The following is a 57,671-nucleotide window of genomic DNA, read 5'->3' as shown; positions in this document are numbered from 1 at the left end:
CAGCGCGACGAGGCCGAGGTCGTGCTGTTCGGCGATCCAGGCGGCGGTGAGGCCGACGCTGGCCGGGACGCTGTGCCGGCCCGTGTAGCGGGCTGCGTCGCACAGGATCGGCCCGGGGTAGTGGAGCCGTTGTAGGTGGCGGACGGTCGTGCTGGGCTTGGGACCGGTCAGCACGAGGCCGGAGTGGTACCGGTTGGTGATGGGCGCGACGGTGTCCGCTCGTTCCGGCGGGCACTGGACGAGTAATCGGTGTCTGAGGTTGTCAACTGACATGAGGTATACCGTGCACTGACCGCGCATAAGTTGTCACGGGTTGTCACCCCATGGGTTGGCATTTCCGCCCGGATGGTCGGCGCAAACTACTTCCCGTGGTCGAACGGGTGCGCTAATGCAAAAACGATGCTCGCACCGCAACCTTCACCGTGCGGCGATCTTGACTCTTCTCGCCGGGGGCGACCAGAATCACTGCTGAAACAATTTCACATTTATGCCCGGTCGGGAGGGCCTGTGATGTCCCTGCGTTACCTCGCGGCGGCCGCCGCCTCGTCTGTTGTCGCGGTCGCCGTTGCGTTTGCCGGTGCACCCGCAATTGCTCAACCCGCTGTCCTACCCACCGCCGCCGTCGCGCTCGGAGACAGTTTCATCTCCGGCGAAGGCGGCGGGGACTATTCCGCCGTGACCGACGTGAACGGGGCGGCGCAAGGCTTTCCGGGTTGGTCGGCGGCGAACACCAATGCCTACTTCTGCCACAGGTCCCCGAACGCGTCGGTGTTCCGGGCGACGCTGCCGGGCATCCAGGACCGGTTCAACCTGGCCTGCTCGGGCGGTCAGCCGTTCGACGTCCTGAACGCGTCGTCCGGCCGTGCCAAGGGCCGAACCGTCGCGTCGCAGTTGGACCAACTCCGAGCGGTGGCGACCACACACGACATCGACCTGGTACTGGTCGGACTCGGCTCGAACAACAGCTCGTTCACCTTCGGGGACGCGGCCTCGGTGTGCGCCAACCGTTTCATCGCCGACGCGTGGACCGGTTGGTGGGAGTTCTGGGCCTACCTCGGCGGTGACGTGCCGCAGGAGCCGTGCAACATCTCCGACCTGGCGACCGACGCCGAACTGGCCGCGGCGACGGCGGAGACCACCGACGCACTGCGCGCCCTGCTGACCACACTGGACCAGGTCGACGCCGACGGCCAGCACCGTGTCGTGTTCCAGGACTACACCAACCCGCTGCCGACCGACTTCGCCCAGCGCTACCACGAAGAGGACGGCCGGGCCGACAACCGCGACAAGTTCCGTGCCCTTGGCGCCGAACGGTACGCGGCCGGTTGCCCAGCACACCGCGCGAGCCTCGCGGCAGGTCACCTGTTCTCGCAGGCACTCGGCTCGATCGTCAGCTCGGCACACGCGACGCTCTCCTCCGAGTTCCCCTCGGATGACCTGGTGTACCTGAACGTGCAGTCCGCGTTCAACGGCGCCCGGCTGTGCGAGAACGACGGCAGCCCAGGAAACGCACTGGCCACACCGATCCGCCTGATGGACGGCCCGAGCGGGACCTTTGTGACGAGCCTGTCCGGCTACGACAAGCTGGACATCCAGCGAATCGCCAACACCTGCGTCACGTACTTCCAGACGTGCCAGGAATCCTGGCACCCCAACGCCAACGGTTACGGTGTGCTGGGCCAGTGCCTGTCCGGCGCCGCGGTGACCGCGAGCCGCCAGGTGTCCTGTGTTCGTCAAAGCGGCGGAAATGTGACGGTAGGGTAGTTCGCCAGGCCGGCACACGGCCCCGTTGGGGTGGTGTTGCGCGTGTGGCACAAGGATTTCCCGTGTGCCGGCCGTAGCGTTGCTCGACATGGGACGGAGCAACGCGAGCGCGTGCTATCGAGAACTGGGCGCCGAACTGAGGAAGCGCCGCGAGGCGGCCGGCCTCGCCGGGGACGACATCTGCCGGGTCACCGGCTGGCACCGCAGCAAGGTGTCGCGTGTGGAGATGGGCCAGTCGGAGATCAGCGTCGTGGACGCCATCCACTACCTGGCCGCCTGCAAGGTCTTCGTACACGAGGCCAAGGACATACTGGACCTCTGCCGAGACGCCGAACGCAAACTGGGCTACTGGCTCAGCCCTCACGGCGAATGGCTGGAGGACACCCTCAGCTCACTGATCTACCACGAGGCCACCGCTGATCGATCGGTCAGCTACGAACCCAATGTCGTTCCCGGCTTGCTGCAGACGAGCAGGTATGCGCGGCTGCTGATCGAACAGAGCCCAGGTCTTCCGCAGGAGGACATCGATGCGGCCGTTGGCCTGCGAGAGGAGCGGCAGCAGATACTCCATCGCCCCGGGGCGGGGCGATTCACCTTCCTCGTGCATGAACAGGCTCTTCGCCTGCAGGTCGGTGGCAAGGCAATCATGCATGAACAGCTGCTCAAGGTGCTCCTACTGGCCGGCCTTCCGCATGTGAGCGTTCGCGTGCTTCCTGCCTTTGCGGGGGCACGAGGAATATTCGGGAGCTCTTTTCGGGTGTTCGAGTACCGAGACCACAGCCCGCTGGTCTACTTCTCTGCCGCCTGGAACGGGGTCTTCATTGACGATGCGGAGTTTGTCGGGGACTACCGAAGGCTTCTCCGCACCATCGCATCTGTGGCGCTGGATGAGGCAAAATCGAGGGCGTTCATAGCCGAACTGGCTGACGCTCTCGACCGAAGGAGCACCAGGCGCGATGCGGGCATCTACGAGTTGGAGGAAGAGCAGTTTTAGCGAAGGAGCTGGGACGGACTGCGTTGAGGTGGCGTGGCGGAAGAGCAGTTTCAGCGAAGGGCCTCAGACCGACTGCGTTGAGGTGGCGCTCGCCGAGGGGCGTGCCGCGGTCCGGGATTCCAAGAACGCCACCGGCCCGATCCTGACCGTGCCCTCGGCTCCGTGGCTGCGTTTCGTCAACGCCGTGTCGGACGGCCGGCCCGGTCGTGTGAGCTGATCACAGGTAGTCGAAGAAGCGGGTCCACCAGGTCGGTGGATGGCCGGTCGGGGAAGCGAGGTCGCTGACACCGTCGTACGTGAGCGTCGAGTGGCATGCGTGCATCAGATCATGGAGCGGGCGTCGCGTCTTGACGCGAACCACTCGCTGGACCGTTTGCCGAACAGCAGCACCAGGATGGTCACCGCGATGCCGATGCCGATTACCGCCGTGGGCACGCCCGCGATCAGGCTCATGAACCCGCCGATGATGACGAGTCCTTCCAGCACGGTGACCACGATCCGCATCGTGGCGACGCCGCGCAACAGCAGCACACCGCTGACCGCGAGGAGCACGCCTCCCGCCAGCGAACCGTAGGCGAACACGTACATGTCGGTCGTCACGGTCTGGTTGTGGTCCATCCGCTCCGTGATGTCCACGATGCTGAAGAGCCCGACCATGGCGTTGAGCGCCGCCTGTATGAAGATCAGGACGACCGAGGTGATGAGAGTCGCGGGTTTGCTGTTCATGGCCCGACGTTAGGTCCGGCCACGCGGGACCGGTCCCGACTCAGCCTGCCAGGCAGCGGCAGTGTGCGGGCAGCAGCAGGGACAGGTCGATGGCGGCGGCCATCGCCTCCGTGCCGGCGTCGTTCGGGTGTAGGTGGTCGCCGCTGTCGTAGGTCGGGTTCAGGGCTGTCGGGTCGTCTGGGGCGGCGGTCGCCGCGGCGAAGTCGACCACCGCGTCGAAGGTGCCGCTGTCGCGGATCCAGTCGTTGACGGTCAACCACGTCTGCGTTCGCTGGTCGGTCTCGATGAACGACCCGCCGAACGGGGTGATCGTGCCGCCGATGACGCGTAGGCCCGCGGCGTGTGTGCGGTCGGCGATCTCGCGCAGGCCCGCGATCAGGTCCTCGGCGGTCGCGTCGAAGCCGATGTCGTTGACGCCCTCCATGAGGATCACCGTGCGCACGCCTGTCTGGGCGAACACGTCCCGTTCCAGCCGTTCCAGTGCCGGCACGCCCCAGAACGCCTCCTCGCGCGCCGCCAGTACCCGGTTGCCGCCCAGACCGGCGTTGACCACCGACAGGGTCGGGCCCCGCACCGCGTTCAGGCGGCGGGCCAGGAAGTCCGGCCAGCGGTGGTTGGCGTTGCCGGTCGTCGCCGAGGTGTCGGTGATCGAGTCGCCCAGTGCCACCACGGAGCCGATGATCGGCCGCGTCGGGATGACGTCCACGCCGCCCGCCACCATCCAGCACGGCGTGTTGCCGTAGTCCGTGCCACCCGCGAGCACGCGGTCGCCCGTCGCCAGGAAGTTGCCCTGCGCGGTGAACGGGTGGTTCGTCAGTGGGCCCGTCGGGCCTGGTGCGTAAGCGCTCACCAGCAGCGTGGACAGCGCGGCCACCCGCAACCGGACCGGGTCGCTGAACAGTTCACGTCCCGGCGGCACCGTGACCGCGCGCCGGCCGTGGAACGTCAGCTCCCGCACCGTGCCCGGCACCGCGTCCGCGTTGGCGGCCTGGACCGCCACCGACGCGTGCCCGACCCGCAGCGGCGTGGTGCCGAACGCGTTCGACAGCCGGACCCGAACCTGGGAGCCGCCGACGCTCGCGAACACCACGTTGCGGACCGTCTGGTTCCCGAGCCCCGTTCCGGCGGGGCAGTCCGACCACGGGATCACGCTGCCCGCCACGGGACTCGCCGCCCACGACGCCACCCAGCGCGGATGAGCGCTCGCGGAGGGCGCCGCCAGCGCCAGGGACGCTATGAGCAGCAAGGGAAACAGGAGCCTTAGACCGCGGTGTCCAGACATGGGCCGGAGCATAACCGCGGCCGACGGCGGTGATCTGCGTCCGAATGGGGACAACCGGAGATGACCGTCTGTTGCTGAACGTTCAGGAACGGCGCAGCGTTATCCTGGTCCACGCGCCGATGTAGATCCGGTCGCCGTTCGCGAGTGCGCGGGGCACGTTGGGGCGTAACGGCTTTGGTTCCTCGTTCACCGCGGTGCCGTTCGCCGAGTCGAGGTCCACAATGGACCACGAGCCGTCTTCCTGCGCGAGCAGCAACGCGTGCAGGTGCGACACTCCCGGGTCCTCCGGCGGGCCGATCAGGTCGATGTCCGGGTGGATACCGCGGCTGCGGCTCTGCCGGCCGATGCTGATCTCCTTGCCCGCCAAGGGAAAATGGCGGTCCGGGCAGTACGGCGGGAAGTTGATGCCGGCCGCGTCCGGGCCGTCCACGGCCATCACCGAGTCGAAGTAGGCGCGGTCCGCGGTCACCGTGGCCGTCCACGTCGCGGCCTCCGGCAGGCGGTCGGCGGGCACCGGAGGCACGTCCGGCACCACCGGCTGGGCAGGCTGGGCGACCACGGGCGGTGCGGCCAGCGAGTCGTGGCCGCACTCCTCGCAGAACCGGCCGGCCAGCGCCGCGCCACACGCCTGGCATGTCTCACCGGCCGCGGGCAGCGCGGGCTCGGCGACCGGGGGAGCGTCGGCGACCAACACGGGTGCGCCGCCGATCTCCCGGCCGCAGACGTCGCAGAACTCCTCGTCCGAGGAGGTGTGGCCCTGCGGGCAGGTCGCCATCGCGCGCCTCAGCTTTCCGTCGGCTGCTTCTTACGCACCCGCATCGTCTTCGACGACCGGGTGTCGAGCGTCATCTCGTCGACCGTCTCGACCTTGCGCTTCAGCCGCACCGTGCCGGTTCGCGCGTCCTCCACGTCGACCACCTTCGAAAGCAGCTTCGCGGTGTCGGTGTGCCCGGTCTCGGTGGCGAGCTGCACGGCGCGGCCCAGCTTCGCGGTCGCCGTCTCGACGTCACCGGCCTTGCGTGCCTCCAGGCCCTCCTGGATCGCCGACGCCAGCTCCGCCTGCCCGGTGTAGTGCGCGACCTCCCGGTTGATCCTGGTCGACAGGGCGGTGTCCTCGGTCCACACGGCGAGGATCTTGCCCTGGCCGAGCACCTCGTCACCCGCGACGAGGCTCACCCGGCCCGCCAGCATCTTCTCGCCCGTCGCCGCGGACGGCACCTGCACGCACACGTGGTAGTCCCGCGTCTCCGAACCCCACGAGCCGGTCGGGTAGTCGCCGCTGCGGGGCGGCACCTCCGTGCGTCGCGCCGTCACGTCCACCAGCGTCGGCTCCACCTGCTTCACGAACTTCACCGTGGCGCCCATCGGCGTCCACAGCCGCAGCGCCACGTCCGCGACCGCCTTGTTCATGGCCGACGCCGCCATGGCGCGGAAGTCCGCCTCCAGGTCCTCGGGCTGCGCCACGATGTCGACCGTGCCGAGCAACCGCTCGGCGATGGTCCGCAGCTCCTTGACCTCCCAGTCGGTGCCGACTCCTCGGCAGTCACACACGAACTTCCCCGCGACCTCGTCCAGCGTGCGGGCCAGCTGGCGGGGCGTCTCGTGCATGTTCTGGCCGTCGGTCAGCAGGATCGCGTGGCGCATCGACGCCGAGGACGTGGAGAACAGCGAGTCGGCGAGCGTCAGCCACTTCCCGATCGCGGTGCCGCCGTTCGCGGCGAGCTTCTTGACCGCGTCCTTGGCCTCGGCCCGCGTCTGTGGCGACGCGACCGACATGCCCTGCTGGTACGGGTAGACGAGCCGGGCCTCGTCCGTGCCGGCCACGACCGCGAACTCCACGCCGTCGCGCAGCGTGTCGATGGCCGCCGCGGTCGCCTGCTTCGCCGACGACAGCTTGGAACGGGGCACGTGCATCGAGCCGGAGCAGTCGACGATGATCACCTCGGCGGCGCTGCCCGATGGCTGCGCCGGACCGGTCGGCGCGCCCGACGCGGTGACCGTCACGATCGCGTTGACCTCGGTGGCGCCCGCCGCCAGGTACTCGTTCTGGTAGACCTCGACCGAGAACTCCGTGCTCATGACTGGTCCGCCTCCCCGGAATTCAATGTGTTGGTCGCGTTGGCGGACGGAGGGTCCTGTTTGGTCATGTACTTGTGGCTGGCCTGCGTCACGTTCCCCTGAGGTGCGGCTGCGAAGCACTCGGCCTGATATGACCTTGAGGTTGACAGAGGGTGTCTCACGACCCTTCTCCTTCGGTCGGCGGGAACGGCACGAGCACCGTCGTGATGTTGTCGTGGCCACCCAGCTTCAGCGCGAGCGCGGTCAGGTCGGCCGCGGCGGTCATGCCACCCTCGGCCGGCATCAGCTCGGTCAGCGACCGCGCCTGCGGCACGTAGTTCCACAGCCCGTCACTGCACAGCAGCACGTGCCCCGGCCCGCCCGGCTCCACGGTGACCACCCTCGGCTCGATGGGGCCCGCGTCCGCGCCGATCCACTTCGACAGCGCGTGCGCCTGGTACACCGAGTTGGCCTGCTCCTCGCTCACACCCTCGGCGATCAGCTCGGCGGCCACCGTGTCGTCCCTGGTCAGCAGGCGGGAAGGCATGGCGTCCGAACCCGGCCCGGCGAGCCAGTACACGCGGCTGTCCCCGACCGACCCGACCGTGACGGCGGTGGGGGTGACGACCGCCGACACGAACGTGCAGGACGGCGCCGTGCCGGGCACCGACGGGTCGGCGAGCCCGGACACCACCTCGATCGCCCGTGCCACCGCCTCCTTCGTCGCCGCCTCCGGATCACCGTTCTCCAGCACGGCGTCCAGCAGCACGGTCGTCGCCTCGTCCACGGCTCGCTGCGAGGCGTTGTCGGCGCGGTCGGACGTCGCCACGCCGTCACACACCACGGCGACGACGGTCGGTGGCGCGTCCCCACCACGCACGGTGCCGTACGCCATGGAGTCCTCGTTGCGGGCGCGCCGCTTGCCCTTGTCGCTGATGCCGACGACCAGATCGAGATCGCACTCCATCCGGTCCCGCCCGCTCGGCTGCGCCAGCCCGCAGTCCTCGCAGAACCCGTCCGCACCAACATGGTCGCCACCGCAGCCGGCGCACGTGCCGTCGGCCTGCTTCGACACCGGGCCGCCCACCGGGGTTCTGCGCACGAGCAGGCTTTGCCCGCATCCCTCGCAGAACCGGTCCTCCGGTCCAACCGGCGCGTCACAGCCAGGGCAGTTCGTTACGGTCACACCCACGTCCTCGGTCGGATCTGGTTGGCGCTGTCCACCAATGCGATGCGTTCCCTCGTGCTGTCCGCGTGCCGCGCGAGCGTGCGGTAGCAGCTCTCCAGCGCGGTCCGCAGGTCGATCTCCGTCAACGGGCAGCCAAGCACAGACCCCGTGCCGTTCCTGTTCTGGGGCAGCCAGTGCAGTGCCGCCGAGAAAAGGCTTTCCGAGGCACGTGCGCGCCGTTCGGCGTCCAGTTCGAGATCCGCGAGCAGCTCACCGGCGGCCACGAGGTCCGCCTCGGTGAGGTCCGTCGCCGACACGTCCCGCACCCGCACGGCCGCGGCGGCGAGCCGGGCCGCGGTGTGATGGTTTGACGTCTCCGGCACGGAACACAGGACGTCGAAGGCCTCCAACCGGTTGCCCCGCGCGAGCAGCGCCCGCGCGAGGCCGAACGCCGCGCTGACGTAGGTGCGGTCGGTCCGCCACACCACGCGGTAGAAGCGGTCGGCGGTCGCCCAGTCCTCGATCGCCTCGGCGCACACGGCGAGCGCGAGCTTGGGTGCCGCCTCGCCCGGCACGGCGGAGTAGACGCGGTCGAAGAGCTGGCTCGCCGTCGCCGCGTCCCCGGCCGCCAGCGAGACCATGCCCCGGTACCAGTCGATGAGCCACAACCGCTCCAGGTCGAGCGCACCCCTGGCCAGTTCGTCGAGCCGGGCGCGGGCGGTGGCCGTGTCGCCCGCCTCCAGGTGGGCGCGGGCGATCCGCAGCCGCACCTCGACGGTGGCCTGGGGCGCCATGCGGAGCTCGTCGACCAGCGCCGCCGGGTCGGTCGACGTGACCGTGGCGAGGAACGCCGCGGCCGGGTCGTTGCCGTCCACCCTGGGCAGCGGCAGCGTGTGCACGAGCGCCGGCAGGCTGGGGCCCGCGTGAACGTCGATGCCGAACGAGCGCCGCTCCGGAGTGAACTCCGCGGACGGGCCCTGCCGAGGAGCGCCGTCCCCGGCCGCCAGCACCTCCCGCAGCACGCCGGTCAGCTGGTCCTTCATCTCCTCGGCGGAGACGAAGCGGGCCGCCGGCTCGCTCGCGGTCGCGCGGAGCAGGAACCGGTAGAACGAGTCGTGCTCGCCGAGCAGCGGCTCCTCGGCCTGGTTCGGCAGGCGGTCGACGTGGGTGCGCTGGAAGTCGAACGGGAACGTCATCACGGCGAGCGTGCGGCCCACCGTGTACAGGTCCGAGGCGACCGACGGCCCGGCGGTCGCGATCTCCGGCGCCTGGTAGCCGATGGTGCCGTAGACGGCGCTGTCCTCGTCGTCCATGTGCCGCACCGCGCCGAGGTCGATCAGCTTGAGCAGCTCCTCGGTCTGGATCACGTTGTCCGGCTTGAAGTCGCAGAACAGCAGGTTGAGCGAGTGCAGGTAGCCGATGGGCGGCAGCATCTCCAGCGCGTAGGCGATGGCGCGGTCGACAGGAAGGCACGCCTGCGCGCCCTCGGTCGACCGGATCTGCTTGAGCATCTCTTTGATGGACTGACCGCCGACGTACTCCATCACGATGTAGCCGGTCATCGTGCCGGTGTCCCGGTCGGGGTGCTGCACGAAGTTGTGGATCTTGACGATGTTGGGGTGCTCGACCTCGGCGAGGAAGCGCCGCTCCGCGACCGCCGCCGCCATCGCGTCCGCGTCCCCGGTGTCGAGGAGGCCCTTGAGCACGACCCACCGGTCCGCGACGGCCCGGTCGAGCGCGAGGTAGATCCAGCCGAGCCCGCCGTGGGCGAGACAGCCGAGGACCTCGTACTGGTCGTGCAGCACCTCGCCGGGGGAGAGCTTCGGGGAGAACGAGAAGCGGTGCCGGCAGGACGTGCAGAAACCCTCGGTGCGGCCGGGCTGCCCGTCGCGGCCGCGGCCCACCTTGGCGCCGCAGTTGCTGCAGAACCGCTTCTCCTCCGGCACCTTGGGGTCGGTGAGGACGGCGGACTTCGGGTCGCGGTAGGGGACACGCGGCACCTCGACCAGCCCGGCGCCCAGCAGCCCACGACTCGACGACCGCGTCGAACCACGACGCGAACCGGTGGTGACCGCCCCGGTGGACGCGGTCCACCCGGTGGCGACGGAGCCGGTGCGCGCGCTGCCGGTGCGTGTGCTGACCGGGTCGCTGTGCGTCGCGCCGCCGGTCGGGCCGAACGTGGCCGGTTCGGGTGCTGGCGTCGCGGGTTTGGTGCCAGGAGGCGCTTCGAGGCCGCAGGTGTCGCAGAAGCCGTCCTCGTCGAGCGCCCCACCGCAGCCGGTGCGGGGGCACGGGACGCCCTCGAGAGAGGCCGGGGTCGGGGGAGCGGGCGGGGCCTCCTGCCGCGCGGCCGTCGCGGTGGCGTGCGCGTGACCACCGCCGGTCGAGCTGGTCGCCGACGCGGCTGCCGACGAGGACGCGCTGGCGGTCGCCGCCACGCCAACGGGCGCCGCGAGCCCGCAGCTGTCGCAGAATCCGTCCTCGTCGAGGGCGCCGCCGCAGCCGGGTCGAGGGCACTTCGTCATTCCGATCCCTCCTCGCGGGGCTGCGTCCGGTCCTGGATGGCCTGCCGGTAGCGGTTCAGCGCGCGGGTCGCCGCCGCCAGGTCGCACGGCGCGGTGAACAGGAGCCGGTGCGCCTCGTCGTGCAGCCGGGACAGCTCGGTGTCCTCCGCGTGCCCCAGCCGTGCCGCCTTCACCTGGTAGGCCTCCAGCCGGCCACGCAGCTCCGCCCGGCGGTCCAGTAACCCGGTGATGGCTCGCAGCGACGTCCGCGCCGCCTCCATGGTGCTGATCGCGATCCGCTCCACCTCGTCGGTCTCTTTCGACAACGCGGCCCAGCCCGCGGTGTCCCTTCGTGCGGTCAAACGCTGGAGCCGGCCTCGTAGTGCCGCAGAGCCCCGGTCGGTCGGCGCGGGCAGGCCCGGTGCCGCGATCTTCTCCGTCATGGCCGCGTACGTCTGCCGTGCCGTCGCCTCGGCCGCCTCCACATCGGACAGCACCGACTCCAGCGCCGCCAGCCGGCCGGCGAACTCCTCGCGGATCCTGGCCAGCTCCCGCAGCCGGGTCTCCAACTCGGCCGCCCGGCGCTCGATCTCCGCCACCGCGTCGGTGGCGTGCGCGGTCAGCATGTCCGTGAGCGCCAGCTCCCGCGCGCGCTCCAGGTCGCGGCGCAGGCTGGTGAAGTCGCCCTCACCGACCGACTCCGCAAGCACCGACACCGCGTGCATGCGGCGGTCGAGTGGCTCGAGCCGGCTGATGGCGGTCGACCACGCCGACTCGGCGGTCGCCAGCACCGCGGTCACCGCGTCGAACGACTGCTTCATGCGGGCCAGCAGCTCGGCCATCGTGATGCGCTCGGTGACCTGTGCCGGGCCGGTCAGCCCGCGCCGCTCGATCGGCACGGCCTCCGAGTCCAGCTCCACGACCGGGCCGTGGAGGATGTGGGTCAGCTCCTCGATCTCCTCGTCACCCGGCTTCGACCGCCGCGCCCGGACCTCCCGCGCACGGGCGACCAGGTCGCGGTAGGTCGCGTACTGCTCCCACAGCGTCGCCATCGCGACGCTCGCCTCGGCCCACCGCCGCTCGGTCAGCCCGGTGAGGGCCGTGTCCCGCAGCAGCCGGTGCCCTGGGTGGCCGTCCATCGCCACCAGCGACTCGGCGATCCGCTCGCTGTCACCCTCGACCCGCGCCAGCGCACGGTCGATTTCCTCCCTGCTCAGCACGACACCTTCCATGGGCGCTCAGTCCCGGTACTCGGCGACGGGCGGCGCGCCCACGGGACCGAGCAGGGGCTTCATCCACGTGTCGTAGATGCGCAGCCACGTGCCGTCGGTCTTGATCTTCTCGAGCACCGCGTTCACGAACCGCACGAGGTCGTCGCGCTTCTTGGGCACCGCGATGGCGTACGGCTCGGGGGCGTCCACGCCGTTGACCACCTTGGTGAACGGGTCCTGGTCGGCGAGGCCGGCGAGGATGGTGTCGTCCGTGGACACCGCGTCGACCTGGTTCTGTTGCAGCATCACCAGGCAGTCGGTCCAACCGGCCACCTGCATGCCGACGGGTTTGGGATCGACGTCGAGGTTGACGATCCGCGCGAGCGACGTGGACTTCTCGGTGGCGCACACCTTCTTGCCGGCGAGTGACTGCTCGCCCTGATAGTCGAAGTTGTCCTTCACCAACACCTTCTGCGTGGCCTCGTAGTACACCGCCGAGAAGTCGGTCCACCCCCACCGCTCGCAGTTGGTGGTCATGGTGTGCACGACGAGGTCGACATCGCCGGCCTTGAGCGCGTCCTCACGCTGCTTGGACGTGAGCACCCGAAGCTGGAGCACGTCCGCGTCGGCACGGCCGAAGATGGCCTTCGCGATCTCTTTCGCCACGTCGAGCGCGAACCCCTCGATCTCGCCGGTCTCCGGGTTGCGGTAGCCGAACCGGTAGGTGTTCTGGTCGACGCCGACGACCAACTTGCCGTGGTCGCGGATCGCGGCCACTGTCGGGAAGGCCGACAAGGCGTCGGGGGCGGGCAGCGGCCCGTTCGGCCGGAAGCTCGCCCTCGGATTACCGCAGCTGGTGTCCACGGAGGGCGGGTCCAGGGCCCGGACCTCCTTGGCGCCCTCCGGCATGGGCTGGTCGACCGCCGCGGTCTGGCGGACGACCGGTGCGGCGGTCGACGTGCACCCCGCGGCCGCCAGCACCAGGACGAGCACCAGTGCGATCTTCTTCATCGGTACTCCTTGAGCCGCTGCCAGATCCCGATGACCGCGCCGGCCGCCGTCACCAGCGCCAGCAGGATCACGCCGACGACCGTGCCGGTCAACGCGCTGCTGGCCGAGGACACCTCCCGCTCGAAGATGGCGGTGGTGTTCGCGATGGCGTCCCGCAGCGAGCGGTCGACGTTGTCGAACTGTTCGGCCGCGGCACTGTTCGCGAGTTGCACGGCCGCCGTGTAGTCACCGCCGTCGTCCGCCTGGCGTACCTGAGTGTGCACCTGCTGCCACGCGCTCTCGTCGATGATCGCCGCTCTCAGCTCCCCCCACACGTCGGAGTTGCTCTCGGCGGAGAGGCTCTGTGCCTCGACCAGCTGACCCGCGAGTGCGGCCCGCGCCTTCCCGTAGGCCTCCTCGAACGCGGCGCCGCTGCCTCGGGCGACGAGCGTGAGTGTCTCGGCCCGGCGCGCGGCCAGCCCGTCGACTCGCGCGTCCACCAGCGCGTTCGTCAGTTCCGAGCCCTCGTCGCGGCTCGTTTCGACGCGGCCGAGCACGCCGATCGTGGCGATCAGCACCCACAGCAGCGACACCAGCGTGGCGCCGGTGGCCACGACCAGCCCGACGTTGAGCCGCCGCTGTGTGCGGCGACGCACGAACCGCTGGGCGTAGAAGAGCAGGACGAGCAGCGCCAACCCGAGCATGACCTCGATGACCGGTTGGAAGGCCGCCCGGTCCTGGTCTTCGGCGAGCGCGGCCGTTTCGTTGTCGTACAACCGTTCCGCGGCCGGCAGCAGCTTCTCCCGCATCAGGGTCGAGGCCTCACGCTGGTAGGCGGCGCCGACCGGCAGGCCCTGGCGGTTGTAGGCACGCGCGGTCTCCACCAGCCCGGCGTAGACCGTGAGCTGGCTGGACAGGATCGAGAGCGGGCTGTCCGGGTCGGCGAGGTCCGCCGGGTCACGCGCGGCCACGGCGATGGCGAGGGCGTCCTCGGCCTGCGCGAGGTCGGTCTCGTACCGGGTACGCACGGCCGCCGGCTCCAGACCGCCGGACAGGAACGCGCTGTTCGAGGTCGCGTCGGCGTCCGAGAGCGACCGGTACAGGTCCTGTGCGGCGACCGACAGCGGACCGCTGCGGGTCGCGAGGTTGTCGAGCGCCTGCGCGCGGCTCTGCACGCTGATCGCGGTGAACACGCCGACCAGCACGCTCGCCACGACGAGTGCCGCGGTGAACTTGATCAGCACGCCAGGTGTGGTCCTGGACAGCTCTCGCAGCTCCGCGACCCGGCCACGCCGTTCCGGGACCGGCGCCGGCCGTACCGGCGGTGGAGCGGTGGGAGCACTCATGAGGCCGTCCCCCGAATTCGTCGACACTCGAACCTTGCATCGTCCCCCGACGTGATCGCCAGCGTAGTCGCGGACCCGTTGCTGACTAGCGCCTTTCCTTCAAAGAGCCGCCGGACTTGACAACGGTTCCGTCTACCTCCACCCTTTCACTACTTCATTAGTGAAAGGGTGTTGCGCGTGATCGACTTTCGACTCGATCGCGGCTCCGGCGTCGCCACCTATCTGCAGCTCGTCCACCAGGTGAAACACGCGTTGCGCCTGGGCGTGCTCAGACCGGGTGACCGGCTGCCGACCGCGAAGGAGGTGGTGGACAAGTTGGCGATCAACCCGAACACCGTGCTGAAGGCCTACCGCGAACTGGAACGCGAGGGCCTCGTCACGGGGCGGCCTGGGCTCGGCACGTTCGTCGAGCGAACGCTCGGCGGCGCGTCGGTGGCCGAACACGCACGGTTGCGAACGGCGCTCGCCGCCTGGGTTCGGGACGCCCGCACGGCGGGACTGGACGCGGAGGACGTCGAGGCGCTGGTCGCCTCGGTGGTGCTCGACTCGTTTCGGGTAGGAGAAGACACGGCATGACACCCCCTGCGGTCAACCTCGAGATCAACTCTGGCCGAGTGCTTCGCAACCGCACCTCAGGGGAACGTGACGCAAGCCAGCCACAAGTACGTGACCAAACAGAACCAGCTGTCGGGCAACGCAACCAACACATTGAATTTCGGGGAGGCGGGACAGCATGAACGTCTTGGCTACTACTGGACTTGGTAAGCGGTACCGGCGCAACTGGGCACTCAAGGAATGTTCGGTGTCGGTGCCGGCCGGCCGCGTGGTGGCGCTGGTCGGTCCCAACGGGGCGGGCAAGACGACGTTGCTGCACATGATCGTCGGCCTGCTGTCGCCGGACGAGGGGAACGTTACGGTTCTCGGCAAGCCGGCCGGCACCAGGGAGACGATGTCGCGCGTCGCGTTCCTGGCGCAGGACAAGCCGCTGTACGAGGGGTTCTCCGTGGCGGACATGCTGCGCTTCGGCGCGCACATGAACACCCGGTGGGACGACGAGCTGGCCACCCGGCGCCTCGCCGAGCTGGGGATCCCGCTGGACCGCAAGGTCGGCAGGATGTCCGGCGGCCAGCAGGCACAGGTCGCGCTGACCGTGGCACTCGCCAAGCGGCCGGAGCTGCTCGTGCTCGACGAGCCGCTCGCGAACCTGGACCCGCTGGCCCGGCACGAGGTCATGCGTGGGCTGATGGCCGCGGTCGCCGAGAGCGGGATGACCGTCGTGCTGTCCTCGCACGTGGTGTCCGACCTGGAGGACACGTGCGACTGGCTGGTCGTGCTCAACCAGGGCCGGGTCCAGGTGTCCGGGGCCATCGAGGACCTCCTCGTCGCGCACCGCCTGCTGACCGGACCGGCGGAGCTGGCCGACGGCGTGGCTGCTCGACTGTCCGTAGTGGACGACTCGCGGACCGGTCGGCAGGCCACGATGGTCGTGCGTGCCGGCTCGCCGACGCTCGACCCCCGCTGGACGAGCCGGGGCGTGAACCTCGAGGAGCTGGTCCTCGCGTACCTGCGCCGCCCGGACGCGGCGGCACTGTCGGGACCCGTGCTGGCGGGAGCGTGACGCCATGGTGTGGCTGACCTGGCGGCAGCACCGGGTGCAGCTGCTGGTCGCGGCGGCGTTCGTGGTCGTGGTCGGCGTGCTGCTGTTCGTCCACGCGTCCCGCACGGGCACGCTGGTGGCACCGTCCGAACCGGACAGTGTGCGACGCAGGAACCTGCTCGACAGCCAGTTCGGCCAGGTGGGCCGGTTCCTGCTCTTCTCGGCGGCGCTACCGGCGCTGATCGGGCTGTTCTGGGGGACGCCGCTGCTCGCGCGGGAATACGAGCGCGGCACGCACCTGCTGGCATGGACGCAGTCGGTGCCCAGGCAGGCTTGGCTGGGGGTCAAGCTGGCGGGGCTCGGGGCGGCCGTGACCGCCGCCGGTCTTGTCTTCGGGTTCGCCATCTACGCGTGGGCGGGCGAGTTCGCCCCGACCCGGTCCGCCGGGCGCCTCGCGAACCAGGAACTGTTCGTGTCGACGGGGATCGTGCCGGCGGCGTGGTGGCTGTTCGCGTTCGCGGTGGGGGTCGCGGCGGGTGCCGTGTTCCGCAAGCTGCTGACCGCGATGGCGGTGACGCTCGGGGTGTTCTTCGCCGTCTACATCGGAGTGTTCAACACGGACGCGCGGCTGCACTACGCGACACCGGTGCACGTGGAGGAGACGGCCCCCGCCGACCGGGGCGAGCCGTTGCTGATCAACACCCGGTCCGGTGTCGAGGACCGGCTGCCGGGCGGCGCGCTGATGGCGGCGACCGGCTGGCTGGACCGGGGCGGAGTCCCGTTGAGCAACGCGGAGACGTGGTCCTGCGCGTCCACATCGGACTACCTGGCGTGCATGCGGGACAAGGGATACCGGTGGTTCGCGGAGTACCACCCGGCGGACCGCTACTGGCGGTTCCAACTGACCGAGGCCGGGGCGCTGCTCGTAGCGGCTCTGGCACTGGGCGCCGTGGCGTGGCGCCGTTCATGATTTCTGGAAGGGGATTGACATGGTGTGGGTGATGTGGCGACAGCACCGGGCGCAGGTGCTGGCCACGGTGGGGCTGTTGTTGTTGCTGGAGGTGTACCTGCTCGTCGCTGGGCAGGACGCGGCGGTGGTCCTCGGCTGGCTGCCGATCGCACCGCTGCTGATCGGGATCTTCTGGGGCGCGCCGCTGCTGGCGAGGGAGCTGGAACGCGGCACACACCGTCTCGCGTGGACGCAGTCCGTGACACGGCAGCGCTGGCTGCTGTCGAAGCTGGGCGGGCTCAGCCTCGTCGTGACGGTGGCCGGGCTGGCACTGGGGTTGATGGTCAGCACGTGGGTGACGGCGCACGACGCCGATCGGTTCGGAGACACGGCGTTGTTCGGTGGCAGCGGGGTCGTGGCCGGTGCGTGGTGGCTGTTCGCGTTCCTGCTCGGGTCCGCCGCGGGCGGGTTGCTGCGGCGGCTGCTCCCGGCCCTCGCACTGACGATCGTGGTGTTCCTGGTCATGCTGTTCGCGATGGTCCAGTCGCGGGGCAACTTCGCGGAGCCGTTGCGAAGCCTGGACGACTATCCGGCAGCGGGCACCCTCGGCACCGCGGCGACGTGGCTCGCCCCGTCCGGCGAGGAGGTCGACACCCCGCCGGTGTGTCTGGACGCTTCCCGGCTCACCTACCTGGGCTGCGTGGAGGACGCCGGCTACCGCAGCGTCTACTACTACCAGCCGGCGGACCGGTACTGGCGGTTCCAGTGGACGGAGACCGGGATCCTGTTGCTGTGCACGGTGTTGCTCGCGGGGCCGGTCGTGTACCGGGTGCTCAGGCGTCCGGTCTAGGCGCGCCGGCGGGCGGGGTGTCGACCAGGCCGTACCGGACCGCGCAGGACGCCGCTTCCAGGCGGGAGTGCACGCCGAGCTTGGTGAGCAGCGCGTGGACGTGTGTCCGGACGGTCGTCGTCGACACGCCGAGGCGTTCGGTCATCTCCGCCGTGCTGAGCCCCTCCGCGAGCATGCTCAGGCACTGTCGCTCCCGGCCCGTGAGGTGGCTGGCGAGCCGGCGCATCTCGGCCGCGTCGTCGGAGGGCTGCCGCTCCCGCCACTGCCACGGCACGTCGATCAGGACCTCACCGGCCATCGCCCGCTCGACCGCTCTCGTCACGTGGTCCAGCCCTCGGGTCTTGTGCACGTAGCCGACGGCGCCGGACCGCAGGGCCTCCAGGACGGAACTGCTGGTCGTGTCCGCCGTGAGCACGATGACCTTCGTGTGTCTGTGCGCCGCGACGACCTCGGTCACGCCGTTCTTTCCCACGGTGGCGCCGAAATGCCGGTCGAGCAGGCACACGTCCGGCGCGTGCTGGCGGACCGCCTCGACGACCTCCGGCAGCGTCTGTCCCGTGCCCACGACCCGGATCCCGCGCCGTTCGAGGAGCGGGCCGAGCGTTTCGAGGAAGACAACATGATCATCGCCGAGAACAACGGTTATCACGCTGTTCCGCCTCCCCGGAATTCGATGTGTTGGTCGCGTTGGGGGACGGATGGTGCTGTTTGGTCACGTACTTGTGGCTGGCTTTGCGTCACGTTCCCCTGAGGTGCGGTTGCGAGCCGCGAGGCCGACACAGGGAGTGTCATGCCGTGTTCTCCATGTTCGCGACGATGTCGGAGGCTGGGGTGAGCAACCGGCCGCCGGTCCGGAAGATCACCCGTGCCCGCGTGCCGACCGGTTCGCGCGGTCGAATCTCGATCTCGGCGGCACAGGCCTTCGCGAGCTCGGCCACGGTACGGAGGCCGAGCGTCGCCACCGGTTCGGACGCGGCCGCGAAGCCGGTTCCGTCGTCGCGGATCTCGATCACCAGCGGTCGCTCGCCGTAGACGGCGATCTCGACGTGGCCGGCCGGCCAGGCGGCGTCGATCGCGTTCCCGACGAGGTTCGCGAGGATGCGCCAGAGGATCATGCTCTCGACGTGCAGTTCGGCATCGGCGGCACGCAGCGAGATCCGCGGCCCGCCGAGGACGGACAGGAGCGAGACGAGCTGGGTGAGCAGCGGCTGAAGCCGCACCAGCTCGGCCCGCCCGTGCCGCATCGTGGCGTGGCCGATCACGTCCGACAACCGCCCGGTCTCCCGGCTGAGCAGTTCGAGGTTCTCCCGTGCCGAGCAGGGAAGCGCGTCCTCGTCGAGCAGGGAGTGAATGACATAACCGATGATCGTTATCCCGTGGCCGACGTCGTGCAGGACGCCCTGCAACGACGACGCCGCGTGGTCGCCGCTTCGCCGACCGGGAGTGTTCCGGCGCTCGGGTACAGGTCGCATCATCGGATCCCCTTCGTCCGCGGTGATGGTCGAGGCGGACCCGTCCGGGCTCGCCTCGACCCACCTCATCCACCGCTGTGACCACACAGACGGCCGGACGAACGCGATCGTTAGCACATTTGGCTTATTTCCTGGGGAGTTGATCACTTCCAGTTCTGGCGGTACCACTCGAACGTGTGACGGGCACCCTCTTCGAGTGACACGACCGGTTCGAAGCCGGTCAGCTGCCGAAGGGTCGTGAGGTCGGGGCAGCGCCGGGCGACCGAGCCCGGCGGCGCGGGCACGGACTCCACCGTCGGGTCGTACCCGGCCACGCGCAACACCAGCTTCGCGAGATCGCCGATGTTCGCCTCCTCCGTGTCGTTTCCGATGTGGACGATCCGGCCGGTGGCGGCGTCGGCGGCCATGAGCCTGACCATCGCCTCGACGGCGTCGTCGACGTGGCAGAACGCACGTGACTGGTCCGCCCCGTACAGCAGGAACGGATCCTCCCGGCGCATCGCCCGCAGCGACAGCTCCGGGATCACGTGGTCGGCGCCCATCCGGGGGCCGTACACGTTGTGGAAGCGGCCGACGACGAACGGGATCTTCTTCGCCCGCGCCGTGTGCACGACCGCGGCCTCGCCGAGCATCTTGCTGACGCCGTAGGCGAACCGAGGGGCCGCGATGTCCTCGATCATCAACGGCACGGTCTCCGGGGTCGGCACCGGCACGATTCCCGCGCTGACCCCGCCCGCGTACGCCTCGCTGGTGGACGCGAAGAACAGCCGCTCGCCCGGCCGCAGCCAGTCCAGCAGGTGCAGCAACGCCAGTGTGTTGGTACGGATGACCCGCGCGGGGTCCGACTCGACGTTACGCACGCCGACGACGGCGGCCAGCATGTACACGTGGTCCCAGCCGTGCGGCAGCGTGTCGTACGACGTGGGGTCGGTGAGGTCCGTGTGCACCACCGGCACTCCCAGTGCCGCCAGTTCGGGGTCCTGACGGCCTCGGGAGAAGTCGTCGGCGATGGTCACGGCGTGCCCCTCGGCGAGGAGCCTGCGGGTCAGATGCAGGCCGATGAAACCGGCGCCGCCCAGGACGAGAGTTCTCATGCCGACACCTCCGGCTCGAAACCGAGGCCGGCGTACCGCACGCCCCTCGCGGTGATCTCCGCGGCGCAGAGGATCCGCCAGGAGTCGTACACGAGCCGCACGCGCGAGCCCGCCAGCGCCGTCGCGAGGTCGAGCCCGCGGTACTCGGGATGGTCGGTGATCACCAGCACGGCGTCCGTGTCGCGGAAGGCCGCCGCCAGCTCGATCGGCTCGCCGCCGTAGGAGCGGATCACGTCGTCGCGGACGAGCGGGTCGTGCCCGAGCACCCGGATGCCGGCGGCCTGGAACACCGGCATCATCGTGGCGATCGGTGTGCCACGCATGTCGTCGGTCGGTGGCGAGCCCTTGTACGCCCAGCCGAGGACGGTCAGCGTCGAGCCGCCGTGCTCACGCATCAGCTCGACGACGCGGTGCGCGACGTGCACCGGCAGTTCCTCGTTGAGAGTCCTGGCCGCGCCGATGAGTCGCGGCACGTGCCCGCTGCGCCCGGCGCCCGACAGCATGATGTACGGGTCCTTCGACAGGCAGCCCCCGCCCACGTAGCCGGGTCTGGCGATGTCCGGCCTCGGGTAGTCGAGGTTGGTCGCTCTGATCACCTCGAGCGGGTCGAGCCCGAGACGTTCGGTGAGCATGGCGATCTCGTTGCCGAACGAGTAGATCACGTCGGTGTGGCAGTTGTTGGTGAGCTTCACCAGCTCGGCGGTCTCCAAAGTGGACACCGGGACCAGCTGTCTGGACAGCCGGTCGAACAGCCGAAGGCCCAGCTTCAGGCTCTCGGCGTCGAGACCGCCGACGACCTGCGGCAGTTCGACGAGCTCACGGAGCGCGTTGCCCTGGATGGTCCGCTCGGGCGCCATCACCAGACGTGCCGATCCCCACGCCCTGACCAGCGGCGGAAGCACCACCTCGCGGCTCGTGCCGACCGGCACGGTGCTGCGGACCACGACGAGTGTGTCCGGGGCACAGCGCTGCGCGACGTGTTCCGCGGCGGCGGCCAGGTTGGCCAGGTACGGCTCGTGCGTGGCCTCGTCGACCGGCGTGGACACGGAGATGATCGCGGCGTCCACCCCGCCGGCCGGGAGTTCCGGCGCGATGAAGATGTTCTTGCCGATGTGCTCGGCGAACACCTCGGCCACACCGGGCTCGAAGATGTGCGGCTTGCCTCGGGCGAGCGACTCCAGCACGGCGGGCTGAGTGTCCACGCCGTGCACCTCGTATCCCTTGCGCGCCATCGCGGCGGCCAGGGTGAGGCCGACATAGCCCATTCCGATGATGGCGACTCTGTTCATTTCCGGTGATTCCAACGTAATCTCTTTCTCTTTCCTATTACCCACACGGTGGGACGACGGTGTCCAGGGCGCGTACGGTCACATATCCGAAAAACTGTTCTTCGCGGTAACGGCGACAGGCCAGCGCGATGTTCTCCGGCCTGGTGGCGTAGTCGATGGCGATCACGATCTTCCCGGCCCTGCGCAGTGCCCTGGTGTTCGCCAGGTTCTCCACGCAGTAGTCCTCGACGCAGGGCTCGTCGGTGGCGAGGAAGAACAGCTCCTCCATGCCGATCCCGTCGATGGCGTCGACGTATCCCGGATACCGGCGCAGTTCCGGCGAGTTCTGCGGGAAGACCCAGAAGTCGGGGTTGTTCTCCTTGGCGTACCGGCTGATCCGCACGATGAGGTCGACCATCCTGGCGCCGAGGGTCTCCCGCGTCTGTCCGGGCACGAGCCGCAGGTCGATCTCCTCGTACGCCAGCGGCGTGTCCAGGTACACGCCGTCGAACCCGGCGGCGAGCGCGCGGTCGACCCTGGGTCGCACCACCTCGTCCCACCACCGCGGCTCCCAGTACCTGGCGAAGTACTCGCCCGGCCAGTCCGGCCACTCGTTGAGCAGCAGATCCGGCGCGCGGCCGCGGAACGCAGCGAAATCGGGCCGGAAGTCCTCGATGGAGCCGATCTCGAAGTACGCGAGCACCTTCTTTCCCGACGCCTTCAGCCGGCCGATCTCCTCGGCCGTGAAATACGAGCTGCCCGCGTCGCGCGCCAGGTCGATGACCGCGATCTGGAAATCCCCTCGGGCCATCTCGTCGAGCCGGCCGTCGGCGTAGTTCTGCAACTGGTACACCACGTTTCTCATGGACTTTCCTGTACTCGTGTCGGGAACGCATGCCGCCAGCAACACCGCCGCGCACGCGACGGCGATCACCCGGCGGCCCGGCATCAGGCCGCCCAGCTCGCGCGCACCGACTCCCGCAGGTCCAGGGTCGGGGCCCAGCCCAGGGTGCGTTGGATCCGGCTCACGTCCGCCGCGATCCAGTCGACCGCGCTGGACCGTGCGGGAGCGGGCGCGGCTTCGAGCACACGGCCGGTGAACCCCGCCTCCTCGGCGAGCATCCCGACGACGTCACGCGCTTTGACGGCCACCCCGCTGCCCACGTTGAGCACCGGCTCCTTCACCTGCCCGGCCAGTGCCGCCGCGGTGATCGCCGTGGCGACGTCGCGGACGTCGACGAAGTCCCGGTACGCCCCGAGCGGACCGAGACGGATGGCGTCCTCGTCGCGCGCGATCGCCGCACGCATGCGTTCCGCCGCCCTGCCGAGCAGGTTCTCGACGGGCAGACCGGGCCCGATCGGGTTGAACACCCGCAGCGCCACGGCATCCACGCGTTCGGCCGCCGCGGCGGCCCGGACGAGCTGTGTGCTCGCGAGCTTGGTCACCCCGTAGTCGGCGACCGGCTGCTGCGGGTCGTCCTCGGCCACCGGCTGTCCGTGCGGCACCGTGCCGTACTCGCCTGCCGAGCCGAGCACGACCAGCCGCGCGGCCGGGGCCTCGCTCTGCACCGCGTCCAGCAGGCGAGCGGTGACCCGCACGTTCGCCTCGACCAGTTCGGTGGTGGTCCCGGCGAGCTTCCCCGTGCAGTTGATCACAACGTCGGGTCGGACGTGCCGCAGCAGCCAGCCCAGTTCCCCTGGGCCGGCGGCGACGAGGTCGTGGCGCACCCAGCCGTCGCGGACCTCGCCGCGGCCCGCCCGGGTGAGCACGCCGACGCGTGGATCCCGGGCCAGGACCTCGGCCACCTGATGACCCACGAAACCAGAGGCACCGAACAGCAGCACACGCGCCGCGGTCACGATGCGACCTCGACATCGGCGACCGGCCGCACGTGCGGCAGGAGGATCGGCCGGAGCTCCTCGAACGCTCGGTTGGCCTCGTCGTAGTCGTCGGGTCGGCCGATGTCCAACCAGTACCCGTTGAAGTCGTAGGCGTGGGGTTGCTCGTCCCGGTCCAGCAGGTCGAGCACGAGGTCGTCGAAGCCGAACGGCACGTTCTTCGGGTAGCGCGCCAGAACGTTGCGCGACATCGCGTAGACGCCCATGCTCACGCCGTAGGACAACGTCGGCTTCTCGCGGAACTTCACGATGTGGCCCTCGACCGTCTCCAGCGTGCCGAAGTCGATCTTCACCTTCCGCTGGTAGGTCGCGACCGTCAACGGCGCCAGGGAACGCTGGTGCGAACACAGCAGCGCGGCGTAGTCGAGGTTGGTGAGCACGTCGCCGTTCATCACCAGGAAGTGCTCCGGCAGCCGGTCGAGGAAGTTGAGCAGCGGGCCGATCGTGGACAGCGGCTTGTCCTCTTCGGCGTAGTCGACCTCCAGACCCCACCGTGACCCGTCGCCGACGAACGCGCGAATGAGCGTGCCGAGGTGACCGATCGCGAGCGTGACCCTGGTGAAGCCGTGCATCTTCAGCTGCCGCAGGATGATGTCGAGGATGCAGTACTCCTCGCCGATCGGCACCAGTGGTTTCGGTAGGGCCGTGGTGTACGGCCTGAGTCTGACGCCGCGGCCTCCCGCGAGAATCGCCACGTGCATGGGTTTTCCTCCATCGCTTTCTTCGGTCACCGGTACCGGTGGACGTCCCCGATGCCCCTTCTCAGGGCGGTGAGTAGTAGGAGCAGCAACAAGGTGGCGCTGCCCAGGAAGATCGGAATCTCCCCGTAGGGCGCCAGGCGGGGGGCGACGAGAATCGTCAGCGGGACGTACACAGCCAGGACGGCCGCCGTGACGACCAGTAGCGGCCGGAACCGCTGGTGGTTGGCGAGCAGGAAGCCGATGAAGTAGGCGCCGCCAAGCACCAGGTGCGCGTCGATCAGCAACGCGCCCTCGAAACTCAGCGAGCCGAACTCGGCGAGCACGAGCAGCAGGGCCGTACCGAGGCCGACGAGCACGAGCATGCAGAGCCCGAGCTCACCGAGCACCACGCGCCAGACGTCGCGCCGGAACGCCGCCGGCGAGCCCGCGGTGTGCATGAGCGCGTCCGCGCGTTCGGCGAACCGGTGCGAACGCCATTCCAGCACCCCCATGCCGAGCACGAGCGGCGCCACCCCGATCGACACGTCGAACGGCGCCGTCAGGTACCTGGCGTCCGTGTACAGCAGAAAACCCGCCGAGATCGCGGCATATCCCACGCTGGGCAGCGTGGCGAGCAAGGTCCGGGGCAGCGGCGCGGGCCGGGGCGGATCCGGCTTGGCGGATCTCACGACCGTCGCGTACCCGGCGACGGCCATCACCAGCACGCTGGACGCCGCGCCCACCAGCAGGGTGGGCCGCGAGAGCTCGGCGGGAAGCCCGGCGGCGTAGTAGACCACGCCGGCAACGCACGCGGGCAGCATCAGCGCGACCAGGCGCAACTCCTTGCCGTGGAAGACCAGCACCGCGGCGCCGAGCTGAAAACCCAGCTGCGCCACAACGAACGCGACCATCTCCGGTCCGCCTGGGCCGACGGCGGCGAGCAGCCACGCGGCCCCAAGCCCTGCCAGGAGGGCGGCGGAGCCGAGCAGCCGCAGTACCCGTCCAGCCTGCCGGTGCCTGCCCTGGCCCAGTAGCTGGAACGCGGCGACGCTCATGCCCATGCCCGCGACCCAGCCCACCGCGGTGGCGAGCACGAGACCGCGGAGCATCGCCGGCGCGCCGAGCGTGACGAACACGGCGGGGTAAACGGCGCATGGCAGGGCGTAGAGCGGGCCGTGGGCGAGGGTGCGCAGCGCGCCGGGCGCCTTGCGCTCCGGCCGGTCCAGGGCTGCCGCCGCGAAGGCGAGCCGGGGGGAGACGCTTTTGGCCAACGCGAACACGTCGGGGTAGCCGTAGGTCTCCCGTGCCATCGCGTCGGTCACCCCACGGCTTTCGAGCACGGCCGCGATGTGCAGTTCGTCGACGGCCGCGGGAACCAGCGGCGCCAACGCGGGGATCAGGTCCGCGACCGGGTCGTCCCGGTTCATCCGGCCACCTCCCCGAGGTCGCCGTAGATGTCCCGGTAGGCGTCGGTCCACTGGTCGAGCGTGAACATGTCCAGCACGCGTCGGCGCGCGATGGCGCCGAGTCGTCGCCGTAGCTCGTCATCGGGGAGCAACTTCAGACATGCCGCGGCGACAGCGGCGTGATCTCTCGGTGGCACCACGAAACCCGCGTCGCCGACCGCTTCGGACACCCCGCCCACGTTGGTGCAGACCTGCGGCCTTCCCGTCGACATCGACTCAACGACCGTGTAGGGAAAACCCTCCGAGACGCTGGTCAGCACGACCAGGTGGCCAGCGCCGTAGGCGTCGACCTGCCGCGGGACGCGGCCCTCGAACACCGCGACGCCGGTGAGCCCGAGTTCTGCGATGAGGCGTACGCAACTCGCGTAGTACTCCTTGTTGGCCTCCGGCACCGGGCCGAACATTCTCAGCCGGGCACCGGGCAGTTCCCGGTGGACGATCTCGAAGGCTCGGATGAGTGTGTGCAGGTCTTTCAGCGGGTCGACCCGCCCGACGAACACGATCGTCGGGTCCGCCGGCTCTGTCGCGGCAGCGGGGAAGTCGTCCGGGTTGATGCCGTTGTACATCGTCCGCATCCGCGCCGGGTCCGCGCCGTTGTAGAGCTGCCAGCGGCGGTTGTAGCTGGAGTGTGGTGCGAGCACGTCGACCATCCGGTACGCGGCACTGGTCAGTGCCCGGTGGAAGCGGACCAGCAGCATCTTGACCGGGTGCGACAGTTTCTCGGTGGCGAGGCTGAGGTACCGCTCACGCAGGTAGACGCCGTGTTCGGACATCACCAGCGGGGTGCCGTTGGCCCACTTCGCCGCCATGCCGACGAGTGCGCTGACTCCGCTCATCGCGAGGTGGCAGACGTCGGCTCGGACGGGCGGGTGGGACAGCGGGCGAAGCAGGTGCTCGATCTGGTCCGCGGCGACGACCGCGTCGCGCAGTGTCAGCCGACCGTGGTGGCCGTCCACATCGGCCGCTCGCCACGCGAGCAGCATTCGTTCGATCGAGTCGTTGGCGACGAGCGCCGCGCCGAGGTCGGCCCGCTGCGCGAACGTGAACAGCTCTCGCATGGTGGACAGGAACTCATCGGTCGCCGCCGCCGACAGGCCCACCTGGCATTCCTGTGGGCGTAGCAGTGCCCGCAGGAACGCGTCATGTACCGCGGCGAACGACGGCACGGGGCCACGCGTCCTGCGACCTCGCGGGGGTTTGCCCCACAGCGGGATCCGGACCAGGTCCGTGAGGTTGTCCGGCGTGTCCCAGGTGCTGCGTTCGGTGCCGTCCTCACAGAGCGACACGAAGGTGAACCGGTGGTCGGGCATGCCGCTGATCAGCTGGTGGCACCACAGGCTGACACCGCCGGTGTAGAACGGGTAGGTGCCTTCGGCGACGAGTGCGATCCGCGGTCGCCGTCTCGTCGAGGGCACCAGGCCAGGCGAAGCCGGCGTGACAGCCGGCGGCATGTCAAGACGGAACGGCACGGGGTTGTTCATGTCCGGGGCCTCGCTGTCAGGGTGACGGTGTCGTTCGCCGTGAGGCCGAGCCGTGCCACGGTGTCGTTGCCGTAGCTCTCGGCCTGGTCGGGTCCTTTCTGGTCCGCCTCCGTCGCGGGTCTCGTCTCGAGGCCGGTGACGAACAGCGAACCGGCCGTCGCCGGCGTGTACGTGATCGAGCCGGTCCTGCGGTTCCACACCGGATCGTCGCTCGCGGCGAGCCCGGCGAAGTGCGACGTGCGGTCGTCCACGTACGTGGCGAGCGTCAGCCAGTCCGGGTTGCGCAACGGGACCTGGTAGTAGGCGCTGTACTTGGCGAGGAGCGCGTCCAGCCAGTCGAAAGTGAGGCTCCTGCCGGGCGCGTACACGTGCAGGTTTCCCTGGTGCAGGGTGTGCGTGTACGCCGAGCCGGACATCAGGTGCCCTAACGCGAGGTCGGCCTCCGCGTCGACGATCTCCTCGTACGTCAGGTCACGGCCGAGCCGGGACTGTTCGGAGCCGTGCACGCCGTAGAGTCCGTTGTAGAGCGTGACCTGCTCGTCGGGCGTGGTGGCCTCGTAGGCGATGTTGGTCGGCCAGTCCGGCACGACGAGAATGTCCGGTCGCAGCGGGTGGTGGACGCCGCAGTTGAAGTTCGTCGGGCGGTGGCCCGTGAACGACATGTTGCCGTGCACGTAGCGGACGCCGAGATCGCTCGCGGCCCGTAGCATCGCCCCGTTCGACGCCGCGAGTCCGAAGTCCGTCACCGACTCGCTGCGCGGGTCGGGCCGGTACACGCCCAGACCCGAGTACTCGGGTGTCTTCAGCACGGCGACGGGTACGGGCAGCCCGATCGACGCCGCCGCGTCGAGGTTGTCGTCGATCTCGGCGTGGCTGCGCGCATAGGACGTCGTGGTCATCTCGGGATGGCTCAGGGTGTGGTTGATCCAGCGGAACTCGTCGACCAGGCAACGCGAGTAGCTCGTGAGTGGGTCCGGGGTGTCCTTGATGTCGCACTGGGCGGGGGCGTTCGGGTTGAGCCCGCTCCCGTTGTAGGCCAGCTGGAGCGTGAACCCGGTCGCGAGTGGATACCGGATCTCCAGATCCCGTTGCTGCTGGACGATCTCGGCGACCTCCGGCCCACTCAGCCGGAACACGTCGGTCTTTCCGTTCGCGCGTAGGCGTTCCGTCGCGGCGAACCAGTCATCGACGTCGACATTGAGCCAGTGGCGTTGTTCGCCGGCGAAGACGCCTTTCGTGACCCAGCGCAGCAGGCCGTAGGCGACGAGGTCGACCGGCGGTAGGTTGGCGCCGAGCACGAAGGTGAGCGCGGCCCGTTCCCGGCCGTCCGGAGCGCGGCTGAGCACCCCGACGACGTCCCCGTCGACGGTGAGGAGTGGCTCGGCGTCGCAGTCCGGCGCCAGCGTGGTCCGGTAGACGTATGTGCGTGAGAGGGGAAGCCGCGCACCGGGGCGCAGATAGTCGAAGAGCCGCGCACCCGTGCCGGTCAGGTCGGCGTGCACGGGAGAGTCACCGACCGCGCCCTCGGTTTTCGCGCGTAGGCAGTAGTCCTCGCCCGGCGAGCCGGGTGCGGTGTTGAGCGCCACCTGCCGGACGTCGAAAGTACGTTCGTAGCCGTGCAGTGCAGCCCATTCGCCTGGCGCGAGTGCGCTGACGTAGCTTCCGTCGTCGGTCTTCTTCAGCAGAGCGCCGCTGGTGAGCAGGATGCCGTTGTACCGGCCGATGTCGTCCCGCACGAGCCTGCTCTCGTCGAGCGGTTCGGTGCCGGCGAGCAGGACGTCGTAGGGTGTCCCGATCCGGTCGAGAACCGCCTCCCAGACGGGGAGTTCGACGTCGTCCGGGCCGGTCGCGATCACGAGTTGCCGCAGTGACACCTTGTCGCCCTTCACCGAAGGGACATCGAGCTCCTCGGCCCGGCGCACGGGCACGAACTCGATCCGTGGTGCCGGCGGTGTCACCCGGCTCGCCGTCACGTCGAGCTCGCCGCCCGACCGAGGGGCGAGGACGGTGACGACGGCGAGCCCGGCGGCGGTGGCGACCAGCAGGGGGCCCGGCGACTTGCTGAGCACGGTACGCAACCTCATGAGCGCTTGGATTCCATCCGTTCTTTGTTGGGAGCCCTGGGGTCGCCGGCGGGCTGCCGCCGACCCCAGGGCCGGCTGTCAGGCCCTCGGAGTGGCCCTGACCAGGACGGGCAGTCCCGCGGTCAGGGACACGCGCGAGATGTTCTCCGTGCCGTACCTGTCCGTCTGGACGCCGCCCAACAGCGTCGTGACGCCGGTCATGAACAGCGCGCCAGAGCCGGCCGGGGTGTACGTGACGGTGTTGGTGACCCGGTTCCAGACCGCGTCCCGGCCGTTGCCGATCGCCGCGAAGTGCGCGTTGCGGTCCGCCGCGTACTTGGCCAGCGTGAGCCAGTCAGGGTTGCGGACCGGCACCTTGAAGTACGCCGTGTACTTGGCCATGATCGCGTTCAGCCAGTCGAACGTGAGAGTCTTGCCCGGCGCGTACACGTGCACGTTGCTGATGTGCAGTGTGTGCGAGTACACCGAGCCCGACATCACGTGCTGCAGGGCCATTGTGGACTCCCAGTCGATGACCTCCGCGTAGGTCAGGGCATGGTCGAAGAACGCGAACCTGCCGCCCGGCCCGAAGAAGCTGTTGAAGAAGTAGGTCTCCTCATCGGGATTCGTCGTGTGGTAGGCGATGTTCGTCGGCCAGTCCGGCACGATCAGCAGGTTCGGCTGCAGCGGGTGGTAGATGCCGCAGTTGGCGCAGCTCGGCCGGTGGCTGGCGAAGGACATGTTGCCGTGCAGGTACTTCACGCCGACGTCGCTGGCCGCCCGCAACATCTCCCGGTTCGACGCCGCGAGCCCGAAGTCGGTCGGCGGGTCGGTGTCCAGTGCGTTCGGGTCCGGGTTGTACACCCCGAGGCCCGAGTACTCGCCCGTCTTCAGGACCTGGGTCGGCACGGTCAGGCCGATCCGCCGGCCGAGGGTGAGGTTGCGCTGGATCTCGGTACGGCTCTGGTCGTAGGTCGTGAAGTTCATCTTCGGGTGGGTCAGCGTGTGGTTGATCCACCGGAACCTGTTGGACAGGCATCGGGTGTAGCTCGTGAACGGGTCTGGCGTGTTCGTCGAGCTGCACTGCGACGGCGCGTTCAGGTCGGCGTCACCGGCGTTGTAGGCCAGGTTGAGCGTGAAGTCGCCGGCCAGCGGGTACTTGGTGCGCAACGCCGTCTGCTGCTGGTAGATCCCCTGCACCTCGGGGCCGGTCAGCGAGAAGCCCGGGTCCTGGTCGATGGTGCCGTCCAGCTGCAGGTGGTCGCTCGTGTTGAACCAGTCGTCCACATCGACGTTGAGCCAGTGCCGCTGCTCACCGACGAAGATGCCTCTGGTCGCCCAGTTCACCAGCCCGTAGCCGAGCAGGTCGGTCTGTGGCAGGTACTGGTTGGACGTGAACGTCAGCGCGGCGCGCTCCCTGCCGTCCGTCGTCGGGCTGAGCACACCGACCACGTCGGTGCCGATCCTCAGGAACGGCTGGGCGTTGCAGCCGGCCGCGATCACCGAACGGTACACATAGGACTCGGAGATGGGGATCCTGACGCTGGCCTTGAGCCTGGGGAACACCGTGGCACCGGCCGTGGTGAGCGTCGCGAACTCGGGCGTCGCGCCGATGCCGCCCTCGGTGCCCGCGCGCAGGCAGTAGTCCTCCGGCGACGTTCCGAACGCCGTGTACAGCGAGACCTGCCGAACACGGTACGTGCGCTCGTAGTTCCACAGCGTGGTCCACTCGGTCGCGTCGAAGTGGCTCACGAACGCGCCGGTGCTGTCCTGGTGCAGCAGGCTGTTGTTGGTGAGCAGCACAGCGTTGTACTTGCCCACGCCGTCGGGGCGAACCAGCATGCCCGCGTCCAGCGTCTGGCTGTCGCCATACACCACGTCGTAGGGGCTGCCGATCCGGTCAAGCACAGCCTTCCAGGTGGACAGTCCGAGGTCGTACTGGTCGTTGGCGATGATCAGCTGGCGCAGTGCCACCTCGTCACCGGTCGCCGCCATGGCGGATGGCGCTCCCACGAACGTCATGCCCGCGGTCAGCGCGGCGACCAGTGCGAGGGCCGCGGGACGTCTCTTTCTCCGAGACCTTGAATTCATAGTTTTCTCCGACATCCTCAACTTTGCGAGATGGGACAAACCGTCGCCGTGCGACCGCTCTGTCGAGAGGTGAGTTTGCCCAGCACGTCGGCCTGCCCGGGAATGCTGTTACCCCTTTGGGACAAACAATTGGCGGCCTCGTACACATGTATGAGAACAGTCTCCGTCAGTCGCACGAGGACAATGTGGAGCGAGGGGTATTTCCTGGATATGACAGGGAGGAGGCCGCGCCTATGTGTGGCATCGTGGGTTATGTCGGCAACCGGGACGCCGTGTCGGTGCTGGTCGAGGGGCTCCTGCGGTTGGAGTACCGGGGCTACGACTCAGCGGGTGTCGCGGTGCTGCGAGATGACGAACTGCTGTCGGTGAAGGCGGCCGTTCGCGTGTGGCAGCTGCGGAACATGGTGACCGACCTCGCCGGCGCGCATCTCGGGATCGCACACACCCGCTGGGCGACGCACGGCCCGGCGACCGAGGCGAACGCGCACCCGCATTTCGACTCGAGCGGCCGGTTCGCCGTGGTCCACAATGGAATCATCGAGAACGCGGAGGCACTGCGCACGCAGCTCGCCGACCGCGGCGTCGAGTTGGCGTCCGACACCGACTCGGAGGTGTTCGCCCACCTGGTCGCCGAGGCGAGCGAACAGGGAGGCCGCCTCGAGGACGCGGTGCGTGCCGCGCTGCGACTGGTCGAGGGGACGTACGGGCTCGTGGTGCTGGACGCCACCCGGCCGGACGAGCTGGTCGCGGCCCGCAACGGCAGCCCCATCGTGCTCGGGATCGGCGCAGGCGAGATGTTCGTCGCCTCCGACGTCTCGGCACTGGTCCGGCACACCCGCCAGGTCGTCTACCTCGAGGACGGCGAGCTCGCCACCGTGCGGGCGGGTGAGTTCCACACCAGCACGATCGACGCCCGCACCACGCACCGCGCACCCACCACTGTGGACCTGGGCGTCGACGACTACGAGCTGGGCGGGTTCGCCGACTACATGGACAAGGAGATGGCCGAGCAGCCGGAGGCCGTCGTCCGGGTCCTCCGTGGACGGCTCGACGCGAAGCTGGGCACAGCGCGGCTCGACGGGCTCGGCCTGAATCCCTGGGAGCTGCGGGGAATCCGGCGGGTGAAGTTCCTTGGCTGCGGGTCGGCCTACTATGCCGGGCAGCTGGGCGCGGCGGTCGTCGAAGAGCTCGCGCGGGTGCCCGCCGACGCCGAACCGGCCGCGGAGTTCAGCTACCGCAACCCGGTGGTCGATCCGGACTGCCTGTACGTAGCCGTCAGCCAGTCGGGCGAGACCTTCGACACCCTGGCGCCGGTGCAGGAGCTGCGCCGCAAGGGCGGGCGCGTGGTCGGTGCCGTCAACGTGGTCGGGAGCGCGATCGCGAGGGAGTGCGGCAGCGGTGTCTTCCTGCACGCGGGACCCGAGATCTCGGTGGCGTCGACGAAGGCGTTCACGAACATGGCGGTGTCCTTCGCGTTGCTCGGCCTGCTGCTCGGTCGGGTCCGCGACCTTTCCGCGGCGCACGGCAGGCGAACCGTCGCCGGCCTGCAGGCGCTTCCCGAGCGCATCGCCGAGATCATCGACAGGCGGGACGAGGTCGCGGCGGTCGCCGAGCGCTTCGCCGACGCGGAACACATGTTCTTCATCGGCCGGGTGCGGGCGTGGCCCGTCGCGCGAGAAGGCGCGCAGAAACTCAAGGAGATCTCGTACGTGCACGCGGAGGCGTACCAGGCCTCCGAGCTCAAGCACGGCCCGCTCGCGCTGATCGACAAGTCCATGCCCAGCGTCGTCCTGGTGCCGGACGACGAGCTGGTCGCGAAGAACCTCAGCACGATCGAACAGATCAAGGCCCGCGGTGGCCCCGTGATCGCGGTGACGAACGCCGACGTGCCGATCGAGCTCGCCGACGCCGTCATCACCGTGCCGTCGGTCGGTGCCGCACTCGACCCGATCCTGCTCACCATCCCGTTGCAGCTGTTCGCCTACCACATGGCGCGCAAACTCGGCCGAGACATCGACAAACCACGCAACCTGGCCAAGAGCGTGACCGTGGAGTAGTCCGGCCTCATCCGAGAGGGTCGGGTAGACCCCACACGGGTGCCGAACCAGTCGGGGCCACGTCCCGCGGCGTCAGGTTCGGTCGGCTGCCTCGCGGTCTGATGACCGCGCTCGCCCCCTTCCGCAGGCGAAGCGCGATCGTCCCGGTCCCCACCGGCCGCCACGGAACGGCACGGCCACGGTCATCGCGCACGTCGATGGCGCCGTTGATGCCGTGCCGCAGTGTCAGCCGCTCGCCGGCCTCGCTGCGCACCCGTACCCATTCGGTTCGGCCTGCGTTTCGAGAGGCGTCGACCAGGAAGGCGCCTTCGGTGCGCAGACCGGCGAACGACGCGTCCGGCCACCGTTCCGACACCGAGGGGAAGACCTTCACCACGCCGCCGTGGCTCTGCACCAGCATGTCCAGGACGGACTGGGCGGCCGCCAGCGGGCTCTCGACGGCGAAGTTGCTGCCCTCGCGGTACATCGTGTTCGGCGTGAGCTGCGTGCCGTCGACGATGTTGCGGTCGAGGAAGAACCGCAGGAAGTCCAGTGCCGGCTCGGGATCGCTCATGACCGAGCACATCGAGGAGGCCGCGGCGTAGCTGTAGCCGTGCCAGCGGTCCTGCCTGCTCGTCCAGTGGTCGAACGTGCGGCGCATGATGTCGCGGTCGCCCGGGTTGTCCCACACCTTCTCCCGCAACGGGTACAGCCACAGCAGGTGCGAGTAGTGCCGGTGCGACTCGGCGAGCGGGACGCCGTCGCCGATCATGACCCCGGCAGTCCGATCCTCGTGGTAGGGCGTCAACCGGGTGAGGATCTCCTGCCAGCGGGGGAGTCTCGGGTCGCTGATGTGCAGCTGTCCCACGGTGTCGACGAGAGTGCGGCAGGCCCAGCGGATCAGCGACAGGTCGTACGTGGCGTCCGAGGCGTTGGCGTACTCGGGTGACCGTGTGGTCGGGAGGTGCAGGTGGCCGTCGGCGCCCTCGGTGAGGAAGTGCGAGTAGAAGTTCAGTGCCTTGCCGAGGATCGGGTAGATCACGTGTCGCAGCGCACGCTTGTCCATGCTGTGCCGATAGGACAGCCAGGCGTTGTGCAGACCCCAGATGAGGTTGCCGTTCTGGTCGGTGATGTGGTCCGAGCCCGGCACACCGACCGTGCGTGTGCCGCCCGGCCGTAGCGTGCCGTCGCTGGGATGGCCCAGCGCGTAGGTCTCGCCGTCGCGGTAGGCCTCCGGCACCGACAGCGGCAGGTTGTGCTCGTAGCGGCGGAACGTGGTCGTCACCGCGTCCAGTTCGGCGTGGTTGCTGCCGTTCGCCAGCAGGTAGGAGGTCTGCACGTTGGTGTTCCACCACACCGCGGTCCAGTTGTTGCCCTTCTCCGGGAACCACGGTCCCCAGACGGTCACCACCGGGGCGTCGGCGCGGGTCGCCGAGGCCAGTTTGTAGAGCTGGAGCCAGTAGAAGCGCTGGACGTACTTGTCCGGAATGGACACGAAGCTGCGCGGGTAGAAGCGGTGCCACCAGCTCCGGTGCCGGCTCACCAGCCGGTCCGGGTTCGCGGACAGGGCGTCGCCGACGGCGGCGATCGCCTCCGCCGTCGGCGCGGCGCCGGGGAAACGGTAGGCGATGTGCGTTGCCAGCAGGCGGCGGGTCCCGACCCGCTTCTCACCCCATGCCGTCGTGTATCCGCCACCGGCCAGCAACGGCTGCTCCGCGTACCGCACCTCCTCGGCGGTGCCCAGCGTCGGGTCCGGGTTGGCCACGTAGTCAGGCGGCACGCGGATCGTCCGCGTCGTCGCCGAACGCAACGGGTTGAATGTCCATTCGGGACTGTCGGTGCCGGTGAGCGAGACCAGGAGCACGTCGCGGTCGTTCAGCACCACGGCGGAGAACTCCGCGCTGCCCAGCGTGGTGGTCACGGTTCCGGACAGCTCGGCGTCCCACGGGTCCAGCGTCCAGTCGACCCCGGTGATGGTGCCGGCGAACGCCAGCGTCAGGTAGCCGATCGGCAGCCGGGACAACCCGATCGCGGCCTCCCAGTACTCGCGCTGGTCCTGCACCACGGAGTGGTTGAGCATGAACGTCAGCTCATTGCCGTTCGCGCCCCCGTACACATGCGCCGCGAGCCGGCCGTTGCCCAGGAACGGCGCGCTCTGCCAACCGTCCGGCAGGCGCCGCCACTCCATGCGCGCGTCCCGCACGACCCGTTCGTGCACGCCGCCACCCGAACCGCCGGCCGCCCACGCGACCGGCGAGCTCACCGCTGTGCTCACGGCCACCGTGGCGGTCCCCGCCAGGAAAGTTCTCCTCCGCATCGGCTTCACCAGTTCGCCGGTTCGGCCAGCTGGTACGTGGTGGCGATGCGGGCCTGGTCGTGGTAGATCGAGAGCGTCCACGGGCCCAGCGGTGCGTCGTTGCGCCAGCCGGTGCAGTAGATCCCGGACGACCAGCGGACCGACGAGCCGTCGTGGGGCAGTACCGCCCGGTTGGTCAGGCTGACTCTCTTGGTGCCGTTCAACCAGACCTCGAACGCCCCCGAGGTGCCGCCGCCGAACTTGATCCGGGTCACGATCCGGATCCACGTGCCACGCAGGCTGGTGATCTTGCCGACGACACCGCTGAGCCCGCCGGAGCCGCCGAACCGGATCTCGTCGTTCTGCACGAACATCAGCTCCCACGGACCCTCCGGGTCCTCAGGCGACCACTGCTGGAACGTGACGTTCTCGTTGTGCCACTGCCAGTTCGCCGGCAGGTAGATGGCCTGCCCGTAGTAGCGGTCCTGCCCGACCAGTTGCGCACGCTCCTGGATGGTCTCCGAGTGGTAGCCGCCGGTCTGTTCGACGTAGGTCTGCCGCGCCTCGATCGCGTTGCCGCCCTTGTACGCCGGGCTGCTGACGTTACGCAGCACGCCCTGCTTCTGCGGCTTCTGCGGGTAGTTGCTCCAGCCCTGGACGGTGCCCGTGTCCTGGAAGATCACCCCGGCGGGTAACGCCGCCGGAGCGGCACCGCCGGGTGGCGCGGTCAGTACGCCGGCCGCGGTCAGCCCGGCGAGCAAAACGGTGATCCTGGTTTGACGTTTCATCGCCGCCTCCGTTGGCTGCGTGAGAAAGTTCGTGAACCAGCACCCTAAAAATGGACTAGACCTTTTGCGTCTGTCAAGAGAGATCCGATGTTTCACATCGGGCGGACGAGGCCTGACTCGTACGCGGCGATCACCAGCTGGGCCCGGTCCCGTGCCGCCAGTTTGCTGAGCAACCGGCCGATGTGGGTCTTCACCGTCGCCATGCCGAGGTGCAACCGCTCCGCGATCTCCGTGTTGGACCGGCCCCGGGCGATCAGCAGCAGCACCTCCCGCTCCCGGTCGGTGATCCCGTCGAGGGGCACCGGTTGCCGGGGATCGGGGCGGCTCGCGAACTCCGCGATCAGCCTGCGTGTCACGGTCGGCGCCAGCAGCGCCTCGCCCGCGGCGACGACCTCGATCGCGGACAGCAGGTCCGCGGGCGGGGTGTCCTTCAACAGGAACCCGCTGGCGCCGGCGCGCAGAGCCGCGTACACGTACTCGTCGAGGTCGAACGTGGTCAGGATCAGCACGCGCACCCCGGCCGTCGCCGGGTCGCCGCAGATCCGCCGGGTCGCCTCGATGCCGTCGACCTTCGGCATCCGGATGTCCATCAGCACCACGTCGGGCCGTTCCCGCCCGGCCAACTCGACCGCCTCCGCGCCGTTCGCCGCCTCGCCGACGGCGGTGAGGCCCGGCGCGGTCTCCACCAGCACTCGGAAGCTTCCCCGTACCAGCGCCTGGTCGTCCGCCACCAGCACCCTGATCACAGCGGCAGCACCGCGGACACGTGCCAGCCCCCTTCCTCGCGCGGTCCCGCCGTGAACGTCCCGCCGTACATGGCAACCCGCTCCCGCATCCCGATCAACCCGTGCCCGCCGGAGCCGGGGAGCACCCTGGGTCCCTCGTTGGTCACGTCCACCCGCACCTCGTCCTCGCTCACCGCGACCGTCACCGCGCACCGGGTCGGCGCCGCGTGCCGCACGACGTTGGTCAACGCCTCCTGCACGATCCGGTACACCGACAATGCCGTGCCCTCCGACAACCCGCTCGTGTCAGCCAGCGACAGCGACACGGTCACCCCGGCCGACCGCGCCCGCTCGACCAGCACGGGAATCTCCGCCGCGCGGGGCGCGGGCGCACGTTCCGCATCGTCTACTTCGGACCGCAGGACGCCCAGAAGGTGCCGCATCTCGATCAGCGAGCCGCGGCTCGTCGCCTCGATCACCCGAAGCGCCTCCCGTGCCTCGGCGGGCCGCTGTTCGGCGACGTGGTTGCCGATGCCCGCCTTCACCGCGATCACGCTCATGCTGTGCGCCACGATGTCGTGCAGCTCCCGCGCGATCCGCAGGCGTTCCTCGGCGACCGCCTGTTCCGCCCGCCGCGTCGCCGACTCCTCCTCGTGCCGCCGCCGCTGACGCGCCGCGAACCCGAGCGTCCATGACGTGAAGAGCAGGAGAAATGCGAACGCGATGCCGAAGATGCTGTCCTCCCACGGCTCGCTGACTCCGTTCACCACACGGTCGCCCAGTGTCATCGCCGCGCTGGCGACGGCACACACGGCGAGCGCGAGCACCGATCGCCGCCTCGGCGTCTGGCTCGCGACCGTGTACATCACGACCGCGACGGCGCTGACCGGCGCACCCGTCCCCACCAGCGGGATCACCCCGGACAGGATGGCCACGACCATCGCGGCCATGCTGACCGCCAGCGCGGGCAGCGGCACCAACCGCCGCACCGCGATCGGGGCGGCGATGAACGTGGTGGCCACCACCGACACCCACAGCGGTTCGGCACCACCGAGCCCGCTGGGAAGCTCGGCGTCGACGGCCGCGTAGCCCACGATGCCGAGCATTATCACTGCCGCGGCGATGTCGAGGGCGACGAGAAAGGGCGTCCGGAACACGCCCCGACGTTAGCCGGCACGGCATGGTCTCTGCGTCCCACCACGGGTGGACCCGGTTTGGCCTCGACAGCCCGCGGTGGGACGGGAAAGACCGGACCGTCGTCCGATGTGTGCACCGGTCGCCATCCGCGACTGTTCTCCCCGTGAAGACGAAAGCAGCCGCGGGTGCGAAGGCACTCACCAAGATCTACGGCGCGGGGGACTCCCGGGTCGTCGCGCTCGACCACGTCGACGTCGAGTTCCACACCGGACGGTTCACCGCGATCATGGGCCCGTCGGGCTCCGGCAAGTCGACGCTCATGCACTGCGTCGCCGGCCTCGACGAGCCCACCAGCGGTACCGTGTTCCTCGGCGACGCCGTGTTGACCGGCCTGGGGGACAACCAGCTCACCGCGCTGCGCCGGGACCGCGTCGGGTTCGTGTTCCAGGCCTTCAACCTGCTGCCCACGCTGACGGCGTGGGAGAACATCACGTTGCCGCTCGACCTGGCCGGCCGGCGACCGGACCCAGAGCTGGCGGCGACGATCATGGACGCGGTCGGCCTCGCCGACCGACTCCACCACCGGCCCAGCCAGCTCTCCGGCGGCCAGCAGCAACGGGTGGCCTGCGCCCGCGCGCTGATCACCGGGCCGGACGTGGTGTTCGCCGACGAACCGACCGGCGCGCTCGACTCCACCGCGTCCGCCGACCTCCTGGGCCTCCTGCGGCGCAGCGTCGACGACCTGGGGCAGACCGTCGTGATGGTCACCCACGAACCGGCGGCCGCCGCCTACGCCGACCGGGTGCTGTTCCTGGCCGACGGCCGGCTGGTGGACGAGCTGGCCGCACCGACCGCGGACCGCGTGCTCGACCGCATGAAGAACCTCGAGCGGGTGACGGTCTGATGCTGAAGGCGATGCTGCGTGACCTGCGCGCGCACCCGGGCCGGATCGCGATGACGCTGGTCGCGATCATGCTCGGGGTGGCGTTCGTGGTGGCCACGTGGGTCCTGTCGGACTCGACCGTCGCGTCCGTTTCGGCCGGGGACACCCGGTCCGATGTGGACGTCGTGGTGCGTGGCCAGGACCGCGGGACCGTCCTGGGCGACGACGAACTGGCCCGCCTGGCCGAGCTGCCCGGCGTGACACGGGCGACCGGCGTGCTCGTCGCCCGAGCGGCGCTGGTGGGCGCCGACGCCAAGATCATCCACGGCTCTCCCGACCGGGCGGGCACGGGCTGGGACGGCACGGACCGGTTCGTGCTCACCGCAGGCCGAGCCCCCACCGGCCCCGGCGAGATCGCGCTGTCCCACGACGCCGCCACCGCCGCCGACCTGCGCGAAGGTGCACAGGCCCGCGTCATCCTCGCCGACGGCGGGGAAGCACGGGTCCGCGTCACCGGACTCTTCGACTACCGGACGCTGGGTGTGGAGTCGGCGCCCTCGGTGGCGTTCGACCCGACCACGGCGAACGGAATGCCCGGCGCCGAGTTCGACCGTATTGAGCTGACCGGCACGGTCGACGTGGCCACGGTCCGTGCCGCGATGGCCGGTCTGGAGGTACGCACGGGCGCGGCTCTCGCCGCCGAAGCCCGCGACGAGGCCACCGACACCGCCCAGTCGACCCGCGAGTCGCTGCTGGCGTTCGCCGCGGTCGCCTTGCTGGTCGGCATGTTCGTCATCGCCAACACGTTCACCATGCTCGTCACCCAGCGGGTCAGGCAGTTCGCGCTCCTTCGTGCCGTCGGTGCGACCAGGCGGCAGGTCCGACGCGCGGTGCTGCTGGAGGCCGGTGCGCTCGGCGTCGTGGGCGGCACTCTTGGGGTGGCACTGGGCATCGGGTTCGGGGCACTCGGCATGTGGGCGTTCACCCCGGGCATCGAGACCGTGACCGTCGCGGTGTCCCCGCTCGCGGTGGTGATCGGCTACGCGGTCGGCATCGGCGTCACCGCCGTCGCCGCGTACGGCTCGGCCCGTCGAGCCGCGGCGGTACCACCGGTCGCGGCGTTGCGCGCGGACGTCACACCCCCACGCCGCACCACCATCGTGCGCACGACGGCAGGCGGGCTGCTGCTGGCCGGGGGTGTGCTGACCGTTGTGCTCGTTGCCGGTCCGAACCTGAGCACGACGGAACGAGTCGTCTGTCTCGGCGCGGCGGTCGCCGGCTGGCTGGGTGTGCTGCTGCTGGCGCCGGTGTTCGCGCACGCGGTCCTGCATCCGGTCGGCCGGTTGCTGAGCCGCCGAGGTGGCCCGGTCACGCGCCTGGCCACCCGCAACGCCGTGCGGGACCCACGCCGAACGGCGGCGACGTCGTCGGCGCTGCTGGTGGGCATGGCGCTGGTGTGCGCGTTCGCGACGCTGGGCGAGACGATGGTGTCGACCATGGGCGGGGCCGTACGTGACATGGTCCCGTCGACGGCCACGATCCTGCGGTCGGCCTCCGGAACGGACCCGCTGGCAACGGACGTGCTGGACCGGGTGCGCGCCACCCAGGGCGTGACGGGCGTGGCAGCCGACCGGTACACGCTGATCACCGTCTCCCACAACGGTTCCACCACCGCGTCGTCGATCTCGGCGACCGAACCGACCGGCTTCCGGACGGTACTGACCCCGAAGATCGTGGAAGGCAGCGACGACCTCCGCCGAGGCGTCGTGGTCGACACGAACCAGGCCGCCATGATGGGCGTCGGCCTCGGCGACGAGATCGGCCTGGAGTTCCCGGACACTCCCGTTGTGCGGCAACGAATCGTGGGCCTACTGGACACAGTGGAGGGTCAACCGCTGATCTACGTGGACGTCGCCCGCTCGCCGGAGTGGTTCCGAACCAACGTGACGTCCGTGTACGCGACCGGACAGAACCCTGCCGCCGTCAGGAAAGCGCTGCACTCGACGTTCGCGTCCCGCCCCGATGTCCTGGTGAGCGAACGGGAAGCGGTCATCGCCGAGGAAGTCGAGGCGTTCCAACTGATCCTGCGGATCATGTACGCGATGTTCGGCGCCGCCATCGTGATCGCGATCTTCGGGGTGATCAACACCCTGGCGCTGTCGGTGACCGAACGCACCCGAGAGATCGGTGTCCTCAGGGCGATCGGCGCGTCCCGCGCGCTCGTCCGCCGCACGGTACGGGTGGAGAGCATCGTGATCTGCGCCTACGGCGGCGTCCTGGGCATCACCGTTGGCATCCTGTTCGGCGCGGTCATGCAACACACGATGCTGGGCAACCCGCTGCTGGACATCGGATTCCCACTCGAGGTGACGGCGACCGCGCTGGCCGGAATGCTCGCGGTGGGCGTCCTGTCCGCACTGTGGCCAGCCCGCCGAGCCGCGAGAACCGAAGTACTGAAGGCAATCAGGACGGAATGAACGGTGCCACCCGCTTCGCGCGGCATACCGCGAAGCGGGTGCGCCCGGTTTTCATGGCTCCGGCGGGAAGAAATCCTCGTCGTCCTCGGTGGGGCTGGTGGGTGCGTACTGCCTGAGCTCGCCATCCCGGAACATCAACAGCCGGAAGAAGACCTCCTCCTGGTCCATGATGAACAGTTGGACCTCGTTGGGCGCTTGCCAGCTCAGCGCTCGAACGTGATCGAGAACCGCGTTGAGGTCGGCGTGGTTGAGCGCCCCCGCCCAGACGTCGCACTCGGGCGATTTCCAGCCGCCCCAGTGCGTTGGCTGCTGGGTGGTAGAGACAAGGAATCCGCAACCCTGACCGTGGTGTCGTCGCGGGGCCTCCGTTCGCAGCCACTCGCTGAAGTCGGCAGCAGTGCCGTTGTCCGAAGGGCTCACGGAAAGCATGACGTTGGCTACCCAGCTCACGCGAGGATTCTCGGGGCCCGCCGCGCGCCGGACAACTGTGTTTCCTGGATCAGCGGTTCGTGGCGGTGAGGACGGCGGAGGCGATCGCCTGGTGGCCGGCGGGGGTGGGGTGCACGTCGGTCTGCTCGCAGAAGTAGGTCAGCTCGCACACCTTGGCCACGGGCGCGGGGATCGGGCCGTACGTGGGGTCCTGGGTGAGCTCCGTCAGCGGTTCGTAGCCGCCGGTCGTGTCGGTGATGTCGACGAACGTCGCGCCGATCTTCTCGTACTCCGCTTCCAGGGCGGTGTTGAAGAAGTCGCGGAACAGCGGCACGGACAGGCGCGCGAGGTTCTGTCCGTCCGGGAAGTCCGGCGACACCCACGCGCCCAGGAACACGTCCGGGTAGGTCAGGCCCACGATCGGGGCGTCGCCGGCGGCTTCGCGTAGTGCTGGCAGGATCGCGGCAAGGTTGGTCCGGACTTCGGTCACGGCTCGGGACGCGCATGACGCCGCCGCCGACACCGTCGAGGCCCGTGCGCACGGCGTCAGGTCGTTGCCGCCGATCACCACCGTCACCAGACCCACGTCGCCCGCGTGCGCACGCAGTGCCTCCACCGCCGCGTCGATCTGGGTGCGGCCGGCCGGGTCCGGTGCGTCGATGGCGCGGTTGAAGGGCGCACAACCCGGCTCGTCACGCAACGACTCGGACGTTGCCCCGCTGCACGCCACATTGATCAGCCGCAGGTCCGACCGCTCGGCGACGAGTGAGGCGAAGCCGTCCCGCGTGGCCCCGGCGGCCGCGCCGGCGTCCGCCGGGCGGTAGCCGGTCGCGTAGGAATCGCCCAGCGACACGTACACCCGCTCGGCAGGTGGTGCGCTGCTGGTGGTGGTCGCGCTGGTCGGCGTGCCGGCGGGCTCCGCCGTGCACCCGCCCAACAGCGCCACGATCACGACACACGAACCGACGAAGGAACGAGTGCAGGATCGGTGCCACACGCCGCCAGGGTAGCCGTACCGCCGTGATCGGGGCATGAACCTACGGGCGACTGCCGGCCCACGACAGCGACAGCGCGAGGACCAGGTACAGCACGCCCAGCGCCACCCACCCGGGCGGGCCTGCACCGAGCGTCATGGCCGTGACGAGCCCCGGGCCGACGGTGTCGTAGATCCGGGTGCCCATGGTGAACGCGCCCAGGTACTGGCCCTGTCGCGCCTCCGGCGCCAGCCCGAACGACAACCCCCACGAGCCGGCGGAGTGGAGGAGTTCGGCGACGGTCAGCACGGCGACACCGGCAATCAGCGCGAGGACGTGCCCGCTGACGGCGAACACCACACAGGCCACCAGCAACAGCCAGCCTGACCGGCGGATCGCGGCGGCGGCGCCGGGCACGGTCTCCGAACCGCGGCTGGCGCGAACCTGGCAGAGCACCACGAGGACGGTGTTGAACGCAACGAGCGCGCCGATGGTCCAGGCGGGCGCGGCGGTGCGGTGCACGATCCACAGCGGCAGCGCCACGGTCAGCAGCGCTATGTAGGTCATCAGCAGCCCGTTGAGCACGCAGACCGCGAGGTAGCGGCGGTCGGTGAGCACGACCGTCGGGCCGCGACGGGCCGGTGCGGCCTCCGGCATGGTCGCCAGCACGAGCAGGCCCACCACGAAGGACGCGGAGTTGACGAGGAGCAGGGCCACGTACCCGGCCGGTTCGTCGAACCGCAGCACCATGGCGGCACCCGCGGCGCCCACCACGAACCCCGCGCTGGTGACGGCCTGGTTGAACGCTCTGACCCGTACCCGCAGGTCAGGGCCGGCGACGTGCGCGACATAGGCGCTCCGCGCTGCGGAGACCCCGACCTCGGCCACCGCCACGACGATCATGACCGCGAGCAGGACCGGGAAGGACCGGACGAACGGGTACACGGCGAACGCGATCACCAGCACCCCGAGCAGGCCCATCCACAGGCGACGGACGCCGACCCGCTCCCCGCACACCCCGAGCGGGATCGCGGCCACCAGCGCGACGAATCCGGCGACCGAGAGGCCGAGTGCCATCCGCGGCACCGAAAGCCCGGCCACCCGGGTGAGGAACAGCGCCGAGACCGTGAGGAACAGCCCGGTGCCCACCGAGTCCACCGCGACGAGGAACGCGAGCCGCCGCAGCGGACCAGCGGGAGGGAGCCACATGCCGAGGCATGCTGGGCCTTCCCCGAAGGGCAAGGTCAACTACGCGAGGTGTTCCCCGTCTGCTCGTGGATCCACTGGGCCACGACGTCGACCCGCGCGATGATCTCCGCGCCGGGCTGGGGGCACGGCGGGCCGGTGTTCACGATGGCCACCAGCGTGCCGGTGCGTTCGTCGTCGCTGACGAAGAACGGGCCGCCCGAGTCCTGCGGGCACGGGCCGTTCTCCACGGTGCGTGGCAGGTCCGACTGCGCTTCGAGTGCGTACTGCCGGATGCGCGAGACGGTGAACTGTCCGCGCTTGAGGTGGTCGGACGGGCCCAGCACGGTCGCCGAGAGCGAGCCCCAACCGGCGAACTGGAGTTGCTCGCCGACCGCGGGCTGGGTCGCGGACACGGTCAACGGGACGATGTCGGTGATGGCGATGTTCAGCCGCGCGACCGCCAGGTCGTTGACGGGCGACTGCCGGACGTCGACGACCTGTGCCGTGTAACCACCGGGGTCGCTGTCCTTGAGCTTGCCGATGGTCACGACCATCGTGTACGGCGGCGTCCCGCCGATCCGGACGTCGTTGATGTTCCGGAAGCAGTGCCCGGCCGTGACGATCCACTCGGGGGCGATCAGCGCACCGCTGCAGGCGCCGCTGCGCACGCCGCCGCCAGGCACCGGGATGTCCTGCGAGGTCAGCTTGGCGTTGAACGGCAGGACGGGGCTCGGCGGCGGGGGAGGAGGCGTGGTGGTCGTCGTCGGGGCGGCCTCGGTCCCCGTGGGCACTTCCTGGCGGACCGGTTGGGCGGCCTGATCGGACCACGCCACCGTTCCGCCGGTGATGACGTGGGCGAAGGCGGCGCCGGCACCCAGGACGAGCCCGGCCGCCAGCGCCCAGATCCGAGGGCGCCTTCTTGTTCTGCTCACTGCCTAGATCACGTATGCCAGCTCGAAACGGTTGAGGTGGAATCAGGCGGGCAGGATGCGCCGCGGCAGCCGTGGTGGGTTCGCCCTTGGCCGCCACTCACGCGGGTAGCCCAGTGAGACCTCCTCGAACGGCACGCCGTCGTACACCGTGCTCCTCGGGATGTGCAGGTGGCCGTACACCATCGCGGCCGTGTTGAACGTGGTGTGCCAGTCGGCGGTCAGGTCGGTGCCGCACCACTGGGCGAACTCCGGGTAGCGCAGGATCCGCGTCGGCTCGCGGACCAGCGGATAGTGGTTGACGAACACCAGCGGCACGTCAGGGTCGCACTCCTCCTTGAGCCGCCGTTCGGTCTCGGTGACGCGGGCGCGGCACCAGTCGTCACGGCTGGGGTAGGGGTCCGGGTGCAGCATGAACTCGTCGGTGCACACGACGCCCGTGCCGTTGGCGTAGGCGAGTGCCTCCTCCTTGGTGGCGCAGCCGTCCGGCCGCCAGGTGTAGTCGTAGCCCAGGAACAGCGGCACCACGGTGGCCGGTCCGCCGGGTCCGTCCCAGGTCGGATACGGGTCCTCCGGGGTGACCACACCGAGCCGCCGGCACATCTCCACCAGCGCGTCGTACCGTTCGACGCCCCGCAGCTGGACCGGGTCGTCGTTGACGGTCCACAGCTCGTGGTTGCCCGGCACCCACACGACCGTCGCGAACCGCTCACGCAGCACCGAAAGGCACCACTCGATGTCGGCGACGCGTTCTCCCACGTCACCGGCCACGAGGAGCCAGTCGGCCGGGTCGTCGGGACGAATCGCCTCGACGATCTCGCGGTTCTCCCGGTAGGAGACGTGCAGATCGGAAACGGCCGCGAGGTTGCTCACGCCAGTCACCCTAACGGTCGCGTTATGCCCGCTGCCCTACCGTGCAGACGTTGGTGCCCGGTTCGCGAGTAATCCACCATGAGTGGTGATCTTTGTTGAACAATGGGCTCGACGGTGGTGGAGGAGAGGGGAGCTCTGGGGTGCGTGCACTGCCCGCTTCGTTGGCCGGGATCGGCGGCGCGGTCCTGCTGACCGCGACCTTGCTGGTCGCGCCGGCCTCGGCACAGCCGACGACCGTGGCCGGGTTGCTCGCGTACTACTACGACCTGAGCGCCGAGGCCGAGCTCGTCAACGAGGAGTTGCTGGTCGTCCAGGAGCAGCTGGCCACTCACCAGCAGGCGTCGGCCGCCGCGACCAAGGCGGCGGACGAGGCCAAGGCCAACGCCGACAAGCTCCGCGACCACGCCGACGACGCGCAGGACCTCGACCAGGTGGCCGACGCGCTGTCCACACGAGGCGACCTCGACGCCCTGTCCGCACTGGCCAGCAGCAACAGCCCGGACGACCTGCTCGGCAAGCTGAAGGCGGCGAGCCTCGCCGAGCACCTCACCGGCGGGCCGCGTCAGGGTGACACCGCGCTGGCGGCCGCCGAGGACGCCGAGGCCGAGGCGGTCGCCGCCGAGAAACAGGCCCAGGACCTCGAGGCGAAGGTGTCGGCAGGCGCGACCGAGGTGCAGCAGCGCCAGGCCACGCTCAACGCCCAGATCGCCGAGGTCAGCGCGGCGCTGGAGAACCTGACCCCCGAGCAGCGGTCGCTGCTGGCCGGCATCGAGGACTACGACAGCGGCGACGTCGTCATCCCGGGCGGCGACGCGGGTGAGGTGCTGCAGTTCGCGTTGGCCCAGCTGGGCAAGCCGTACCTGTGGGGGGCGGTGGGCCCCAACTCCTACGACTGCTCCGGCCTCATGCAGACGGCGTTCCGCACGGTGGGCGTCAACCTGCCCCGCGTGTCCCGGCAGCAGGCGACCGTCGGCAAACGGGTCAGCCGGCCGAACGTGCGTGCCGGCGACCTGATCTTCTACTACGAGCCGGTCCACCACGTGGCCATCGCGATCGACGCCGACCGCGCCGTGCACGCCCCGAGCTTCGGTCAGAACGTGAAGATCTCCAACATCGACAAGATCGGCCCGATCACGGTCATCCGCCGCGTCGTCGGCTGAGCGGAGCTCGCCAGCGAACCACGGCCCTGGCCGGGTGCGGCCTGACGGACCGCACCCGGCTTGGATCACCGGCCGAGGCGCCGGATGTGGCGGGCCTCGGTCTCCCGCAGCGCCGTCAGCATTTCGTTCTCCTTGACTATCAACGGATCCGTGCGTAGGTCACGCCACAGGGACCAGCACAGCCCGACCATCACGAGCGCGAACGGCGCCGCCACGATGATCGTCAGGTTCTGCAGCCCGGACAGCGCGTCCGTGCTCCCGCCGCCCGCGATCAGCATCACGATGGCGACCGCACCCGTCAGCACACCCCAGAAGATCACCCCCGGGCTGCGCGGGTGCACGGAACCGCCCTGCGACAGGGTGCCCATCACGACCGACGCGGCGTCCGCGCCGGACACGAAGAAGATCGACACCAGGATGATCACGAGTACCGCGGCCACAGTGGACAGTGGCAGGTGGTTCAGGAACGAGAACGTCATCGCCTGTGACGTGGCGGTGGAGTTGTAGATCCACGTCCCGGGGTCGAACAGGTCGGCCATCCGCCCGGACGCCAGCTCGTCGGTCGTCACGCCCTGCGTGGCGAGTGCCGCCCGCTGCTGTTGGATCGCGGCGCCGCCGAAGATCGCGAACCAGACCAGGCTCACGACGCTCGGTACGAGGATCACGCCCGCCACGAACTGCCGGATCGACCGGCCGCGGCTGATCCGCGCGACGAACATGCCGACGAACGGTGTCCACGAGATCCACCACGCCCAGTAGAAGATCGTCCAGCCGCCGAGCCAGGTCCGCATCTCCTCGCCGCCGGTCGCGCCGGTGCGGCCGGACATCTCCGCGAACTCGCGGACGTAGTCGCCGATCGCACCCGGCACCAGGTTCAGGATCAGGACGGTCGGACCGACCACGAACACGAAGGCCGCCAACACGAACGCGAGCACCATGTTGATGTTCGACAACCACTGGATCCCCTTGGCCACCCCCGACACGGCCGAGGCGACGAACGCGATCGTCAGCACCGCGATGATCGCGACGAGCAGCATGGTGCCGGCCTCGCCGACCCAACCCACATATGCCATGCCCTCGCCGACCTGCAACGCGCCGAGCCCGAGTGAGGCGGCCGAGCCGAACAGCGTCGCGAAGATCGCCATGATGTCGATCGCCCTGCCCAGCGGGCCTTCGGTGCGCCGCTTGCCGAGCAGCGGCGCGAACACCGAGCTGAACAGCTGCGTCCGGCCGCGGCGGAACGTGCTGTAGGCGATCGCGAGGCCCACCACCGCGTAGATCGCCCACGGATGAACGGTCCAGTGGAACAGGGTGGTGGCCATCGCGGTGTGCACGGCCTCGTCCGTCGCGGGTGCCGCGGTGCCCGGCGGCGGGGACATCAGGTGCGTGACCGGTTCGGCGACACCGAAGAACATCAGGCCGATACCCATGCCGGCGCTGAACATCATCGCGACCCACGACACCGTGCGGAACTCGGGCCGTTCCTTGTCGGCGCCGAGCGGGATGCGGCCGTAGCGGCTGATCGCGAGTCCGACGGCGAACACGACGAAGCCGGTCGCCACGAGCACGAAAGCCCAACCGCCGTAAGGAATCACGCCCTTGTTCAGCACGGTGTCCGCCACGGAGACCATGGAGTCGGTGCCGAACACGCCCCAGGCGAGGAAGATCAGGGCCAACGCGGCGGTGACGCCGAACACCCATCTGTCGGTCGCAGGCGGCCGGTCCGCCGCGACCTCGATCCGTTCCGCCGTGTCATCAAGGACTTCCGCATCCGGTCGCGGCTCTGGTGCCGCCTGTTCTCGAGCGTCCGTATCCATGCCTTCGCACAGTAACGGGTGTCAACTGTGGACCAGACCATGGCCGCCGCTGTTGCGCCCAGCGCACCGCCGGTCCCATGGCCATGCCGGCCGCCAGGAACATCGCGCCGAGCACCAGCCATCCGACGGTGCCCCAACCCAACACCAGCGTCGTCACCAACAGCGGGCCGAGCATGCGTGCGACAGTGAAGCCAGAACCGAAGAAGCCCTGGTACTGGCCGTGCCTGCCGTCCGGTGCGAGACCGAAGCTGATCTCCCACGCCCCGCTCGCCTGCATCATCTCCGCACCGGCCTGCAGTGCCGCGGCGACAAGCAGGACCGCCACCGCGAGCCAGGACGGCCCGGCGAACCCGGACGTGGCGAACACCACGCAGGCGCCGAGCAGTGTGACGCCCGCGTACCGCATGAACCTGACCGCGCCGGCCAACCCGGTCACCCGGCTCGCGACCGACACCTGGCACAGCACGACCGACACCGTGTTCAGCACCAGCAGCGCGGACACCGTCCAGCCGGGCGCGCTCGTCCGCTCGACTATCCACAGTGGAATTGCCAACGTGATCATCGGGATGTGCAGCTGTAGCACCATGTTCAGCAGCGACACGAGGGCGTAGGGCTTGTCCCGTAGGACAGCGAGCCTCGGCTCACCGTTCGTGGCGGTCGTCGGTGCCACGACGGGCAACCGCAGCAGCACCAGCGCGGACACGACGAGGCTGGCCGCGTCGACCGCGAACACCGCCAGGTAGGCGGCTTCGGTGTCGATCTGCAGCGCCAGCCCGCCGAGCCCGGCGCCCACGGCGATACCCCCGTTGATCGCCGCCGCGAGAGCCGCGCGCACCTTCGTCCGGTCCGCGGCCGACACCAGCCCGGCGAGCAGCGCCTGCCGGGCCGCGTTCAACCCCGAGAGCGCGCTCGAGTACAGGCACGCGGCGAGCACGAACGGCACGAACGACCGCACGAACAGGAACTGCACCAGTGCGGTCGCGGTGACGAGTGCCAGCAGCATCGCGACGCCGCGCGGGCCACGGCGGTCGGCGAGATGCCCGAGCGGCACGGCGGCGACGAACGCGACCGCCCACCCGACCGTGAGCCCGAAGCCGACCTGGGTGGGCGACAGCCCGACGATCCGGGTGAAGTACAGCGCGGAACAGACCAGGTAGCCGCCGAGCCCGATGGAGTCGGTCAGCTGAGCCGCGGCGAGAGCACGGGCCGGGCCCGCAGGCGGAACGATCCTCATGATTGTGAACCTAAGTCGCACATTGGCTACACAGAAGAGCCAATGTGGACCAGTCTGACTGGGCCAATGTACGGTGCTCGGGTGGAGTTCCACGTCAGCCTGGCCGGGCGCGGCGATCTGTCCGCCCGGATCTATCGGCAGCTGCACGAGGCGGTGCTGGACGGCCGCCTGCGCTCCGGCGAGCGGCTGCCACCCACCCGCGAGTTGGCGCGTCAGCTGTCCGTGTCCCGCAACACCGTGGCGCTGGCCTACGAGCGGCTGACCGCGGAGGGCTTCCTCGTCGGCCGGGTCGGCGCCGGCACGTTCGTGTGCGCGACCCCGCCGGCGCCGGTCAGCCCGCCAGCGGCGGGCGCCGGCGCTGTGCGCCCCAGGGCGGTCTGGCAGGAACTGGCCAGGACGGAGTCGAGTCCCCGCTCGGCGTACGACTTCAGCGTTGGCGTGCCGGACGCGCGCCGGTTCCCGATCGAGGCGTGGCGGCGGCAGGTCGCACGGCAGCTGCGTCACCTGCCCCTGGACATGGCCGACTACGGCGATCCCGCCGGCCACCCGTCGTTGCGGGAGGAGATCGCGCGGCACATCGGGCTGTCCCGTTCCGTGCGGGTCCCGTCGGCGCAGGTGCTCGTCACGAGCGGGGCGCAGCAGGCGCTGGACCTCGTCGCGCGCGTGCTCGTCGAGCCAGGGACGCGCGTGGCCGTCGAGGAGCCGGGCTACCCGCCGGCGCGTGAGCTGTTCACCTCGCTCGGCGCGCACGTGGTCGGCGTGCCGGTCGACGCGGAAGGCGTTGACGTGTCGGCGATCCCGGCGGGCACGCGGCTCGTGTACGCCACGCCGTCGCACCAGTTCCCGCTCGGCCCGCCCATGTCCCTGCGGCGGCGCACGGCGTTGCTGGAGTGGGCACGCCGGGCGGACGCGGTGGTGATCGAGGACGACTACGACAGCGAGTTCCGCTTCGCCGACCGTCCACTCGAGCCACTCCACAGCCTCGACCGAGGCGACCGGGTGCTCTACGTCGGCTCGTTCTCCAAGACCATGCTGCCGATGCTGCGGCTGGGTTTTCTGGTCGCGCCACCGTCGCTGGTGCCGGCCCTGCTCGCCGCGAAACGCCTCTCGGACCGGCAGACGGACGTGACGACCCAGGGCGCCATGGCCGGGTTCATGGCCGACGGGTTGTTCGTGCGCCACGTGCGCCGCGTGGCCCGCGAGTACGCTGCCCGACGCGCGCTGATACAGACGCTGCTGCGGCGTGACTTCGCGGATCGTCTGGAGATCGTGCCGTCGACGGCGGGCCTGCACCTCGCGGGCTGGCCGCACGGCGACGTCGACGTGCCCGCGCTGGTCCGAAGAGCCGCGGCGGAGGGCGTCCGCGTCGAGGACATGGCCGGGTACTACGGGTTCGGCGCCGGCCGGCCGGGACTGGTGATCGGCTACGGCGCCATCGAGCTGGACCGGATCGTGGACGGGTTGCGACTGTTGGGTGAGGTGTGGTGAGCGTGCTGGAGGAACTGCTGTCCGCGGCCGACGAGGCGCGGGAGCCGCTCGCGGCGCTGTCGTCGGTCACGCGTGCTGAGGCGCTGCGGCGGGTCGCGGACACGCTGGACGCGGCCGCCGGCGAGCTGGTGCCGCTCGCGCACCAGGAGACCAACCTGCCCAAGGTGCCCAGACTGCACGCGGAGCTCGAACGCACGACGTTCCAGCTGCGCCTGCTGGCGGAGACGATCGTCGAGGGCGGGCACCTGGAGGTCGTGATCGACTCGCCCGACACGTACTGGCCTGCGGGCGGACGCCCCGACCTGCGCCGCATGATGGTGCCGGTCGGCCCGGTCGCGGTGTTCGGGGCGTCGAACTTCCCGTTCGCGTTCAGCGTGGCGGGCGGTGACACGGCCGCCGCCCTCGCCGCGGGCTGCCCCGTGGTGGTGAAGGCGAACCCGGGGCATCCGCTGCTGAGCGACCGTGTCGCCGCGCTGGTGTCGTCCGCGTTGTCGTCGACCGGCGTGCCGCGAGGTGCTTTCGGCCTGGTGCACGGCATCGAGGAGGGCCGAGCGCTGGTGACCGACAGCCGGATCAAGGCGGGCGCGTTCACCGGTTCCCTGGCGGGTGGCCGCGCGCTGTTCGACCTTGCGTGCGCCCGCCCGGATCCCATCCCGTTCTACGCGGAGATGGGCAGCGTCAACCCGGTGTTCGTGACCGCGCCGGCGGTGGTCGAGCGGTCGGAGGCGATCGCGGAGGGGTACGTCGCCTCGTTCACCCTTGGCGGCGGCCAGTTCTGCACCAAACCGGGCCTGGTGTTCGTGCCGGAAGCCGAGGCGGAGACGTTCGAGTCGTTCGTGGCGGCCGCCCTGGCGGGCCGCGTGGCCGAACCACTGCTCAACACGGACATCGAGGCCCGCTACGCGGCCGCTTTGGGGGAGCTGCGGAAGCATCCCGCGGTTCGCGTACTGGTGGCGGGCGACGGCGTCGCACCGACCCTGTTGGGCTGCGACGCCGCGGACTTCCTCGCGTCCCGCGCCGAGCTGCGGACGGAGTGCTTCGGCCCGGTGTCCATGGTGGTGCGGTACTCGACGGAGGCGGAGCTGGTGGCCTGCGCGCGGTCGTTCACGGGTGAGCTGGCCGCATCGGTACACGGCTCCCTGCCGGACCGGACGGTGGAGCGGCTCGTGGCCCTGCTCAGCGACCGGGTGGGCCGCGTCCTGTGGAACGGCTGGCCAACGGGGGTGTCGGTGACGTACGCGATGCAACACGGCGGCCCGTACCCGGCCACGACCTCAGCTGGCCACACGTCGGTGGGCACGACGTCGCTGCGGCGGTTCCTGCGCCCGGTGGTGTACCAGAACATGCCGCAGGCGCTGCTGCCGGAAGAGCTCCGGGACGGCAACCCACTGGGCGTGCCCCGCCGAATGGACGGCGTCTACCGACCCACGGCGTAACCCTGCTGCCCACGGGCGTTGGCAGCGGCCCGGAGCAGCCCGGTCTCGCTGTCCCGGGAGACCGCCGACACCCGTCCGAGCGACCAGGGATCGGCCACTTGCACGTCGTGGCCCAGTTTCCGGAGATCCTCGACGGCGTGCCCGACCCTGGCCTCGACGACGAGCTGCGTGTCCGTCTGCCGAGGGTAGAACGAGGAGACAAGGGCGGTGGTGTGCCAGGTGGGGGAGTCGATCGCGGCCTGGAGGTTCATCCCGTGCACGGCGTGGTTGAGGAAGAAGACGAGCTGCCACTGGTCCTGCTGATCCCCACCTGGCGTGCCGAAGGAGAGCTGAACCCCGTCCCGAACAGCGAAGGACGGCGACAGCGTGGCGCGCGGCCGCCGGCCGGGCGCCAGGGTGTCGGACAGCCCGTCCTGAAGCCAGCACATCTGCGCGCGAGTGCCGAGGCAGAACCCCAGTGAGTCCACAGTGGGCGAACTCTGCAGCCACCCACCCGACGGCGTGGCGGAAACGACGTTCCCCCACCGGTCGGCGACGTCGATGTGGCAGGTATCGCCGCGAGTTGTGCCCCACGGACTGACAACCGGCTCCGCGTCCGTTTCCGTCGCGCTGGGGTGCGTGCCCACCCCGAGCGTGGGTTCGCCGACGCCGAGCCCCACCGGCGCGGTCCCACCTTCCAGCGCGTACGTCGGAAGCCGGCCCCTCCCATGTCGCAGTGCGGGTCCGGCTTCGGCCCCGACCAGCCCGGCCCGTTCGGCGGCATAGCTGGGATCGAGCAACCGAGTGAGGTCGGCGCCGTCGCCGTAGTTGGCGTCCCGGTCGGCGAAAGCCAGCTTCGCGACCTCCACCACACGGTGGATCTGCGCCGCGCTGGCCGGTTCCGGCATGTCGTCAAGGGCCTCCAGCATGGCGAGTTGCTGCAGCAGGACCGGCCCCTGACTCCACGAGCCGACCTTGTGCACCTGCCACCCGAACACGTCGAGGCTCACCGTCGGCTCGTACGAGGGTCGCCACGCCGCCATGTCGGCGCCCGTGAGCAGACCGGAGTTGGCGCGGCCCGAGTCGTCCATGACCGCCGTGCGGCAGAAACCGTCGATGGCCTCCGCGACGAAGCCCTCGTACCAGGCGCACAGCGCCGCGTCGAGCTGCCGTTCCCGATCCGAGCCTGCGGCCTCGGCCTCCGCGACGAGCCGGCGGTAGGTCGCGGCGAGCGCGGGGTTGCGGACGAGGTTGCCGGCAGTCGGTGTCGGCAACCACTGCTTGGCCGAGCTGGGCCAGTACGTGCGGAACAGGTCCGCCACCGCGGCAATGGTCTCGACCACCCCGGACGCGACGGGATGCCCGTGCTCCGCGTAGCCGATGGCGACGTCGAGGATGTCGCGCAGCCGCATCGTGCCGTGGTCCCGGACGAGCGTCAGCCACGCGCCCACGGCGCCGGGCACGGTCGCCGCGAGCAGCCCGGTACCGGGCACCAGATCGAGCCCAAGCTCCCGAAACCGCGCTGGCGAAGCCAAACCCGGCGTGACGCCCTGTCCACATAGGACCTGCGGGGTCGGGTCGCTCGCGGCCACGAAGATCACCGGCACCTCGCCGCCGGGCCCGTTCATGTGCGGCTCGCAGACATGCAACGTGAATGCCGCCGCGGCTGCCGCGTCGAACGCGTTGCCCCCTCGCTCCAGGATCGCCATGCCCGCCGAGGACGCGAGCCAGTGAGTGGAGGCCACCATGCCGAAGGTGCCGGCGAGTTCCGGCCGGGTAGTGAACACACGGCCACGCTAACCGCCGGGCCCGGCAGCGGGCAGGGTCGTTCGTCTGATACGACCCTGGGGTACGCGTGCCGCCGCCACGTGCCTGTCCGTACGCTGGAGAGGAAACTGCCGTCAGGTACCCCCATCGGGTATGCTAGAAGGTCGAACGCGGGATCCAGCGAAAGGGCACGTCGATGCGGGGTTACACCAGTGACAAGGACGGCTACCTCAAGCGTCTACGTCGCATCGAGGGCCAGATCCGCGGCCTGCAGCGCATGGTCGAGAACGACGAGTACTGCATCGACGTGCTGACCCAGATCTCCGCCGCCACGAAGGCGTTACAGGCGGTATCGCTGGGCCTGATGGACGAACACCTCAAGCACTGCGTGGCCCAGGCCCTCGCCGACGGCGGCAAGGACGCCGACGAGAAGATCCGCGAGGCCAGCGACGCCATCGCCCGCCTGGTCCGCTCCTGATCCGGGGGCACGCCGCCGGTGCTGGTCCCCGCTCCTGATCCGGGGCACGCCGGAGGAGCTGTTCCTGATCCGCGGCCACGCCGCCGGTGCCGGTCCCCACTCCCTTCCGGGTGTTCCGGCCACGCGAGCCGTTGCCGCCTTGGTCAGTTCCCGTCAGCGCGAGCCGTCGCGCGCTGGTAGCGCCCGGCCAGCTCTCGCAGGTGCACCACCAGTTCCGGTGGATCCGTGACCTCGAAGTCGCACCCCAGTAGCCCGAGGTGGACGGCCAAGGAGTCGATCGTGTCCGCGCCCGTCTCCAGCACGCATGTCTCGTCGTCGACAGCCGTCACCACGCCCACGGCCGGGTTGATCCGGCTCGCGACCGCCGTGGCGGGGGCGCGGACCGTCACGCGCGCGCGATAACGCCACGCCGCGGCCGACACCCGCCGCGCCACGTACGACGCCAGGTCGTCGTCCGGTAGCTCCCTCGGCGTGAACCGAGGCCCGGTCGGTTGCCGTGGCGGTCCCACGCGGTCCACCCGGAAGGTGCGCCAGTCGTCGCGTTCGAGGTCGTAGGCGACCAGGTACCAACGCCGACCCCAGTTGGCCAGGCGGTACGGCTCGACCACCCGCCGAGACGGCGCGCCACCGTGCGTCTCGTAGTCGAACCGCAACGTCTCACGGTCCCGGCAGGCCAGCGCCAGCGCGGACAGCACCTCCGGCGCCGCCGTCGGCGTCTGGTCGTACCGTGGCACCGGCACCGTCTGGCTCTGCAGGGCGTGCACACGCCTACGCAGCCGTGACGGCAGCACCTGCTCCAGCTTCGCCAGCGCCCGCAGCGACGTCTCCTCGACGCCCTCGATGGCCCCACCGGTTGCGGTACGCAGGCTCAGCGCGACCGCCACCGCCTCCTCGTCGTCCAGCAGCAACGGCGGCAGTGCCGCACCGGCACCCAACCGGTATCCGCCGACCGAACCGCGCGTCGCGTGCACCGGGTAGCCGAGGTTTCGAAGCCGCTCGACATCGTTACGAACGGTTCGTTGACTCACCTCGAGCCGTTCCGCCAGTTCGGCACCGGTCCAGTCGCGGGGACTCTGCAGCAGCGACAGCAGGCGAAGCAGCCTCGCGGACGTTTCCAACATGGCGACCAGTCTGGCATTCAATTAGGAACGAACTCTGCCTAATAGCCTCCTAACGTTGTGTTCATGACGAACAGCACCGACATCCGCCCCTTCCGAATCGACGTTCCGCAGGCCGACCTTGACGACCTCCGTGACCGACTCGCCAGGACGCGCTGGACCGAGGAACTGCCGGACGCCGGCGCGGACTACGGCGTCACGGTCGACTACGTGCGGCGTCTCGCCACGCACTGGCAGCACACCTACGACTGGCGCGCCTGGGAGACCAAGCTCAACGCCTACCCGCAGTTCACCACCGAGATCGACGGCCAGAACATCCACTTCCTCCACGTGAGGTCGCCAGAGCCGAACGCCTTCCCACTCGTCCTCACGCACGGGTGGCCCGGATCCGTGGTCGAATACCTCGACGTCATCGGTCCACTGACCGACCCGCGAGCTCACGGCCTCGACCCGGCACTCGCCTTCCACCTGGTCATCCCGTCGATACCCGGCTTCGGGTTCTCTGGCCCCACCAAGGAGCGCGGCTGGACGACGCAACGGGTGGCACGGGCCTGGGCCGAGCTCATGCGACGCCTCGGCTACGACCGCTACGGTGCGGTCGGCAACGACGGTGGCTCGATGATCTCGCCCGAGGTCGGTCGGGTGGACTCGTCGCACGTGGTCGGGGTGCACGTGACACAGATCTTCTCCTTTCCCAGCGGTGATCCCGCCGAGTTCGAGGGCATGACGGAGGACGAGCTCGCCGCCATGGCCCACCTGCAGTGGTTCCACGAGAACCTGGGTGCGTTCGGCCAGTTGCAGGGCCAGCAGCCGCAGACACTGGCGCACGCGCTGGCCGACTCGCCGGTAGGGCTGATCGGGTGGAACGGTCAGCTCTTCGGCGACGCGGTCGACATCGAGTTCGCGCTCACCAACATGGCGATCTACTGGTTCACCCGCACGTCCGCGTCATCGGCGCGGTTCTACTACGAGAACGCGCACACGGACGCGCCGACCGAGCCCACCACCGTGCCGATAGGACTCGCCTCCTTCGCCGGCGACTTCAAGTCCATTCGCCGGTTCGTCGACCGTGACCACAAGAACGTGGTGTCGTGGCACGAGTACGCCGTCGGCGGTCACTACGCGGCCCACCAGGCGCCGGACGTGCTGGTCGCCGACCTGCGTGGTTTCTACGGCGGTCTGCTCGCGGAGCACACCGACGCCGGTGCTCGGTGAGGGTCGACGTGGCGCCGGTACGCGTCGGCCGGCGCCACGCCCGATGGTCTGTGTGGTCGTCTCGACGTCGGTGTCGATGTGGTCGTGGGAACCTTTTGTCGAAATGGCGTGACGAGCGCTGGATAAGTCCATGGCTGATGGCCGTGCCTTAGAGCCCGTTCCTGAACCTATTTGGTGAGGCGTCGGCTGGTGATGCGGATCATGGTCCAACGGACCATGGCGGCGTGGTGTTGTGGGAGTCGTTCGTAGTCGCGGACGCAGCGGCGGTGTCTGGTGATCCATGCCAGGGTT

The 57,671-nt window shown here is 69.8% G+C and carries 49 protein-coding genes (1 of these 49 running past the window's edge); 15 read left to right on the top strand and 34 right to left on the bottom strand.

Annotated elements, in window-relative coordinates:
* Positions 1-273, bottom strand: the 5' portion of a protein-coding gene (locus VF106_RS45115; RefSeq protein ID WP_330846223.1) for a hypothetical protein. It extends 705 nt beyond the left edge of the window; the window shows 273 of its 978 coding nt (coding positions 1-273); it begins with the start codon at positions 271-273; its stop codon lies beyond the left edge, outside the window.
* Between the two features lie 402 nt (positions 274-675).
* On the opposite strand from VF106_RS45115, the gene VF106_RS45110 reads away from it, so the two are divergent.
* From VF106_RS45110 to VF106_RS45100, 3 genes are all read left to right on the top strand, one after another.
* Positions 676-1,764, top strand: a complete 1,089-nt coding sequence (locus VF106_RS45110; RefSeq protein WP_330846222.1) for a hypothetical protein — start codon at positions 676-678, stop codon at positions 1,762-1,764.
* 64 nt (positions 1,765-1,828) lie between these two features.
* Positions 1,829-2,758, top strand: a complete 930-nt coding sequence (locus VF106_RS45105; protein WP_330846221.1) for a helix-turn-helix domain-containing protein — start codon at positions 1,829-1,831, stop codon at positions 2,756-2,758.
* Positions 2,721-2,975: a DUF397 domain-containing protein gene (locus tag VF106_RS45100; protein WP_330846220.1), complete on the top strand. Its 255-nt coding sequence runs from the start codon at positions 2,721-2,723 to the stop codon at positions 2,973-2,975. The genes VF106_RS45105 and VF106_RS45100 overlap by 38 nt, the downstream gene beginning before the upstream one ends.
* A gap of 104 nt (positions 2,976-3,079) precedes the next feature.
* Here VF106_RS45100 and VF106_RS45095 read toward each other — a convergent pair whose 3' ends face one another.
* The 9 genes from VF106_RS45095 to VF106_RS45055 all read right to left on the bottom strand — a co-directional run bounded on the left by VF106_RS45095 (position 3,080) and on the right by VF106_RS45055 (position 14,043).
* On the bottom strand, positions 3,080-3,484 hold the full coding sequence (locus VF106_RS45095; protein ID WP_330846219.1) for a hypothetical protein: 405 nt from the start codon (positions 3,482-3,484) through the stop codon (positions 3,080-3,082).
* Positions 3,485-3,524: 40 nt separating this feature from the next.
* On the bottom strand, positions 3,525-4,766 hold the full coding sequence (locus tag VF106_RS45090) for an SGNH/GDSL hydrolase family protein (RefSeq protein WP_330846218.1): 1,242 nt from the start codon (positions 4,764-4,766) through the stop codon (positions 3,525-3,527).
* A gap of 82 nt (positions 4,767-4,848) precedes the next feature.
* Positions 4,849-5,541 (bottom strand): FHA domain-containing protein, encoded by a 693-nt coding sequence (locus VF106_RS45085; protein WP_330846217.1) that lies wholly within the window; start codon positions 5,539-5,541, stop codon positions 4,849-4,851.
* Positions 5,542-5,549: 8 nt separating this feature from the next.
* Positions 5,550-6,845, bottom strand: coding sequence for a vWA domain-containing protein (locus VF106_RS45080; protein WP_330846216.1), 1,296 nt, complete (start codon positions 6,843-6,845; stop codon positions 5,550-5,552).
* 157 nt (positions 6,846-7,002) lie between these two features.
* The gene (locus VF106_RS45075; RefSeq protein ID WP_330846215.1) at positions 7,003-8,010 is read right to left on the bottom strand and encodes a protein phosphatase 2C domain-containing protein; all 1,008 of its coding nucleotides are present in this window, start codon (positions 8,008-8,010) and stop codon (positions 7,003-7,005) included.
* A complete protein-coding gene (locus tag VF106_RS45070) occupies positions 8,007-10,517 on the bottom strand; it encodes a serine/threonine-protein kinase (RefSeq protein ID WP_330846214.1) in 2,511 nt (836 codons plus the stop codon). Before VF106_RS45070 ends, VF106_RS45075 begins: the two co-directional genes overlap by 4 nt.
* Positions 10,514-11,728: a hypothetical protein gene (locus VF106_RS45065; RefSeq protein ID WP_330846213.1), complete on the bottom strand. Its 1,215-nt coding sequence runs from the start codon at positions 11,726-11,728 to the stop codon at positions 10,514-10,516. Before VF106_RS45065 ends, VF106_RS45070 begins: the two co-directional genes overlap by 4 nt.
* A gap of 6 nt (positions 11,729-11,734) precedes the next feature.
* Entirely contained in the window at positions 11,735-12,718 is a 984-nt protein-coding gene (locus VF106_RS45060; protein ID WP_330846212.1) for a glutamate ABC transporter substrate-binding protein, read from the bottom strand.
* Entirely contained in the window at positions 12,715-14,043 is a 1,329-nt protein-coding gene (locus tag VF106_RS45055; protein WP_330846211.1) for a GlnX family signal transduction membrane protein, read from the bottom strand. The genes VF106_RS45060 and VF106_RS45055 overlap by 4 nt, the downstream gene beginning before the upstream one ends.
* A gap of 177 nt (positions 14,044-14,220) precedes the next feature.
* Here VF106_RS45055 and VF106_RS45050 point away from each other — a divergent pair, with 177 nt between their 5' ends.
* The 4 genes from VF106_RS45050 (at position 14,221) to VF106_RS45035 (ending at position 17,439) form a co-directional block, all read left to right on the top strand.
* Positions 14,221-14,619 (top strand): GntR family transcriptional regulator, encoded by a 399-nt coding sequence (locus VF106_RS45050; RefSeq protein ID WP_330846210.1) that lies wholly within the window; start codon positions 14,221-14,223, stop codon positions 14,617-14,619.
* Positions 14,620-14,776: 157 nt separating this feature from the next.
* The gene (locus tag VF106_RS45045) at positions 14,777-15,661 is read left to right on the top strand and encodes an ABC transporter ATP-binding protein (protein WP_330846209.1); all 885 of its coding nucleotides are present in this window, start codon (positions 14,777-14,779) and stop codon (positions 15,659-15,661) included.
* Positions 15,662-15,665: 4 nt separating this feature from the next.
* Complete coding sequence (locus VF106_RS45040) at positions 15,666-16,610, top strand: ABC-2 membrane transporter-related protein (protein ID WP_330846208.1); 945 nt, start codon at positions 15,666-15,668, stop codon at positions 16,608-16,610.
* A gap of 19 nt (positions 16,611-16,629) precedes the next feature.
* Positions 16,630-17,439, top strand: coding sequence for an ABC-2 membrane transporter-related protein (locus tag VF106_RS45035; protein ID WP_330846207.1), 810 nt, complete (start codon positions 16,630-16,632; stop codon positions 17,437-17,439).
* Here VF106_RS45035 and VF106_RS45030 read toward each other — a convergent pair.
* The 11 genes from VF106_RS45030 to VF106_RS44980 form a co-directional block, all read right to left on the bottom strand.
* Complete coding sequence (locus tag VF106_RS45030) at positions 17,423-18,088, bottom strand: LuxR C-terminal-related transcriptional regulator (protein WP_330846206.1); 666 nt, start codon at positions 18,086-18,088, stop codon at positions 17,423-17,425. The genes VF106_RS45035 and VF106_RS45030 overlap by 17 nt on opposite strands.
* 139 nt (positions 18,089-18,227) lie before the next feature.
* Positions 18,228-18,914: a sensor histidine kinase gene (locus tag VF106_RS45025; RefSeq protein ID WP_330846205.1), complete on the bottom strand. Its 687-nt coding sequence runs from the start codon at positions 18,912-18,914 to the stop codon at positions 18,228-18,230.
* A gap of 140 nt (positions 18,915-19,054) precedes the next feature.
* Positions 19,055-20,005, bottom strand: a complete 951-nt coding sequence (locus VF106_RS45020; protein ID WP_330846204.1) for an NAD-dependent epimerase/dehydratase family protein — start codon at positions 20,003-20,005, stop codon at positions 19,055-19,057.
* Positions 20,002-21,294 (bottom strand): nucleotide sugar dehydrogenase, encoded by a 1,293-nt coding sequence (locus VF106_RS45015; protein ID WP_330846203.1) that lies wholly within the window; start codon positions 21,292-21,294, stop codon positions 20,002-20,004. Before VF106_RS45015 ends, VF106_RS45020 begins: the two co-directional genes overlap by 4 nt.
* A gap of 37 nt (positions 21,295-21,331) precedes the next feature.
* Positions 21,332-22,138: a glycoside hydrolase family 191 protein gene (locus VF106_RS45010; RefSeq protein WP_330846202.1), complete on the bottom strand. Its 807-nt coding sequence runs from the start codon at positions 22,136-22,138 to the stop codon at positions 21,332-21,334.
* An 83-nt stretch (positions 22,139-22,221) separates the two neighbouring features.
* The gene (locus VF106_RS45005) at positions 22,222-23,133 is read right to left on the bottom strand and encodes an NAD-dependent epimerase/dehydratase family protein (protein WP_330846201.1); all 912 of its coding nucleotides are present in this window, start codon (positions 23,131-23,133) and stop codon (positions 22,222-22,224) included.
* Positions 23,130-23,873, bottom strand: a complete 744-nt coding sequence (locus tag VF106_RS45000; RefSeq protein ID WP_330846200.1) for a nucleotidyltransferase family protein — start codon at positions 23,871-23,873, stop codon at positions 23,130-23,132. Before VF106_RS45000 ends, VF106_RS45005 begins: the two co-directional genes overlap by 4 nt.
* Before the next feature lie 26 nt (positions 23,874-23,899).
* On the bottom strand, positions 23,900-25,279 hold the full coding sequence (locus VF106_RS44995; protein WP_330846199.1) for a hypothetical protein: 1,380 nt from the start codon (positions 25,277-25,279) through the stop codon (positions 23,900-23,902).
* Complete coding sequence (gene pelF / locus VF106_RS44990; protein ID WP_330846198.1) at positions 25,276-26,799, bottom strand: GT4 family glycosyltransferase PelF; 1,524 nt, start codon at positions 26,797-26,799, stop codon at positions 25,276-25,278. Before pelF ends, VF106_RS44995 begins: the two co-directional genes overlap by 4 nt.
* The gene (locus VF106_RS44985) at positions 26,796-28,883 is read right to left on the bottom strand and encodes an Agd3-related carbohydrate-binding protein (protein WP_330846197.1); all 2,088 of its coding nucleotides are present in this window, start codon (positions 28,881-28,883) and stop codon (positions 26,796-26,798) included. The genes pelF and VF106_RS44985 overlap by 4 nt, the downstream gene beginning before the upstream one ends.
* 78 nt (positions 28,884-28,961) lie before the next feature.
* On the bottom strand, positions 28,962-30,953 hold the full coding sequence (locus VF106_RS44980) for an Agd3-related carbohydrate-binding protein (RefSeq protein ID WP_330846196.1): 1,992 nt from the start codon (positions 30,951-30,953) through the stop codon (positions 28,962-28,964).
* Between the two features lie 233 nt (positions 30,954-31,186).
* Between VF106_RS44980 and glmS the strand changes: the two genes are divergently transcribed.
* On the top strand, positions 31,187-33,010 hold the full coding sequence (gene glmS / locus VF106_RS44975; RefSeq protein WP_330846195.1) for a glutamine--fructose-6-phosphate transaminase (isomerizing): 1,824 nt from the start codon (positions 31,187-31,189) through the stop codon (positions 33,008-33,010).
* A gap of 7 nt (positions 33,011-33,017) precedes the next feature.
* On the opposite strand, the gene VF106_RS44970 is transcribed toward glmS, so the two are convergent.
* The 4 genes from VF106_RS44970 to VF106_RS44955 all read right to left on the bottom strand — a co-directional run bounded on the left by VF106_RS44970 (position 33,018) and on the right by VF106_RS44955 (position 37,955).
* Complete coding sequence (locus VF106_RS44970) at positions 33,018-35,315, bottom strand: glycosyl hydrolase family 95 catalytic domain-containing protein (protein ID WP_414639212.1); 2,298 nt, start codon at positions 35,313-35,315, stop codon at positions 33,018-33,020.
* Positions 35,312-36,073, bottom strand: a complete 762-nt coding sequence (locus VF106_RS44965) for a heparin lyase I family protein (protein WP_330846193.1) — start codon at positions 36,071-36,073, stop codon at positions 35,312-35,314. The genes VF106_RS44970 and VF106_RS44965 overlap by 4 nt, the downstream gene beginning before the upstream one ends.
* 92 nt (positions 36,074-36,165) lie before the next feature.
* Positions 36,166-36,819, bottom strand: coding sequence for a response regulator (locus VF106_RS44960; RefSeq protein WP_330846192.1), 654 nt, complete (start codon positions 36,817-36,819; stop codon positions 36,166-36,168).
* A complete protein-coding gene (locus VF106_RS44955; protein ID WP_330846191.1) occupies positions 36,816-37,955 on the bottom strand; it encodes a sensor histidine kinase in 1,140 nt (379 codons plus the stop codon). The genes VF106_RS44960 and VF106_RS44955 overlap by 4 nt, the downstream gene beginning before the upstream one ends.
* A 143-nt stretch (positions 37,956-38,098) precedes the next feature.
* Here VF106_RS44955 and VF106_RS44950 point away from each other — a divergent pair, with 143 nt between their 5' ends.
* Positions 38,099-38,839, top strand: a complete 741-nt coding sequence (locus tag VF106_RS44950; protein ID WP_330846189.1) for an ABC transporter ATP-binding protein — start codon at positions 38,099-38,101, stop codon at positions 38,837-38,839.
* On the top strand, positions 38,839-41,295 hold the full coding sequence (locus VF106_RS44945) for an ABC transporter permease (protein ID WP_330846188.1): 2,457 nt from the start codon (positions 38,839-38,841) through the stop codon (positions 41,293-41,295). The genes VF106_RS44950 and VF106_RS44945 overlap by 1 nt, the downstream gene beginning before the upstream one ends.
* Before the next feature lie 51 nt (positions 41,296-41,346).
* Here VF106_RS44945 and VF106_RS44940 read toward each other — a convergent pair whose 3' ends face one another.
* Genes VF106_RS44940 through VF106_RS44920 form a run of 5 tightly spaced genes read right to left on the bottom strand, consistent with a single transcriptional unit; the run spans position 41,347 to position 45,697 of the window.
* On the bottom strand, positions 41,347-41,745 hold the full coding sequence (locus VF106_RS44940; RefSeq protein WP_330846187.1) for a hypothetical protein: 399 nt from the start codon (positions 41,743-41,745) through the stop codon (positions 41,347-41,349).
* A 49-nt stretch (positions 41,746-41,794) separates the two neighbouring features.
* The gene (locus VF106_RS44935) at positions 41,795-42,721 is read right to left on the bottom strand and encodes a GDSL-type esterase/lipase family protein (RefSeq protein WP_330846186.1); all 927 of its coding nucleotides are present in this window, start codon (positions 42,719-42,721) and stop codon (positions 41,795-41,797) included.
* A 40-nt stretch (positions 42,722-42,761) separates the two neighbouring features.
* The gene (locus VF106_RS44930) at positions 42,762-43,907 is read right to left on the bottom strand and encodes an MFS transporter (protein WP_330846185.1); all 1,146 of its coding nucleotides are present in this window, start codon (positions 43,905-43,907) and stop codon (positions 42,762-42,764) included.
* A gap of 35 nt (positions 43,908-43,942) precedes the next feature.
* A complete protein-coding gene (locus VF106_RS44925; protein ID WP_330846184.1) occupies positions 43,943-44,818 on the bottom strand; it encodes a S1 family peptidase in 876 nt (291 codons plus the stop codon).
* Positions 44,819-44,860: 42 nt separating this feature from the next.
* Complete coding sequence (locus VF106_RS44920; protein ID WP_330846183.1) at positions 44,861-45,697, bottom strand: metallophosphoesterase family protein; 837 nt, start codon at positions 45,695-45,697, stop codon at positions 44,861-44,863.
* Between the two features lie 131 nt (positions 45,698-45,828).
* On the opposite strand from VF106_RS44920, the gene VF106_RS44915 reads away from it, so the two are divergent.
* Positions 45,829-46,848, top strand: a complete 1,020-nt coding sequence (locus VF106_RS44915; RefSeq protein WP_330846182.1) for a C40 family peptidase — start codon at positions 45,829-45,831, stop codon at positions 46,846-46,848.
* A gap of 65 nt (positions 46,849-46,913) precedes the next feature.
* Here the strand turns inward: VF106_RS44915 and VF106_RS44910 are convergent, their stop codons facing one another.
* Together VF106_RS44910 and VF106_RS44905 are read right to left on the bottom strand one after the other, a co-directional pair.
* Positions 46,914-48,665: a BCCT family transporter gene (locus VF106_RS44910; RefSeq protein ID WP_330846181.1), complete on the bottom strand. Its 1,752-nt coding sequence runs from the start codon at positions 48,663-48,665 to the stop codon at positions 46,914-46,916.
* Positions 48,604-49,899, bottom strand: a complete 1,296-nt coding sequence (locus tag VF106_RS44905) for an MFS transporter (RefSeq protein WP_330846180.1) — start codon at positions 49,897-49,899, stop codon at positions 48,604-48,606. The genes VF106_RS44910 and VF106_RS44905 overlap by 62 nt, the downstream gene beginning before the upstream one ends.
* Before the next feature lie 81 nt (positions 49,900-49,980).
* On the opposite strand from VF106_RS44905, the gene pdxR reads away from it, so the two are divergent.
* Both pdxR and VF106_RS44895 read left to right on the top strand, forming a co-directional pair.
* Complete coding sequence (gene pdxR / locus VF106_RS44900; RefSeq protein ID WP_330846179.1) at positions 49,981-51,387, top strand: MocR-like pyridoxine biosynthesis transcription factor PdxR; 1,407 nt, start codon at positions 49,981-49,983, stop codon at positions 51,385-51,387.
* Complete coding sequence (locus VF106_RS44895; protein WP_330846178.1) at positions 51,381-52,823, top strand: aldehyde dehydrogenase (NADP(+)); 1,443 nt, start codon at positions 51,381-51,383, stop codon at positions 52,821-52,823. Before pdxR ends, VF106_RS44895 begins: the two co-directional genes overlap by 7 nt.
* Here VF106_RS44895 and VF106_RS44890 read toward each other — a convergent pair.
* Positions 52,805-54,589 carry a gamma-glutamyltransferase family protein gene (locus VF106_RS44890; protein WP_330846177.1) on the bottom strand — a complete coding sequence of 595 codons (1,785 nt, stop codon included), beginning with the start codon at positions 54,587-54,589 and terminating at the stop codon, positions 52,805-52,807. The two genes, VF106_RS44895 and VF106_RS44890, sit on opposite strands and share 19 nt — an antisense overlap.
* Before the next feature lie 176 nt (positions 54,590-54,765).
* Between VF106_RS44890 and VF106_RS44885 the strand changes: the two genes are divergently transcribed.
* Entirely contained in the window at positions 54,766-55,047 is a 282-nt protein-coding gene (locus VF106_RS44885; protein ID WP_330846176.1) for a metal-sensitive transcriptional regulator, read from the top strand.
* Positions 55,048-55,190: 143 nt separating this feature from the next.
* Here VF106_RS44885 and VF106_RS44880 read toward each other — a convergent pair whose 3' ends face one another.
* Positions 55,191-56,168 (bottom strand): helix-turn-helix transcriptional regulator, encoded by a 978-nt coding sequence (locus VF106_RS44880; RefSeq protein WP_330846175.1) that lies wholly within the window; start codon positions 56,166-56,168, stop codon positions 55,191-55,193.
* A gap of 63 nt (positions 56,169-56,231) precedes the next feature.
* Between VF106_RS44880 and VF106_RS44875 the strand changes: the two genes are divergently transcribed.
* The gene (locus VF106_RS44875; RefSeq protein WP_330846174.1) at positions 56,232-57,380 is read left to right on the top strand and encodes an epoxide hydrolase family protein; all 1,149 of its coding nucleotides are present in this window, start codon (positions 56,232-56,234) and stop codon (positions 57,378-57,380) included.
* Positions 57,381-57,671 lie beyond the last annotated feature (291 nt).

This window comes from Actinophytocola sp. (assembly GCF_036378875.1).
Lineage (GTDB): Bacteria > Actinomycetota > Actinomycetes > Mycobacteriales > Pseudonocardiaceae > Actinophytocola.
Note: the sequence above shows the minus strand (reverse complement) of the source record. Positions and strands in the feature narration are given on the sequence as shown.

Coding starts and splice junctions, on each gene's coding strand:
- VF106_RS45100 (WP_330846220.1), top strand. CDS start 2,721: ATGCGGGCATCTACGAGTTGGAGGAAGAGCAGTTTTAGCGAAGGAGCT.
- VF106_RS45095 (WP_330846219.1), bottom strand. CDS start 3,484: ATGAACAGCAAACCCGCGACTCTCATCACCTCGGTCGTCCTGATCTTC.
- VF106_RS45090 (WP_330846218.1), bottom strand. CDS start 4,766: ATGTCTGGACACCGCGGTCTAAGGCTCCTGTTTCCCTTGCTGCTCATA.
- VF106_RS45085 (WP_330846217.1), bottom strand. CDS start 5,541: ATGGCGACCTGCCCGCAGGGCCACACCTCCTCGGACGAGGAGTTCTGC.
- VF106_RS45080 (WP_330846216.1), bottom strand. CDS start 6,845: ATGAGCACGGAGTTCTCGGTCGAGGTCTACCAGAACGAGTACCTGGCG.
- VF106_RS45070 (WP_330846214.1), bottom strand. CDS start 10,517: ATGACGAAGTGCCCTCGACCCGGCTGCGGCGGCGCCCTCGACGAGGAC.
- VF106_RS45065 (WP_330846213.1), bottom strand. CDS start 11,728: ATGGAAGGTGTCGTGCTGAGCAGGGAGGAAATCGACCGTGCGCTGGCG.
- VF106_RS45060 (WP_330846212.1), bottom strand. CDS start 12,718: ATGAAGAAGATCGCACTGGTGCTCGTCCTGGTGCTGGCGGCCGCGGGG.
- VF106_RS45055 (WP_330846211.1), bottom strand. CDS start 14,043: ATGAGTGCTCCCACCGCTCCACCGCCGGTACGGCCGGCGCCGGTCCCG.
- VF106_RS45045 (WP_330846209.1), top strand. CDS start 14,777: ATGAACGTCTTGGCTACTACTGGACTTGGTAAGCGGTACCGGCGCAAC.
- VF106_RS45040 (WP_330846208.1), top strand. CDS start 15,666: ATGGTGTGGCTGACCTGGCGGCAGCACCGGGTGCAGCTGCTGGTCGCG.
- VF106_RS45035 (WP_330846207.1), top strand. CDS start 16,630: ATGGTGTGGGTGATGTGGCGACAGCACCGGGCGCAGGTGCTGGCCACG.
- VF106_RS45025 (WP_330846205.1), bottom strand. CDS start 18,914: ATGATGCGACCTGTACCCGAGCGCCGGAACACTCCCGGTCGGCGAAGC.
- VF106_RS45020 (WP_330846204.1), bottom strand. CDS start 20,005: ATGAGAACTCTCGTCCTGGGCGGCGCCGGTTTCATCGGCCTGCATCTG.
- VF106_RS45015 (WP_330846203.1), bottom strand. CDS start 21,294: ATGAACAGAGTCGCCATCATCGGAATGGGCTATGTCGGCCTCACCCTG.
- VF106_RS45010 (WP_330846202.1), bottom strand. CDS start 22,138: ATGAGAAACGTGGTGTACCAGTTGCAGAACTACGCCGACGGCCGGCTC.
- VF106_RS45000 (WP_330846200.1), bottom strand. CDS start 23,873: ATGCACGTGGCGATTCTCGCGGGAGGCCGCGGCGTCAGACTCAGGCCG.
- VF106_RS44995 (WP_330846199.1), bottom strand. CDS start 25,279: ATGAACCGGGACGACCCGGTCGCGGACCTGATCCCCGCGTTGGCGCCG.
- pelF (WP_330846198.1), bottom strand. CDS start 26,799: ATGAACAACCCCGTGCCGTTCCGTCTTGACATGCCGCCGGCTGTCACG.
- VF106_RS44985 (WP_330846197.1), bottom strand. CDS start 28,883: ATGAGGTTGCGTACCGTGCTCAGCAAGTCGCCGGGCCCCCTGCTGGTC.
- VF106_RS44980 (WP_330846196.1), bottom strand. CDS start 30,953: ATGAATTCAAGGTCTCGGAGAAAGAGACGTCCCGCGGCCCTCGCACTG.
- glmS (WP_330846195.1), top strand. CDS start 31,187: ATGTGTGGCATCGTGGGTTATGTCGGCAACCGGGACGCCGTGTCGGTG.
- VF106_RS44965 (WP_330846193.1), bottom strand. CDS start 36,073: ATGAAACGTCAAACCAGGATCACCGTTTTGCTCGCCGGGCTGACCGCG.
- VF106_RS44945 (WP_330846188.1), top strand. CDS start 38,839: ATGCTGAAGGCGATGCTGCGTGACCTGCGCGCGCACCCGGGCCGGATC.
- VF106_RS44930 (WP_330846185.1), bottom strand. CDS start 43,907: ATGTGGCTCCCTCCCGCTGGTCCGCTGCGGCGGCTCGCGTTCCTCGTC.
- VF106_RS44910 (WP_330846181.1), bottom strand. CDS start 48,665: ATGGATACGGACGCTCGAGAACAGGCGGCACCAGAGCCGCGACCGGAT.
- VF106_RS44905 (WP_330846180.1), bottom strand. CDS start 49,899: ATGAGGATCGTTCCGCCTGCGGGCCCGGCCCGTGCTCTCGCCGCGGCT.
- VF106_RS44885 (WP_330846176.1), top strand. CDS start 54,766: ATGCGGGGTTACACCAGTGACAAGGACGGCTACCTCAAGCGTCTACGT.
- VF106_RS44880 (WP_330846175.1), bottom strand. CDS start 56,168: ATGTTGGAAACGTCCGCGAGGCTGCTTCGCCTGCTGTCGCTGCTGCAG.
- VF106_RS44875 (WP_330846174.1), top strand. CDS start 56,232: ATGACGAACAGCACCGACATCCGCCCCTTCCGAATCGACGTTCCGCAG.